This is a genomic window from Martinezella lusitana, assembly GCF_010668395.1.
Lineage (GTDB): Bacteria > Pseudomonadota > Alphaproteobacteria > Rhizobiales > Rhizobiaceae > Rhizobium > Rhizobium lusitanum_A.
Genome location: NZ_WUEY01000025.1, coordinates 1 through 56948 on the forward strand (window position 1 = coordinate 1; position 56948 = coordinate 56948).

At 60.2% G+C, this 56948-nt stretch carries 53 protein-coding genes and 1 pseudogene (1 of these 54 running past the window's edge); 27 read left to right on the forward strand and 27 right to left on the reverse strand.

Annotation, left to right across the window (positions count from 1 at the left end; all coding sequences use genetic code 11):
- Positions 1–35 precede the first annotated feature (35 nt).
- The gene (locus GR212_RS31315; protein ID WP_163992942.1) at positions 36–2702 is read right to left on the reverse strand and encodes a LuxR C-terminal-related transcriptional regulator; all 2667 of its coding nucleotides are present in this window, start codon (positions 2700–2702) and stop codon (positions 36–38) included.
- A 382-nt stretch (positions 2703–3084) separates the two neighbouring features.
- On the opposite strand from GR212_RS31315, the gene GR212_RS31320 reads away from it, so the two are divergent.
- Positions 3085–4365: a DUF882 domain-containing protein gene (locus GR212_RS31320; protein ID WP_163993076.1), complete on the forward strand. Its 1281-nt coding sequence runs from the start codon at positions 3085–3087 to the stop codon at positions 4363–4365.
- A gap of 189 nt (positions 4366–4554) precedes the next feature.
- Here GR212_RS31320 and GR212_RS31325 read toward each other — a convergent pair whose 3' ends face one another.
- The 8 genes from GR212_RS31325 to hppD all read right to left on the reverse strand — a co-directional run bounded on the left by GR212_RS31325 (position 4555) and on the right by hppD (position 13246).
- Positions 4555–5832: an ABC transporter permease gene (locus tag GR212_RS31325; protein WP_163992945.1), complete on the reverse strand. Its 1278-nt coding sequence runs from the start codon at positions 5830–5832 to the stop codon at positions 4555–4557.
- A complete protein-coding gene (locus GR212_RS31330) occupies positions 5829–6515 on the reverse strand; it encodes an ABC transporter ATP-binding protein (protein WP_163992947.1) in 687 nt (228 codons plus the stop codon). The genes GR212_RS31325 and GR212_RS31330 overlap by 4 nt, the downstream gene beginning before the upstream one ends.
- Positions 6516–6519: 4 nt before the next feature.
- Positions 6520–6984, reverse strand: a complete 465-nt coding sequence (locus GR212_RS31335; RefSeq protein WP_163992949.1) for a hypothetical protein — start codon at positions 6982–6984, stop codon at positions 6520–6522.
- 74 nt (positions 6985–7058) lie between these two features.
- Positions 7059–8813, reverse strand: coding sequence for an alkaline phosphatase (locus GR212_RS31340; protein ID WP_163992951.1), 1755 nt, complete (start codon positions 8811–8813; stop codon positions 7059–7061).
- A gap of 208 nt (positions 8814–9021) precedes the next feature.
- Positions 9022–9654, reverse strand: a complete 633-nt coding sequence (maiA, locus tag GR212_RS31345) for a maleylacetoacetate isomerase (protein ID WP_163992953.1) — start codon at positions 9652–9654, stop codon at positions 9022–9024.
- The gene (locus GR212_RS31350; RefSeq protein WP_163992955.1) at positions 9651–10676 is read right to left on the reverse strand and encodes a fumarylacetoacetate hydrolase family protein; all 1026 of its coding nucleotides are present in this window, start codon (positions 10674–10676) and stop codon (positions 9651–9653) included. Before GR212_RS31350 ends, maiA begins: the two co-directional genes overlap by 4 nt.
- 37 nt (positions 10677–10713) lie before the next feature.
- Positions 10714–12075: a homogentisate 1,2-dioxygenase gene (hmgA, locus tag GR212_RS31355; protein ID WP_163992958.1), complete on the reverse strand. Its 1362-nt coding sequence runs from the start codon at positions 12073–12075 to the stop codon at positions 10714–10716.
- 61 nt (positions 12076–12136) lie between these two features.
- The gene (hppD, locus tag GR212_RS31360; RefSeq protein ID WP_163992959.1) at positions 12137–13246 is read right to left on the reverse strand and encodes a 4-hydroxyphenylpyruvate dioxygenase; all 1110 of its coding nucleotides are present in this window, start codon (positions 13244–13246) and stop codon (positions 12137–12139) included.
- Positions 13247–13376: 130 nt separating this feature from the next.
- On the opposite strand from hppD, the gene GR212_RS31365 reads away from it, so the two are divergent.
- From GR212_RS31365 to GR212_RS31405, 9 genes are all read left to right on the forward strand, one after another.
- Entirely contained in the window at positions 13377–13877 is a 501-nt protein-coding gene (locus GR212_RS31365; RefSeq protein WP_163992961.1) for an Lrp/AsnC family transcriptional regulator, read from the forward strand.
- A gap of 98 nt (positions 13878–13975) precedes the next feature.
- Complete coding sequence (locus GR212_RS31370; RefSeq protein ID WP_163992963.1) at positions 13976–14692, forward strand: methyltransferase domain-containing protein; 717 nt, start codon at positions 13976–13978, stop codon at positions 14690–14692.
- 173 nt (positions 14693–14865) lie between these two features.
- Entirely contained in the window at positions 14866–15849 is a 984-nt protein-coding gene (locus GR212_RS31375) for a TerC family protein (RefSeq protein WP_163992965.1), read from the forward strand.
- A gap of 72 nt (positions 15850–15921) precedes the next feature.
- On the forward strand, positions 15922–16224 hold the full coding sequence (locus tag GR212_RS31380; RefSeq protein ID WP_163992966.1) for a hypothetical protein: 303 nt from the start codon (positions 15922–15924) through the stop codon (positions 16222–16224).
- 208 nt (positions 16225–16432) lie between these two features.
- Positions 16433–16900: an exopolysaccharide biosynthesis protein gene (locus GR212_RS31385; RefSeq protein WP_246726124.1), complete on the forward strand. Its 468-nt coding sequence runs from the start codon at positions 16433–16435 to the stop codon at positions 16898–16900.
- Positions 16901–17076: 176 nt separating this feature from the next.
- The gene (locus GR212_RS31390) at positions 17077–17793 is read left to right on the forward strand and encodes a hypothetical protein (protein WP_163992968.1); all 717 of its coding nucleotides are present in this window, start codon (positions 17077–17079) and stop codon (positions 17791–17793) included.
- A gap of 99 nt (positions 17794–17892) precedes the next feature.
- Positions 17893–19191 carry a flagellar hook protein FlgE gene (locus GR212_RS31395; protein WP_163992970.1) on the forward strand — a complete coding sequence of 433 codons (1299 nt, stop codon included), beginning with the start codon at positions 17893–17895 and terminating at the stop codon, positions 19189–19191.
- 67 nt (positions 19192–19258) lie between these two features.
- Positions 19259–19567: a hypothetical protein gene (locus GR212_RS31400; protein ID WP_163992972.1), complete on the forward strand. Its 309-nt coding sequence runs from the start codon at positions 19259–19261 to the stop codon at positions 19565–19567.
- Positions 19568–19847: 280 nt separating this feature from the next.
- Entirely contained in the window at positions 19848–20858 is a 1011-nt protein-coding gene (locus GR212_RS31405; RefSeq protein ID WP_163992974.1) for a murein L,D-transpeptidase catalytic domain family protein, read from the forward strand.
- A 481-nt stretch (positions 20859–21339) separates the two neighbouring features.
- Here the strand turns inward: GR212_RS31405 and repC are convergent, their stop codons facing one another.
- The 4 genes from repC to GR212_RS31425 form a co-directional block, all read right to left on the reverse strand.
- The gene (gene repC, locus GR212_RS31410; RefSeq protein WP_163992976.1) at positions 21340–22656 is read right to left on the reverse strand and encodes a plasmid replication protein RepC; all 1317 of its coding nucleotides are present in this window, start codon (positions 22654–22656) and stop codon (positions 21340–21342) included.
- 155 nt (positions 22657–22811) lie between these two features.
- Positions 22812–23813 (reverse strand): plasmid partitioning protein RepB, encoded by a 1002-nt coding sequence (gene repB / locus GR212_RS31415; RefSeq protein ID WP_163992978.1) that lies wholly within the window; start codon positions 23811–23813, stop codon positions 22812–22814.
- 4 nt (positions 23814–23817) lie between these two features.
- On the reverse strand, positions 23818–25011 hold the full coding sequence (gene repA, locus GR212_RS31420) for a plasmid partitioning protein RepA (RefSeq protein WP_163992980.1): 1194 nt from the start codon (positions 25009–25011) through the stop codon (positions 23818–23820).
- A gap of 513 nt (positions 25012–25524) precedes the next feature.
- Positions 25525–26010 carry a ProQ/FINO family protein gene (locus GR212_RS31425; protein ID WP_163992982.1) on the reverse strand — a complete coding sequence of 162 codons (486 nt, stop codon included), beginning with the start codon at positions 26008–26010 and terminating at the stop codon, positions 25525–25527.
- Positions 26011–26832: 822 nt separating this feature from the next.
- Between GR212_RS31425 and GR212_RS31430 the strand changes: the two genes are divergently transcribed.
- Positions 26833–27492 (forward strand): hypothetical protein, encoded by a 660-nt coding sequence (locus GR212_RS31430; RefSeq protein WP_163992984.1) that lies wholly within the window; start codon positions 26833–26835, stop codon positions 27490–27492.
- A gap of 357 nt (positions 27493–27849) precedes the next feature.
- On the forward strand, positions 27850–28425 hold the full coding sequence (locus GR212_RS31435; RefSeq protein WP_163992986.1) for an exonuclease domain-containing protein: 576 nt from the start codon (positions 27850–27852) through the stop codon (positions 28423–28425).
- A gap of 222 nt (positions 28426–28647) precedes the next feature.
- On the opposite strand, the gene GR212_RS31440 is transcribed toward GR212_RS31435, so the two are convergent.
- Positions 28648–29118 (reverse strand): hypothetical protein, encoded by a 471-nt coding sequence (locus GR212_RS31440; protein WP_163992987.1) that lies wholly within the window; start codon positions 29116–29118, stop codon positions 28648–28650.
- Between the two features lie 557 nt (positions 29119–29675).
- Positions 29676–30359 (reverse strand): hypothetical protein, encoded by a 684-nt coding sequence (locus GR212_RS31445; protein WP_163992990.1) that lies wholly within the window; start codon positions 30357–30359, stop codon positions 29676–29678.
- Positions 30360–30878: 519 nt separating this feature from the next.
- Here GR212_RS31445 and GR212_RS31450 point away from each other — a divergent pair.
- Both GR212_RS31450 and GR212_RS31455 read left to right on the forward strand, forming a co-directional pair.
- Positions 30879–31580, forward strand: coding sequence for a GntR family transcriptional regulator (locus tag GR212_RS31450; RefSeq protein ID WP_163992992.1), 702 nt, complete (start codon positions 30879–30881; stop codon positions 31578–31580).
- Positions 31581–31705: 125 nt separating this feature from the next.
- Positions 31706–32668 (forward strand): dihydrodipicolinate synthase family protein, encoded by a 963-nt coding sequence (locus GR212_RS31455; RefSeq protein WP_163992993.1) that lies wholly within the window; start codon positions 31706–31708, stop codon positions 32666–32668.
- Between the two features lie 106 nt (positions 32669–32774).
- Here GR212_RS31455 and GR212_RS31460 read toward each other — a convergent pair whose 3' ends face one another.
- On the reverse strand, positions 32775–33812 hold the full coding sequence (locus GR212_RS31460; RefSeq protein ID WP_163992996.1) for an Ldh family oxidoreductase: 1038 nt from the start codon (positions 33810–33812) through the stop codon (positions 32775–32777).
- Positions 33813–33946: 134 nt separating this feature from the next.
- Here GR212_RS31460 and GR212_RS31465 point away from each other — a divergent pair, with 134 nt between their 5' ends.
- The 7 genes from GR212_RS31465 to GR212_RS31495 all read left to right on the forward strand — a co-directional run bounded on the left by GR212_RS31465 (position 33947) and on the right by GR212_RS31495 (position 41625).
- Positions 33947–35464, forward strand: coding sequence for an aldehyde dehydrogenase (NADP(+)) (locus GR212_RS31465; protein ID WP_163992997.1), 1518 nt, complete (start codon positions 33947–33949; stop codon positions 35462–35464).
- 234 nt (positions 35465–35698) lie between these two features.
- Complete coding sequence (locus GR212_RS31470) at positions 35699–36505, forward strand: transporter substrate-binding domain-containing protein (RefSeq protein WP_163992999.1); 807 nt, start codon at positions 35699–35701, stop codon at positions 36503–36505.
- 70 nt (positions 36506–36575) lie between these two features.
- On the forward strand, positions 36576–37241 hold the full coding sequence (locus GR212_RS31475) for an amino acid ABC transporter permease (RefSeq protein ID WP_163993001.1): 666 nt from the start codon (positions 36576–36578) through the stop codon (positions 37239–37241).
- Positions 37242–37253: 12 nt separating this feature from the next.
- Positions 37254–37907, forward strand: a complete 654-nt coding sequence (locus GR212_RS31480; RefSeq protein WP_163993003.1) for an amino acid ABC transporter permease — start codon at positions 37254–37256, stop codon at positions 37905–37907.
- Positions 37900–38622, forward strand: a complete 723-nt coding sequence (locus GR212_RS31485; protein WP_163993005.1) for an amino acid ABC transporter ATP-binding protein — start codon at positions 37900–37902, stop codon at positions 38620–38622. The genes GR212_RS31480 and GR212_RS31485 overlap by 8 nt, the downstream gene beginning before the upstream one ends.
- Positions 38622–39863 carry an NAD(P)/FAD-dependent oxidoreductase gene (locus GR212_RS31490; protein WP_163993006.1) on the forward strand — a complete coding sequence of 414 codons (1242 nt, stop codon included), beginning with the start codon at positions 38622–38624 and terminating at the stop codon, positions 39861–39863. The genes GR212_RS31485 and GR212_RS31490 overlap by 1 nt, the downstream gene beginning before the upstream one ends.
- A 73-nt stretch (positions 39864–39936) precedes the next feature.
- Positions 39937–41625, forward strand: a complete 1689-nt coding sequence (locus GR212_RS31495) for a cis-3-hydroxy-L-proline dehydratase (RefSeq protein ID WP_163993008.1) — start codon at positions 39937–39939, stop codon at positions 41623–41625.
- Positions 41626–41723: 98 nt separating this feature from the next.
- Here the strand turns inward: GR212_RS31495 and GR212_RS31500 are convergent.
- Positions 41724–42135, reverse strand: a pseudogene (locus GR212_RS31500) (proline racemase family protein); the annotation flags it as partial.
- Between the two features lie 154 nt (positions 42136–42289).
- Between GR212_RS31500 and GR212_RS31505 the strand changes: the two are divergent.
- Positions 42290–42964, forward strand: coding sequence for a GntR family transcriptional regulator (locus tag GR212_RS31505; protein WP_163993010.1), 675 nt, complete (start codon positions 42290–42292; stop codon positions 42962–42964).
- 42 nt (positions 42965–43006) lie between these two features.
- On the opposite strand, the gene GR212_RS31510 is transcribed toward GR212_RS31505, so the two are convergent.
- The 5 genes from GR212_RS31510 to GR212_RS31530 form a co-directional block, all read right to left on the reverse strand.
- Positions 43007–43768: an SDR family NAD(P)-dependent oxidoreductase gene (locus tag GR212_RS31510; protein WP_163993012.1), complete on the reverse strand. Its 762-nt coding sequence runs from the start codon at positions 43766–43768 to the stop codon at positions 43007–43009.
- A 13-nt stretch (positions 43769–43781) separates the two neighbouring features.
- Positions 43782–44594: an ABC transporter permease gene (locus tag GR212_RS31515; RefSeq protein ID WP_163993014.1), complete on the reverse strand. Its 813-nt coding sequence runs from the start codon at positions 44592–44594 to the stop codon at positions 43782–43784.
- Positions 44594–45460 carry an ABC transporter permease gene (locus GR212_RS31520; RefSeq protein ID WP_163993016.1) on the reverse strand — a complete coding sequence of 289 codons (867 nt, stop codon included), beginning with the start codon at positions 45458–45460 and terminating at the stop codon, positions 44594–44596. The genes GR212_RS31515 and GR212_RS31520 overlap by 1 nt, the downstream gene beginning before the upstream one ends.
- Positions 45461–45544: 84 nt before the next feature.
- On the reverse strand, positions 45545–46708 hold the full coding sequence (locus tag GR212_RS31525; protein ID WP_163993018.1) for a polyamine ABC transporter substrate-binding protein: 1164 nt from the start codon (positions 46706–46708) through the stop codon (positions 45545–45547).
- A 20-nt stretch (positions 46709–46728) separates the two neighbouring features.
- The gene (locus GR212_RS31530) at positions 46729–47820 is read right to left on the reverse strand and encodes a polyamine ABC transporter ATP-binding protein (RefSeq protein WP_163993019.1); all 1092 of its coding nucleotides are present in this window, start codon (positions 47818–47820) and stop codon (positions 46729–46731) included.
- Positions 47821–48005: 185 nt separating this feature from the next.
- On the opposite strand from GR212_RS31530, the gene GR212_RS31535 reads away from it, so the two are divergent.
- Entirely contained in the window at positions 48006–48818 is an 813-nt protein-coding gene (locus tag GR212_RS31535) for a helix-turn-helix domain-containing protein (protein WP_163993021.1), read from the forward strand.
- 12 nt (positions 48819–48830) lie between these two features.
- On the opposite strand, the gene GR212_RS31540 is transcribed toward GR212_RS31535, so the two are convergent.
- Positions 48831–49115, reverse strand: a complete 285-nt coding sequence (locus GR212_RS31540) for a hypothetical protein (RefSeq protein WP_163993023.1) — start codon at positions 49113–49115, stop codon at positions 48831–48833.
- Positions 49115–49909, reverse strand: a complete 795-nt coding sequence (locus GR212_RS31545) for a DUF899 domain-containing protein (RefSeq protein ID WP_163993025.1) — start codon at positions 49907–49909, stop codon at positions 49115–49117. The genes GR212_RS31540 and GR212_RS31545 overlap by 1 nt, the downstream gene beginning before the upstream one ends.
- 120 nt (positions 49910–50029) lie before the next feature.
- On the opposite strand from GR212_RS31545, the gene GR212_RS31550 reads away from it, so the two are divergent.
- The 4 genes from GR212_RS31550 (at position 50030) to GR212_RS31565 (ending at position 53184) form a co-directional block, all read left to right on the forward strand.
- The gene (locus GR212_RS31550) at positions 50030–51250 is read left to right on the forward strand and encodes a helix-turn-helix domain-containing protein (RefSeq protein WP_163993027.1); all 1221 of its coding nucleotides are present in this window, start codon (positions 50030–50032) and stop codon (positions 51248–51250) included.
- A gap of 48 nt (positions 51251–51298) precedes the next feature.
- On the forward strand, positions 51299–51931 hold the full coding sequence (locus GR212_RS31555) for a Vgb family protein (protein WP_163993030.1): 633 nt from the start codon (positions 51299–51301) through the stop codon (positions 51929–51931).
- A 154-nt stretch (positions 51932–52085) separates the two neighbouring features.
- Positions 52086–52679: a nucleotidyltransferase domain-containing protein gene (locus tag GR212_RS31560; protein WP_163993032.1), complete on the forward strand. Its 594-nt coding sequence runs from the start codon at positions 52086–52088 to the stop codon at positions 52677–52679.
- Positions 52680–52902: 223 nt separating this feature from the next.
- On the forward strand, positions 52903–53184 hold the full coding sequence (locus GR212_RS31565; RefSeq protein ID WP_163993033.1) for a hypothetical protein: 282 nt from the start codon (positions 52903–52905) through the stop codon (positions 53182–53184).
- A 73-nt stretch (positions 53185–53257) separates the two neighbouring features.
- Here GR212_RS31565 and GR212_RS31570 read toward each other — a convergent pair whose 3' ends face one another.
- The 3 genes from GR212_RS31570 to GR212_RS31580 form a co-directional block, all read right to left on the reverse strand.
- Positions 53258–54496, reverse strand: coding sequence for a saccharopine dehydrogenase family protein (locus GR212_RS31570; protein ID WP_163993035.1), 1239 nt, complete (start codon positions 54494–54496; stop codon positions 53258–53260).
- 36 nt (positions 54497–54532) lie between these two features.
- A complete protein-coding gene (gene nspC / locus GR212_RS31575) occupies positions 54533–55630 on the reverse strand; it encodes a carboxynorspermidine decarboxylase (protein WP_163993037.1) in 1098 nt (365 codons plus the stop codon).
- A 1020-nt stretch (positions 55631–56650) separates the two neighbouring features.
- A protein-coding gene (locus GR212_RS31580; protein WP_163993040.1) for an alpha/beta fold hydrolase crosses the window boundary here: on the reverse strand, positions 56651–56948 show its 3' end. It continues 587 nt past the right edge of the window; 298 of the gene's 885 nt are visible here — the last part of the coding sequence; the start codon falls outside the window, past its right edge; the stop codon is at positions 56651–56653.

Below are 56948 nucleotides of genomic sequence, written 5' to 3' on the forward strand. Positions count from 1 at the left end.
GGTGGGAATAGCGAAACCCACCCGTTCGGGCAGGCCTATCGATTGAGCGTGCCCTTTTGGCGCGCTGCCGTCACGGCGGCCGTCCGCGTCGAGACGTTGAGCTTGGCGAAGATGTTGCGCAGGTGAAATTTGATAGTGTTGTCGGAAAGCGCCAGCATCCGGCCGATTTCCTTGTTGGAAAGGCCTGAGCTCAGCAATTCGAGCACCATGCGCTCCCGGCCGGTAAAGGTGGATCCGCCATCGTCGACAGTTGCTTCCCGCGTCGCCTCCCCGCCCATGAGCAGAGATTGGAGACGCTTGCGGATGACGTTTGCAACGCTCGGATGATTGGCGAGCGCGCGAAGCTCTCCCAGGCCAGCGGCATAGTCGAGACGCAGCAGCGCCCTGTAGTCGTCGAGGGGCATGGTCAGGACGAGATCGGAAAGACGGGCGGCGGCGAGATCCGTGCGGCCTTCGGCGACCAGAATGCCGGTCTCGATGAGGGTCAGCTCTATCGCACGCGGCACATGCGGACGCTGTGACTGGCGCGTCCTGAATTGATCGAAGACCTCTCGCGCCTTGGAACTCTCGCCGAGTGCCAGGTAGGCGCGCGTCCAGAAGATCGCCGGCGTTGCGCCGCGCAGATGGATGGCGAGCGCGTTGGCCCGATCTGCGCCGATTGCCTGCATACCGAAGCCGTTGGCCTCGGCGTGCCGGATCGCCTGATCGAGATCGCCGGACGATATGAGAAGCATGGCGCGCTCTCCGTCGATCAGACGGGTGAGCCGATCAAAGCCACGACGACGCGCCGCTGCGCGGATACGGTCCATGGCGGCATGCGCGGCCAGCAAATCTCCCCGCATCCGCAGCACCCGCTGTTCGGCCATGAAGCCGGCGGCGAGAAGATCAAACCAGGTATCATGGCGTTCAAGATGCGGCAGCGCCCATCCGAGTATTTCCTCCGCGGTCTCCACCTCACCGCTCATCGACAGGACTTCGGCCTTCAGGACCTGGCCAACGGCATCGAGATCGCTGCCGGGCGCTATATTGGTCTGCGCTTCGCAGATCAGCTCGTCATAGGCCGCAAGCGCGCTTGCGCAATCGCCGGAGAGAAAGAAGGCCTGGCCGATATGCGTGTAGAGGTGCATCGCACCGAAATCGGCGCCGCCGTCGCGGAAGGCGCGAATGGCCAGATGGCCGTAGTGCAGCGCGCGATCAAGCTCGCTGCGGATCAGGAAATTGTAGGAAAGCATGTTGAGCGCCAGCGCCTGATGGATGAGCTCCATACCTTCCGGCTGCCGCAAGTCGTCCTCCAGCGCGGAAAGATCGGCCGCGCTTGCCCAGTGGTCCGTATAAAGCGCCAGAAGAATGCGCACGACGCGCAGATCCTTTGCCAGGATGGGATCGCCGGCAGCCCGCCGTTCGGCGATGACGAGATAATGATTGGCTGCGGCAAGCTGGGCGGCCTTGGCGTTGAAGATCGAAAGCCCCAGTGTCGCCAGCGGAAACCGGACCAGATCGATCTCCGAAGCGCGCCCGCTTAAGGCCTGAAAAAGCGTTGCGCCGCCGCGCGTGGTCGCATAGACGCGCCGCCAGCCTCCGGCAGTTTCGACGATGCGCGCGGCAAGATTGGCGTCACCGGCCGAAAGCGCATGGTGAACGGCGCGATCTATATCGCCCCTGCCCTCGAACCAATGGGCCGCCCGGTTCAAAGCTCGCGCGGCATCGATGCCCCTTCGACCGGCAGTTTCCTTGAGGAACTCGTTGAAGACGGGGTGGAAGCGCATCCAGTTGCCGGGGCCGGCAAGCAGCGTCACGGGAAGGGCATATTCGTTCAGCCGCTCGATCATGGCGGCGCGCTCGCTGCTCTCCAGCGCCGCCTCGAGAAGCGGTTGATTGAACGCCGGCAGCGCTGCAATCTCGACCAGAAACAGACGGATATCCTCGGGCAGATGTTCAAACACCTGCTCGGAGAGATAGGAGCCCATATCGGCGCCGCCGCCATCGAAAGTGGCCAGGATGGCATCGCTTTGTTCGGAGTCCGAGACCAGCAGGCTAACCATCTGCAACGCGACGGCCCAGCCCTCGGTGCGGCGATTGAAAGAGCCGACCTGCTCCTCGGTCAGATCTGCGCCCTTGCCATCAAACAATTCCCGCGCTTCCGCGTCGCTAAAGCCGAGTTCGGCAACACCGAATTGCTTGAACTCGCCGCGCAGCCGCAAAGCCGAAAGCGGAAAGCGCGGCGGACTGCGGCTCACCAGCACCAGCTTGACATGCTCCAGCGAAAGATCGGCAAGGATCTTCGCCATCAACGCCTCGGTCGCATCCGTCTGGGCGAAATGATAGTCGTCCAGGAAGATGACGACCGGCTCATCGATCTTGCGCAGGCGTGTTCCAAGCACGGAAAGAAGCGCCGCGGCCGGCAGATTGCCGGCGTCTGCTCCATCCTCGTCCAGAAGCGTTTGAAGACCATCGATCAGGGCAAGCAGGAAGGCTTCCTGATTGGCGTGCTCGGCATCGAGGGATACCCAGCAAAGCTTGACGCCATCCTCCTTCAGCATGTCATGCCATTGGACGGCGAGCGACGTCTTGCCGTAGCCTGCGGGCGCCACGATAGCCGTCAAACGGCGGATGCCGGCGCGCCGAAGCTGCCGCAACAGGTCGCTACGCTTGATGGTTTGCTGCCCGCTGGACGGCGGAGCAAATCGATTCTGTCCGCTCATGGGCCGCGATGATGCTGTCTTGGCAGGCAGTTTGCAACCCGCGCGAAAACGTTTGCAAAGCCGGTTTATCCACATGGTTCGAATGCCGCCGCGAGATCCTGCGACCGCTGCTTTTCCGCCCGGCCGCGGCCATGAGTCCCGAGTTCTCCAAGATGCGGACTGACTGCCACGAAAGGGCCGGCTTCAGTCCCCATGAAAGCGCTCGAACCGGCAAAATCGCGCCATTTTCCGCTATAAACGGTCCGTTAGGGATTTATTGACCATAATTGGAGGTATAGCGATGCCGCGGGCGCGGCGCCTCTGATATCTGTGTCTGTTAGCAAGGGCGAAAGTCGTATCCGTGCATCAAGCGATCTTCTCCATTTCGGCGACAAGCTTCGCCATGATCTCCTCGTTCGTCGCCTGCCGCGTGGCATTGGCAGCGATGCTGATACTCGGCGCCTTTGCCGGCTCCGCCGCGGCTGAGGACAGGGCGCTCAAGCTCTTCTTCACGCATACGGGCGAAAGGGCGACCATCGTCTTCAAGCGCGGTGGCAAATACGATCCGAGAGGCCTTGCCCAAATCAACCGCTTCCTGCGCGATTGGCGAAAGAACGAGCCGACCCGGATCGATCCGGAACTGCTCGACCTTGTCTGGGAGGTCTACGATCGCAGCGGTGCGCGGGAACCCATTCATGTCGTCTCGGCCTATCGCTCTCCGTCGACCAACGGCATGCTGCGCAATCGCTCGCGCAGCTCCGGCGTCGCAAAGCACAGCCAGCATACGCTCGGAAAGGCGATGGATTTCTATATTCCAGGCGTGAAGCTCGCGAGCCTGCGCGCGATCGCCATGCAAATGCAGATCGGCGGCGTGGGCTTCTATCCCAATTCCGGATCGCCGTTCGTCCATCTGGATGTCGGCAGGGTCCGCGCATGGCCGAGGATGTCGCGTCAGGAACTCGCACGACTTTTCCCGAACGGACGGACACTGCATATGCCGGCGGACGGAAGACCTCTGCCGGGCTATGAGGTTGCCGTCACGCAATCCCGGAAGCGGCCGTCTCAACCGAGCGCCAAGATCGAAGCCGTCGTTGACGACGATGACGGCCCGTCGATCGCGTCTCGCGGGGATAAGCCGAACGCCAGTCTTCTGACCAGCATGCTTCCGACACCCAAGAGCCGGGCCGCAAGTGGGCTGGAACTTCAGCTTGCCAAGCGGGTGACAGAGGAACATAAAGCGCCGCCTTTTGCCGACCTTGCAGCCTATAGCGTGCCGCTGCCGGCATGGCGGCCCGCCAGCATTGTCGCCATTCCGACAGTCGCCCCGGAAAGACCGGCGCCTGCCACGCTGGCAAGCCTGGTGGTCGGGCGAAACGATGCGGGAAGACTGGTTGTAGCCGGCCATTCGGAGACAGCGAACAATGGCGCCATGGCAAGGATGCAGCCGATGACGGCGCTCCCCATCTACGCCTCTCAGGACGTATCGGCGGGCGTCGGGTCGATGTCGACCGGGGCGATCGTCGCCTGGGCGCTGCAGCCGCCGGGGATGGCAATCAACATGACGCTCCCGGATCTCGTCGGTGCGCCGATCCCCATGGAAGACGATGTCGCCGACATTCAGGAGGGTAGCGCCAGTTACGATGGTGACGATTTCGATGTCGAACGGTTCGGCTTCGAAGGCTGAACGGCCATTCGCTTCGGGTAAGCTCATCCGATCGTCGCAGCCGTCGGGGACCGCCTCGAGACCAGGCCCTTCAGCTCAAAATCGATCCGACGAAGCCATATGTCTTCGGCGCGTCGGACGGCAATTCGATTTCAGCCGACATGCCCATGAAGCGGGCGCGCTCCCGCCAATCTTGTTGCCAACCGGTCGTCAGGCGCGCAGCGCGGCGGCCGGGCTGGAGCGTAAGGCGCTGAACGCAGGCACGACGGAGATGATTGCCGCGACGGCCGCGAAACCGCCAACGAGCCATAGATCATCGAAGGTGAAGCCGACAGGCAGATGGACCGCGGTCGATGCGGCAAGTCTGGCGGAGATCACCAACGCTGCGGTATAGCCGAGCGCGATACCAAGCAGGATGCCGGCGGCAAAAAGGATAAAGAGCTCGCCCCATACGAGAGTGACGATCGAGCCGACCGGTGTGCCGAGCGCGCGCAACGCGCCGATCTGCCGACGCCGCGAGCCGACATGCATGACCGTGACCAGCACGATCGCGGCAATCACGATCGCCTGTGTTCCAAGGGCGATCCCCAGAAGCAGGCTACGGGCATCGCCAAGCGTCGCGTAGAGCCTGGTCAACACTTCCGCGGGAAAGACGCCGAGCGTCGTGCCGGTGCGATATTCCTGCCGCAGGCGATAGGCATCGGCAATCGTCTTCGGCTTTACGAGAACGGCCGGAACACCCGGCGTCTGCGCGTCGAAATGCTCATCGAGCGGCGCATCGGCATCGACATGGCCGTGCTCATGTCCATGGCCTTCCTCCTGCGCCGCCGGTTCGGCACCATGCGGCTCAGCCGCATCGCCGTCGTGGTCGTGGTGCTCGTCTCCATGCATTCCGTGCAGCTGCCAGACCGCACGGATCGGCACGAGGATCGCGCGATCCCATGCAGTACCCGTCGGCGCCATGCGGCCGGTGACCCTATAGGCAATGGCCGTATGGGTTTCGCCACCGGCCTCGGCCGAGCCGTGCATGGGCTTGATCTCCGCGCCCGTCGACAAGGCGACGTCCGAACCGACAACTGCTTCAGCAAGGCGCGCAAACATCGCCCCCTGCGACAGCGATGGCGAAAGGGACGTTATCAGGCCGGTCGTCGTGCCGACAATCGGATGCCCGTAAGCGGAATCGCCGAAGCCGACCGGTGCCGCCAGCTCCACGCGCGGGTCGTTGGCAAGACGGGAAAGAACGGCTCCCTCCATCAGCGGCAGCGGCGCCGGCTGCAGGAAGACGGCCGAAAGCGCCAGCTGCGTCTCGCTGCCGGCAGCCCCCACAAGCAGATCGAATTTTTCAGCGGCGCGCGCGCTGCCCAGCCGTACGGCCCGCTCCTGCAGCGTGACCGTCACGCTCAAGGCGACCGACAGGGCAATCAGCACAACGACGGCAAACGCCCCGCTCCAGAAGCGCCTGAGATCGGCAAGAATGAAGGTGATCATTGTGCGCCGGCCTCTTGAATGTCTTCCTCCATGCGTCCACTCGCCAGATTGATGCGGCGGCCAAGTCGTTCGGCAAGCGACGCATCATGCGTGACAACCACAAGCGTCGTCCCTTCCTCGGCCGCAAGCTGCAGCAGGAGTTCGGCAACCTCCTTGCCCGCCTGCCGGTCGAGGCTGGCGGTCGGCTCGTCCGCGACAATGACGCCCGGACGCGATAAAAGGGCGCGGGCAACGGCAACGCGCTGCATCTCGCCGCGCGACAAGGTTTCGATCTTCTGCTGCGGACGGGCAATACCGGTTGCGGACAACAGGTAAAGCGCGCGATCCCGCTCGTGAGGCGCGAGACGCCGCGTGAGCCTGACCGGCAGCACAACGTTCTCGAAGGCGGACAAGCCGGGAAAGAGATGAAAGTCCTGCATGACGAGGCCGATGTTGCGCGCGCGAAACGCGTCGCGCCGGCCAGAGGAAAGACGGGTGATCTCCGTGCCGCTCCAGGAAACGCTGCCGCGCGTGACCTTCTCCAGGCCGGTGATGGCGTTGACGAAGGTGCTTTTGCCTGAGCCGGATGCGCCGGTGATCGCGAGCCTGCCGCCCGCCGGCAGATGGAAACGCTCGATCGCGAGCACAGGCGCGGCCAAGCCGGGAAACTGCATTTCAAGACTGGAGACATCAAGCGCAAGCATATGATCAGGCCGTCCTGAAAGATGCATCCCTGAGACGCAATTGGCTGATAAAGCCGGTTTCGGGATCGGTCCAGGAGCCGTATTCCAGCACGCCCCGCGCAAGGATCGGCGCGTTGTACTGCACGAAGGTCTGCCTGCTTGAGAGATAGACGACCATGATGTTGTCAGGCCAGTCGGCATCGGAAGAGCAGAAGGGGCAAAGCGACATCGGAATTTCCGTCAGCACGAAGAAGGCTGCCTCCGCCTTCAAGGGCGGCGCCATGAAGCCGTTGATGGCGATTTCCTTGCCGCTCAATTGCTTCACCCTGTCGGAAAACTCCAGACCAAGCGGTCCGAAGCTCTTGTAGAGCTCGCCGAAGCCAAGCTTCTCGGCAGCCTTCGCACGCGCGGCAATGCCCATGACCGGCAAAGTCGCGGCAACGGCCAAGAAGGTCCGGCGATTGATGGTGGCGATCTGGCTTTTGGACATCGCGTACCCCTTGAGAGAAAGAGAGACAGGCGGCCTTGAAGCCACCTGTCCATATTCGGATTGTCTCTGACGAGTTAGATCTTTTCAGAGCCGAGCGCGAAGGTGTCGGCCAGCACGCGGTAAACATCGCTCTGTTCCATGTAACCCCGGAAGCCTTCGGCACCGGGACCAACCGCCTGCAGCACGATATCGTCCACGGCATGGACGCCGCTGTCTTCGTCCTTCGGAATATTGCCCTGCACGAAGACGGCACCGGGCACGTCCTTGTAGGCTTCGTTGGCAACATATTCCTTCTTCTCGTTCTGGATTGCCGGAACGAAAGGGCCGTCGAGCTTCGGACGGAAGGTCTCGTAATGGTCGGGACCATTGTTGGCGGCCATGAACAGGCGACGGGAAACGTCGACGCGGTCCGGATAGCCGTCGCCATCCTTATCCTCGTAGTTCGGAAAACCGGCAGCAGCATAGGTGCCGACCTTGTCGCGCATTTCCGTGCCCGGCTTTTCATCGTCGACAGTGCCGATGATCGAGACGCCATGCGTATGGTCGCCGGTGACGACGATCAGCGTGTCGGGGTTTTTCGCCTGAAACTCGCGGGCAACGGCAACCGCCTTGTCGAACTCGATCGTTTCGATCAAAGCGCGATCCCAGTCGAGCGGATGGCTCATCTTGTCGATGGATGCGCCCTCGACAACCAGGAAAAAGCCTTCCGGATTCTTGGCAAGCTTGTCGAGCGCGACCTTGGTCATGTCGACGAGGCCCGGCTGGTTCGGGAACTTGTCGACAGTGCCCTTCTTGAGGAATTCGCGATCAAGCGTGACGTCGAGATTGCCTGTGTGGAAGAGGCCGAGCAGCTTGTCCTGGTTCGAGCCGGCGGCGCTTGCCAATTCGGTCTTGTCGGTAGCAACGGCATAACCGGCGTCCTTGAAGAGCGCGATGTAGTCCTTGTCGTCCTTGCGCTTGGAGCCCGGTACGCTCTTCGCCAGGAAATAGGCCGAGCCACCGCCGAGCAGGACATCCGGCTTGACGTCATACATCATGCCGACAATCTCGGCCTTGTCGCCGCGCTTGCGCGTATGAGACACCAGCGCGGCAGGCGTTGCATCCTCGAGTTCGGACGTGGTCACGATGCCGAGCGACTTCTTGCCGGTACGGCGCAGGGCCTCGCCGATCGTCTCAACCTTCGGATCATCCAGGCTTGCCGGTGTGCGGTCGGCATAGACGCCGAGCGCGTTCACGGCCGATTTGTGCCCCGTCATATAGGCCGACATGGTGTTGGCGCTGTCCGTGGCGATGGCCGATGTCGAGGAGGTACCGATGAAGGCGACCGGCGGAATGTCATCCATGGCGAGACGGCCGTTGGCCTTGCCTTCGGTCATGCCCTTGGACATGATACGGGCGCCGGTGCGATGCGCGACGGAGAGGCCGTCGCCGAGCAGGAAGATGATGTTCTTGGCCTTGGGCGCAGCGGACGTGCCGTAGACGTCCCAGTTGACCGACTTTCTCTCGTCGCCGGCCGAAACCTCGACCTTGTATTGGCCGGGCTTTGCGAGCTTGACGCCACGCAGGATCAGAGCGGATCCGAGCACCTTGTCTTCGGTCCCCTTTTCCTCGGCGACGAAATCGGCAGCCTTGCCGAAAACCGCATCGTAGCTTTCGCCGTTGACGGTGACTTTCACGTCCTCAGGCTTTACCACCTTGCTGAACTCGACCTTGAAATCGAAAGGCGAGCCGGCGAGTACCGTTGCCCGGTCCAACGGATAGACTGTCGCTGCATGGGCTGCGCCGGACATTACGGTCGCAGACATCATGGCGAGAAGAAGTTTACGCATTTATACCCCCTGCGTTGGTTGCTTCCCTCTCCCCACTTATAAAAGCCACATGACAATCACATAAAAAACACGCGACTTTCTGCAACCGGTAATTCAAAAGGCGATATCGCTAAGGAATGCTGATTGTATGTATAGCATCTAAAAGACGCGTGTTTATAGCTGCAGCGCCGACGCTCCGACACCTGGCACATTCGGCTTCGGGTCGTGCTTAGACCTTGACGCGATCCGGATGCGCAGCCTGAAAGGCAGGTAGTTTCGCGCAGTTTTCGTCGATTTCGACGATGCGCCTGAGGTCGGTCAGGTCCACGCCCCAGCGGCGGGCGTTATAGACCTGTGGAACGAGACAGATATCCGCCAGGGTCGGCGTATCGCCGAAACCGAACGCACCGTCGAACTTGCGCAGCATGATCTCGAGCTTGCGAAGGCCGCTGGCGATGAAATGCCTCATCCAGTCCTCGCGAGCGTCGGCCTTATCCGTCATCGTCGCGACATGGGCGGCTACATGCATATTGCATATGGGATGGATATCCATGGCAATCGCGTAGGCGAGTTCGCGCACATGCTGCCGATCTGTGATTTCCGGCGGGATCAATCCGCCATCGGGCCGAAGCTCGGCCAGATATTCGATGATTGCCAGCGACTGCGTCATGATCCTTCCATCGATCACCAGCGTCGGCACGAATCCCTGCGGGTTGAGGTCCAGGTAATCCGGGCTCTTCTGTTCGCCATCCAACAGATTGATCGGGACGGTTCTGTAGCCGATCCCGAGGATGTTGAGCGCAATGCGAACGCGGTAACTCGCCGACGATCTCCAGTAATCGTAAAGAACGACGTCGCTCATCGCGCCTGCGGTCCTTCGTATCGCTGGACGGTCTGTTCGATCGCCCCGAAAATCGAATGCCCAGCGCGATCCTGCATCTCGATACGGACCTGATCGCCGAAACGCATGAACTGTGTCTTCGGAGATCCGGTTTCGATTGTCTCGATCATCCGGATCTCGGCGATGCAGGAATAGCCGTCGCCACCTTTCTCGACCGGCCTTCCCGGCCCGCCATTAAGCTTGTTGGATACCGTTCCCGAACCGATGATCGTGCCGGCGACGAGGCTGCGCGTTTTGGCGGCGTGGGCGATCAGTTGACCGAAATCGAACGTCATGTCGACGCCGGCATTCGCCTTGCCGAAGGGTTTGCCGTTCAACGCCACCAGGAGCGGCAGGTGCAGCCTGCCGCCATCCCATGCATCGCCAAGCTCATCCGGCGTGACGGCAACCGGAGAGAACGCCGATGACGGCTTGGACTGGAAGAAACCGAAGCCCTTCGCCAATTCCTGCGGGATCAGGCCGCGCAGCGACACGTCGTTGACGAGCATCACCAGCTTGATGGCGTGGCGCGCCGCCTCCGGACCGATCCCCATGGGAACGTCGCCGACCACGACGGCCACCTCGCCTTCCATGTCGATGCCATAGGCTTCATCGGCCGCAAGGATGGGATCGCGCGGCGCCAGGAAGCCGTCGGAGCCGCCCTGGTACATCAGCGGATCGACCCAGAAGCTTGCCGGCATTTCGGCATGGCGCGCCTTGCGCACCAGCTCGACATGGTTGACGTAGGCTGAGCCGTCGGCCCACTGATAGGCTCGCGGCAGCGGCGAGGCGGCATCGTGTTCGTGAAACCGTATCGTCGGTTCCGCGCCTGTTTCGATGCCTTCCGCAATCAAGGCGAGCCTCGGCGCTACGTGCTCCCAATCGTCAAGGGCAGCCTGCAGGCTGCGGGCGATGTGCCCGACCTCGGAACAACGGGTCAGATCACGCGAAACGACCACGAGCCGGCCGTCCCTTGTGGAGTCTTTCAAAGTCGCGAGCTTCATGGTCCGGTTCCAATATCGAAGAATGGATGGCTGATCGTCACTTGATCCCGGGAGTACCGTCGAACCGGCGCTCCAGACCATCCCAGCATTCCATGTAATCGTCCTGCAGTGTTTCGAGTTCAGCGGCATATTTCGTCAGCTGCTGCGGAAATCTGGTCTCGAACATAAAGGCCATTGTCTGATCCAGCTTCACCGGTTTCAGCTCGGAATTGGACGCTTTCTCAAAGCCGGAGGCGTCCGGGCCGTGGGGCAGCATCATATTGTGCAGGCTCATGCCACCCGGCACGAAGCCCTTTTCCTTCGCATCATACTGGCCGTGGATCAGGCCCATGAATTCGCTCATGATGTTGCGGTGATACCAGGGGGGCCGGAACGTATGTTCGGCAACCAGCCAGCGCGGCGGGAAGATGACGAAATCGACATTCGCGGTGCCGGCACTTTCTGTCGGCGCGGTCAGCACCGTGAAGATCGACGGATCGGGATGATCGAACAGGATGGCGCCGACCGGTGAGAATGTCCGCAGGTCGTATTTGTAAGGAATGTAGTTGCCGTGCCAGGCGACGACGTCGAGGGGCGAGTGGCCGATGTCGGTGACGTAGAACTTGCCGCACCATTTGACATGCACGCGGCACGGCGTTTCCTTGTCCTCATAGGCGGCAACGGGGGTCTTGAAGTCACGCGGGTTGGCAAGGCAATTCGCGCCGATCGGCCCGCGCTCCGGCAGCGTGAACTTCGCGCCGTAGTTCTCGCAGACATAGCCGCGCCAGACCTGCTCATCGCCTCTGCGCGTCACCTTGAACATCATGCCGCGCGGGATGACGCAGATTTCCAGAGGCTCGACATCCATGACGCCCATTTCCGTGAAGACCCGGATGGCGCCGACCTGGGGAACGAGGAGCAGCTCTCCGTCTGCATCGAAGAAGTAGTCGTCGATCATATCCTCGTTGAAGACGTAGGCGTGGGCGGCCATGCCGGTCTGGGTCAGCACGTCGCCGCCGGTGGTGATCGTGCGGATGCCTTCCAGAAAATTCAGCCGTTCGGACGGCGTCGGCACCGGGTCCCAGCGAAGCTGGCCGAGCGGCAGCGAATGATCGTCCAGGCAGGGTGCCGATTTCCAGAAAGGATAGGAGGCATTGGAAAAGCGCCGGGTGTGACGGACGCTTGGGCGGATGCGATAGAGCCATGACCGCTCGTTCGTTCCGCGCGGAGCAGTGAATGGCGAGCCGGAAAGCTGCTCGGCGTAGAGACCGTAATTGCATTTCTGCGGGCTGTTCTGGCCCTGAGGCAATGCGCCAGGGAGGGCTTCCGTTTCGAAATCGTTGCCGAAACCCGGCATGTACTGCAGCTTATCCGTCGCCGTGGCCTGGCGGTCGGACGCCTTGGATATCGTCTGGTCCATGCTTCACTCCTCCCGAAGACTGAAAGCGACCCCACGCTTGGGCAGGGTCGCCCGAAAAAGCTCACTCGGCCGCCGTGCCGATGACGCCACGCTTGATCTGTTCCGCTTCGATCGACTCGAAGAGGGCGCGGAAATTGCCTTCGCCGAACCCTTCGTCGCCCTTGCGCTGGATGAACTCGAAGAAGATCGGGCCGATGACGGTCTTGGAAAAGATCTGCAGCAGGATCTTGGTCATGCCACCATTCACCACGCCTTCACCGTCGATGAGGATACCATGGTTTTTCATGCGTTCGATGGGTTCTTCGTGCCCGTTCACCCGCGCATAGGACATATCGTAATAGGTCTCCGGCGGGCCCGGCATGAAGCGCAAGCCGTTGTCGGCAAGCGTGTCCGTCGCCTGATAGATATCATCCGTTCCAACGGCGATGTGCTGGATGCCCTCGCCCTTGTACTTCTTCAGGAATTCTTCGATCTGACTGGTGTCGTCCTTCGATTCATTCAGCGGGATGCGGATCTTGCCGCAGGGGGACGTGATGGCCCGGCTCACGAGACCGGTGATACGCCCGTCGATATCGAAGAAGTGGATCTGCTTGAAATTGAACAGGTCGCGATAGAAGTCCCACCACTTGTCCATGTTGCCGCGAAAGACATTGTGCGTCAGATGGTCGAGATAGTAGAAGCCGACACCTTCGGGGCGCGGGTCGCGCTCGCCGAGCCAATCGAACTCGGCCTCGTAGGCCGATCCCTTCTTGCCGTAGGTCTCGACAAAATAAAGCAGCGAACCGCCGATGCCGACGATTGCCGGAACATCGAGCGCCTTGTCATTACCCTCATAGGGAACCGCGCCTTTTGAGACCGCATGATCGAAGGCGTGCCTGGCATCGACGACACGCCAAGCCATCGACGGCGCCGCGGGGCCGTGATCCGCGATGAAGCGAGCGGCATGGCTGCCGGGCTCGGCGTTCAGGATGTAGTTGATGTCGCCCTGGCGCCAGACGGTGATGTCTTTCGTCTTGTGCTTGGCAACCGTGACGTAACCCATGCGGGTGAAGAGCTCGCGCAGCTTCTCTGGCTCGGGATGAGCGAATTCAACGAACTCGAAGCCATCGGTGCCGGCCGGGTTATCGGCGGTGATTTCCGACGGCGGCGCATCGTGTGGAAAAGGACCCATTTTCTCCTCCTCGGAAGACTGGACTTTGACTGTGCAAAGTATGGCCCAAAACGCACGCAAAGTGCTTGCATTATCGCTGCGAACTGAGAATATTATACACGATCTGTGAGCACTTTGAAAGATTCATGCAATGGATGAGCCACTCGACAAATTGGATCTACGTCTGCTCGAAGAGCTTCAGAAGGACGGCAGGCTGACGAACAATGAGCTGGGCGAGCGGATTGCCCTTTCCCCCTCTCAATGCTCGCGCCGGCGCAGCAGGCTGGAGGCTGAGGGATATATTCGCGGCTACCAGGCCAATCTCGACAGGCAGAGGCTGGGCCTGGATATGCTGGTGGTGATTTCGGTGACGCTCGCCACGCACAACAGGGACAATGCCCGCCGGTTTTCGCAGCTGATCAACGGGCTGCCGGAAGTTCTGGAAGCCTATGCGCTGACCGGAGAAATGGATTATCACCTGAAGGTCGCGACGCGCGGACTGGCCGGCCTTTCAAGATTCGTCAACGACGTGCTGCTGCCGCACGAGTCGGTACAGCATGTGAAGACTTCGATCGTCCTCGACACGCTCAAGACCTTTGAAGGGTTTCCGGTCCCCTCTTCGCACGGCTGGCATGGCGACAGCCTTCGATGACGGCGGCCACATCTTTAGCGCGTTAAGGGGCTTGCTTTCGGCCCCTGCTGCCTTTCCTATCACGCCAGACAGTACACCCCTAGCGAGGATAGACTTGCATGGCATGCACGGACGTACAGGCGCGAACTATCGAGGAATTCGCCGAAATCCTACTGAAGTGTAACCATCTATATCACCCAAGCAGCGACTCCATTGCCTTGCGCAACGCTGTCGAAAGCAGACGCCAGATCGAGATATTCGACTACAGCAGCTCCGCCGATGCATTTACGCGCGCTTTCGGGATGCGCAATTCTCTGAAGTGCCTGCAGGCGCTCACCAATCTGAAAGCTGCCGTGCATGGATACAAGAATGTATGCGATCTCGGCTGCGGCTCGGGCGCCTTCAGCCTCGCCTTTGCCTATCTTGCCGACAATCCCGGGCTGGAGCTTCACGGTCTGGATGTGTCGGCGCATCAACTCTCTCTTGCCAGGGAACTCATGTCGGCGGCCGAGCTGCCGGGGCGTTTCCAGTTCGAGCAACGAAACCTGCCGGCGCGGATCGGCTACCACCCCGATCTGACGATTTCCTCCTATTGGTTTTGTGAGAACGAGCATGTCATTTCCGATCCCGCGCTTTTCGATCTGATGGTCGGGCGCGAACTGCTGATCGTCGATTATGAAAAGATCATCGACCGCATAGCGACCGGTCTTCCTGACGGATTCCATATTCTGGCGCGATACAGCGCTCATGTCGAAATTCCCGCAGCGTTGACCGATTTCGTCGCGCAGGAAAGGGCAAGCGTCTATAGCCTCCACATCGGACGGACGTCAGACTAGAGAACCGGGCGAAATTACCGTTCCCTTGCGAACTGCTGCTACGCCCCTTGAAACGCGAACGCTCCCTTCCCAGCTATTGGCCAACCCGCTGGTCCGGGCCCCTCTGGTGAGAGCCGTCGGCGCTCTTGCGATGTCGGACCGTTCCGACATCGCGCCGACCGAGGTTCTCCGTCATGGAAACTTCCTTGCTCTTCGTGGAGTGGCTTGGAAAGCCGCTCTGGATGTGGGCGAGCTTCCTTGCGCTCGTCATTGCCATCCTCTCATTCGACCTTGGTGTCCTGCATAAAGAAAACAAGGAGATAGGTGTCGGCGAGAGCATCAAGCTCTCGGTGCTCTATATCTCCCTCGGCCTCGCCTTCGGCGGCTGGATATGGTGGTATCTCGGCGCCAATTCCGGTCTTGCCTATATGACCGGCTTCGTCGTCGAAAAGACGCTGGCTCTCGACAACGTCTTCGTCATCGCCCTCATCTTTTCTTTCTTCGCCGTTCCGCGCCTTTATCAGCACCGCGTACTCTTCTGGGGCATCCTGGGCGTCATCGTGCTGCGCGCGATCATGATCGGCGTCGGCGCGACGCTGGTGGCCGAATTCTCGTGGCTTCTCTATGTCTTCGCGGCGTTCCTCATCGGTACCGGCATCAAGATGCTGGTCGTAAAGGATGCCGAGCCGGATGTTTCCAAAAACCCGCTCGTCCGCTTCATGCGCAGCCGCTTCAACGTCACCGACCACCATCACGGCGAGCGCTTCTTCGTCAGGCAGCCACATCCGCAGACAGGCAGGATGGTCTGGTTCATAACGCCGCTCTTCATGGCGCTTGCGCTGATCGAAGTGGCCGACGTCATCTTTGCAGTGGATTCGGTTCCCGCGATCTTCGCCATCACCACCGATCCGTTCATCGTCTATACGTCGAACATCTTCGCCATCCTTGGCTTGCGGGCCCTCTACTTCGCGTTGGCGGCCATGATCCATCGCTTCCAGTATCTGAAGCCGGCGCTTGCCATCGTGCTCGTCTTCATCGGCTCGAAGATCTTCATTGCCGATATGCTGGGCCTGGAGAAATTCCCGGCCGCCCTCTCCCTCGGCATCACCTTCGCCATCATCGCAAGCGGCGTGGCTTGGAGCCTGCTGAAAACGCGCGACAGGGCCGAACGCGCATAATGCAACAAGACGCCCGCGTGCTGCGGACATCCTGCCCTCCCCGCTCCCACTGATTTTCCGAAAGGCAGACACATGATTTCCAATCTCATCGCGTCCCTCTTTGCAACCTTTGCTCTCAACCCGCTTCAGGCCGAAATCGAACGGCATGCCGCCGCCACGGGCCAACCGATCGAAATCGTCAGGCAATCGCAGGCCTGTCTGTCATCTCAGATTCCGCTGCTGGTGCAGCGCACATCGGAAGACACGGTCTGGACGATCACCACCGTCATCGGCGTCTCGACCGGCTGGAGCAATCCCGTTGATCTGCTCGACAAGAACAATCCGGCCTGCGCGACCGTCATAGGCCTGTTCAAAAATGCCGCCATCGAGACGTGAAGAGGCGCGATGCCAAGTGTCCCGACAACCCGGCGTGGTGAAATCGAATGATGGAACAGGCAACGGACGCGACGCAGGAGAACGCAGGAATCTCTGCTCGCCTGCATGAATTGCTCAAGCTCGCGCAAGCGCAAGGTGGCATCTCGATTGGCGAGATGCTGAGTGGCCTTGGCAGCGCGAGCATCGCCTTCACCATCCTGTTTCTCGCTTGCCTGCGCTCTCTCCCATACCCGGGCCTTTCGGCATCGTCTTCGGAAGTGCGCTCGCCGTGGTGGCGGCGCAGATCGCGATGGGCCGTCGGGCGATATGGCTCCCGGCCTTCCTCAGCCGACGCAGACTGTCGCCGGCGGTCGTTGAAATCATGGTGCGCTATAGCGCGCCGATCATTGCAAAAGTCGAGACCATGGTGCGTCCCGGGCGCCTCGCCGTCTTCACGGGCGGAACAATGCAATGGCTGCTGTCATTTCCAATCTTCCTGCTGGCGGTCGCCATCGTTCTGCCGATCCCGCTCGGCAACTATATGCCGGTCGTCGCCCTTGTCGTCATCGCCGTCGCCCTCATGGCGCGTGACGGGGTGCTGATCCTTGCGGCTCTGTTCGTCTCGGCACTTGCCTTTGCTGCGACGGCCGGGTTGATACAGATGACAGTTGCGGGCTTGAGCGCAATCGGATCGTAGTCGCCACGATCTCATGGCGCATTTGGATTATCTGCTTTGCGGCCAGTTGCCGCGGACAGCCACATTGGCATTTTTGTGCCTTGCCATTGGCAAGGCTCCCGCCATCTATCCGTTGGCGAGCCTGTCAGGCACAAGGTTCGGCCCATACATTGTTTGCGCGCAGGATTTTATAGCCAATGCTCTTCAGAGCCTCTTCACTCATCCGCTTCCTTGCCCTGAGCGGTTCCATCGCCATCACCCTTGGAACGCAGACCGTAGTGGCGCAGGACATGTCCGCTCCGTCGCAATGGTCGGATACGCCGACCTCGCGACTGGAGGCGCTTGCCATCCTCCAGACCTTGAATGCCGATCTCCTCAGCAATGCCAGCGCGACGCTGACGCTCGACCGGTGGTGCGCCAAGCACAAGCTTGCACCCGATGGATCCAAAATCGTCGCTCAGCGTGTACGCGGGCAGGACAAGCCGGCTGACGCTACGGTCCGACAGCTGCTCGCCGTCGGCCCCGATGAACCCGTCGCCTATCGGCGCGTTCGCCTCGCCTGCGGCGATCGGGTCCTGTCCGAGGCAGACAATTGGTATCTGCCGGCAAGGCTGACGACGGAGATGAACAAGGCTCTCGATACGAGCGACATCGCCTTCGGTCGCGCGGTTCAGGCGCTCAATTTCACACGCACGAATCTGTCGGCCAAATTGCTTTGGGCACCCCTGCCGGAGGGATGGGACACGGGAACCAAACTGCCGCTATCCGGCACGGTGCCGCTTACCTTGCCTCCATTCCTCCTCGAGCACCACGCCGTGCTGAAGCTCCCGGATGGTACGCCGTTCAGCGCGCTGGTCGAAAGCTATACCAGCCGCGTACTGGATTTCCCGGCTCCCCATATCGCGCCGCAATAGGTCTTCAGCGGCTTTTCGACCTCAAGGCATTGGGAAAAAGCCAGTTTCACACAAGTCACTCTGGTTATCGTGGCGGCATCAGCAACGTGCGAGGAACCAATGAGCATCTTTGGTAGCATGAAAACGGCGGTTTCAGGCATGAATGCGCAGGCAAACCGCCTTAGCACCGTGTCGGACAACATCGCGAACGTCAACACAACGGCCTATAAGTCGGCAAGTGCCAGCTTTTCATCGTTGATCCTGCCCTCGGGCGGCGGCAACTACAATTCCGGCAGCGTCGAGACGAATGTCAGCTATTCGGTTTCGCAGCAGGGTGACACCGTCTCGACCTCGTCGACCAGCGACCTGTCGATCCAGGGCGCCGGCTTCTTCGTCGTGCAGGGCGCCGACGGCAAGACGGTCCTGACGCGCGCGGGCGACTTCGTGCCCGATGCCAACGGCAATCTCGTGAATTCCGCCGGCTACACCTTGATGGGTTATTCCTATCAGTCGGGAGCGCCCGCCGTCGTCGTCAACGGCTTCGATGGCCTGGTGCCGATCAATGTCAATCAGAGCGGTCTTGCCAGTTCGCCGTCGACTTCGGGCAGCTTTACCGGCAACCTCAATTCAAATGCGTCGGTCGTTGTACCAAGTTCGACCGAGACACTTCCGAGTGCGAACCAGGCGACCACCACGGCGAACACCCAGAAGAGCTCCGTCGTCGCCTACGACAAGCTCGGCAATACTGTCATGTATGATATCTATTATACCAAGACGCAGGCAGCCGATCCGACGGCAACCCCGCCGACGACGGATCAGTGGGAAGTAAGCGTCTATCGCAACGCCGACGCCAATACCTCCGGCACCAGTTCTTTCCCTTATTCCTCGGGGCCGCTCGCCACCAGCACGTTGAAATTTGATTCAAACGGAAATATGACGAGCGGCGGAACCTTCAACATTACCGACCCGAAAACCGGTGGTTCGATCGCGATGGATCTGACCCAGATGACCCAGAAGGCGACCGATTTCAGCTCGAAGGGTTCGACCGACGGACAGGCTGCAAGCCCGGTGACCGGCGTCTCGATCGACAAGAACGGCGTCGTCTATGCCAACTACAAGACAGGCGACCCGAAGGCGATCTATCAGATCCCGCTGGCGACCGTCGCAAGCCCGGACAAGCTGACGCTTCTGAGCGGCAACGTCTATCAGGCCAATGCCGATTCCGGCGTCACCGTCACAAGCTTCGCCAACAGCAACGGCCTTGGCTACATCCAGTCGAACTCGCTGGAAGCATCGAACGTCGACCTGGCCGGCCAGCTGACCGACATGATCCAGGCGCAGAAGAGCTACACGGCCAACTCCAAGGTCTTCCAGACAGGCTCCGACCTGCTGGACGTACTCGTCAATCTCCAGCGCTGATTTTCAGCCTGGAAAGTCAAAGGGCCCTTCGGGGCCCTTTTTTGTTTTCTGGTTCGACGAGAAGCCCATGTCGACCTTTGAATGCGATCAAGGAATAGGCGCGATATTCCTGAGCACCCTACTTTCGCAGGTCGTGATCGTTGCCAGCGAATATCGGATGGATCGGACCAAATTGAATATCACCTTCGATCGCGATCCTGACTGGCTAAGCAAACGAACGCTGCAAACCGCTTATCTGGCGATTGCGCAGTCCGACAAGCTCCGGCCGATTTTCATCCATCTTCAAGGTCGGCCCGGCTCGAAGGAGCTTTTCGAGCTGGCAGCGGAGGCAATGGCAGATTATTCCCGCTATCGAGCGAGCCAGAGGGCTCGATAGTTTCCAAGGCCGCCCGCCCGAAGTTCGCCATATTTGCGCCGCGATCGGTAAGGAATGCTGCGAAGCGGGTCGAGAAAATCCAATGGCGAGCGAAGAATTTGCCGTCGCGGCCAGGAAACGTCGCCTCCGTTAGGTCTACGTTCAGCAAAGCAGCGCACAACTATGGTTTCTGGATCTGAGTGCATGGCAGTCGTGCTTGTGGGGCAGGCAGGCTGTCGATACCGCTGTAGCCGGCAGCGGCGCGTTCAGATCCGAGATGTTTGATAGGAGATCCAATTCCGTGCGGTCGAGATACGCCCTCCGAAGCATCGTCAGGATGCTCAGCCTTTGCTCCCTTTCCATCATTGTCCCCGCAGCAGCATCGCAATCCCTTGCCGCAGAACGTCAATCGGAAATTCCGTCATGGCTGACCGCTTATGTCGGCCAAGGCGAAGGCCAGATCGCCCAGCCGATTCTGCAAAGAGCCCGCGCGCTCTACATGCGCAAGGTCAGCGAGGGTAAAGTCAGAAATCCCTGCTATTTCGCCATGGACGCGACGCGCCCCAACAATCCGGCCGACGGCAAGTCGGCCGGTCGGTTCTATATCGTCTGCGAGGCGACGCAGACGTTCCGCGTCGTCTCCTCCGGGCACGGCAGCGGCCGGGATCTCAAAGGCGTCGCAGACTTCGGCAACGGCCGGATGTGTGCCAGGAATTTTGGCAATGCGATGGATTCGAACCTGACGATGGGCGGCTCCTATGTGACCGAGGAAACGAAGACGAGCTTCAAGGGCTACTATCGGCTCTCCCAGAGCAAGGATGCCGCTTTCCTGCGCACCTTCATCCAGTTCGATGGCGAGGGTGAAACCGCGAATGCTCGCGCCCGGGCGATAGGCGGACATGCCGCGGCGAAGGTCGCCGGAATATGCATGAAGAAGGATCCGCAAAGTCCCTATGCCAACCGTGACGGATATGTGCCGCTCGGAAAGCTGGTGGAATATGCCGGCGGCCGTAGCGATGGCTGCACGAGTTGGTCGGCTTCGGATGCCAACCAGATCATCTCCATGGTGAAGGACAATCCGACAACGCTTTACATCTATCCGGAGTCCTCGGACATCAAAGCGGTTGCCAAGGCCGTTGCCGCCGGCCGCTCGCCGGCGCAGTCAGGCTTGTACTGGAACGAGTCCTGCCTGAAGGAAATCGGCACGCCGAAGTTTTGGCCTAGGGAGACCCTTGAGCCGATCATCGTTCAATACAAGAAGGACCATCCGGCACCGCCCGCCCGGCCGATACCAATTTGTGATCCGCAGTAATATCCGTTCCGCCTCGGCCGGAGAATTAGACAAGCGACGGTCCAGAACGGGATCGTCGTTTTCGTTTTGGGGATGCCTCCACGATGCATGGCTGCTCCGGCGCGAATTATGCGATTGCTTGACTTCTCACTCTCTGAGTGCGGAAGCGACTTCCGAGTCGAAACATATGGACATTTGCCGGCAAAAGCGGCATAAAAATCGGGTGTTCTCGGGTACCGGACACGTCTTTCACGGTTGATCTTGTCATTTCGACTGAATTTTGTACCCTTCCTAGCTAATTGATTTTATTCAAATAAGCGTCCAAAGCGGAAGCTACTCGGCACTTTGCTACCGCTCGATCTACAATGGTCACGCAGAACCTTTGGCTCACCGAATGAAATCGCTGATGCCTCGGATGGTTTCAGTGATCCCGTGGTCCCTATAGAACCCTGGGTTAATGACAGAACCGGATCCCGGTCTTCAGTATCGGTGCGGTGCCGAGTTACGCCGCTTTGTGGGCAGGCAGGGCCGTATTTGCCCGCAACAGGCTCATAAGCATGGGACCAATGGCAAACTCTCCTTTCTGTGTACGTCGCGTCAGATCGCGGAGATAACCGCCAGCGGAGTTGATATGTTCTGCGCGTTGCAGGATGCAGGCCATCACCGTCGCGGCGTTTTCCGTACCCATGGTAGCGCAGGCCTCCTGATAGGCAGCCGTGCTGATATCGAGCATTGATTTGACGATAATCGAGGCGGCGAGCAGATCCCGCCAGCTGCCGATTTCACCTGCCGGTCCATAAGACACAATCTCCGGGCAGGCACGCAGAACGAGATCCAACGGGAATGATTTCAGCTCAGTCCGTACCTTTGGAGTTTCGGTATCAGTGTGAGAACGGCGAGGTACGAAGGATGCTGCGCTAAAACGAGCTGAAGCCGTCTCAATTCCTTCAGAGACAGGAACTCTCTGCGGAACAACGAGGCTAGTGGGTCCCGATTTCTGCTGTTCTGCCCAGGTTTCAGATTCAATTTGAGATTCGGAGTCTGAATTCTGTATGTGCCGCTCATTCTGATAGGGATTGCCGCCCAATTTCGGGGCTTTTGCGTGTGTTTCCAATCGGTTGATAATTTCGGCGTGCAGACGGCCGAGTTTATCCAAAAGAGTTTCCAGCTCTTGTGTCGTCGGAGAACGGGCCAGGCCATCGATCAGGCAGCGAAAGCCGGTATGGACCGTTTCCCATGGACCTTCGATCGCCTCCGCAATGGCGGTTTCGATGAGCTTGGTGATATCGCGCCGGTGAAGGCTTATGCGTTCGCGCAGGCTCTGGACGTGAAGGCGCTCTGCGGCGACCTGGGCTGCCAGGCGTTCGATCTCTTCGGCACGGGTCAGCAGAGGCGCCAGCGAGAAACCATAGGCCTCGCTGAGGTCCCCTGCCCTGCTCCGACGAGCATAACGCTTGCCGTTGGGGCTATCCCTGCGGACAAGCAGACCGGCAGCGATGAGTGCTGCCAGGTGGCGGCGGATGGTCTGCTCGGCCATGCCATGGGCTCGCAGAGACAATTGCGCGTTCGACGGAAATACGATCAGGTTGGCATCATCCGAGAGTTCGTTCTTCGGATAGAAGCTCAAGAGCGCATTGAGAACTGCTAGCGCCCGGTCGGTTACCCCGAGAAGAGGTTTCGCCTCGCAAAGCGCACGATGAATTTTCCATTTGTCGACGGACTTGACTGGTTTGTCATGTTCAGCTCGTCTTTGAGCTATCAACATGGCAAGCGTCATCGGCCGCCGCCCAAAAGGCGTCGTTACATATTCGGCTTCCATTTTCTTTCACCTACGTTGGGGCAAAAGAACTCTGCTCACCAAAACGGCGCCAAATACTCTTGACTGTGATTCGGGGAAATGCGATTCTCGATTTGCTTAAGATCAGAGAAGGGCTTCCACGACAGCGTCGTTTGGGGGCCTTTTTCTTTTGCGGGTTACGTTTCCTTTCGCTGTTGAAACTCATTGAAGAGAGATCTCAGTCTTTCTTCAACGAACTGGTCGAAACCGGGCGCAGCCTTGCTGTCAAAAACAAAAGTGGCGCGCGCCGGCGTTCGTTTAAAAGTTACCGGAATGCCGGTTATGGATGATGGCTGTGCGGTCGATTTGGCCGAAACCGGCTTACCTGTCGCCAAAGCCAACGCCTGCTGAAAGCGTTCGTCGCTGGACATTTTGCGGTAGTTGTCCGCGGACAACTCGGCAATGATCGGCTCTGGCGCGACGCCTTCCAGACGTTCTCCCAATTCGAGCCAGCGTCGCCGTCCGATTTCAGGAGCAGGGCCTATGGCGCTGATAAGAGCCATGGGCACCTGTCTGGTCACGATCAGCATCTTGGAGAGGGCCGCCTTGTCCACGCCAAGCGCGGCCATGATGATATCACGGCCGAAATCGCGCTGCTCGAGCCGCAAGGCAAACAGGGCTCGCTCTATGTAGGACAAATTGGTGCGTGCGCTGTTTTCCTGACCTTGGCTGACCACCAGCTGATCGTCGGTGAGCTGGCGCACGACAGCCCGCACCTTGATGCCGAGTTCCTTTGCAGCCGCCAGGCGGCGGTGCCCGTAGGCGACTTGAAAACGTCCCCTCGATTCCGGATGCGGACGCACAAGAATCGGCACCTGCTGCCCGTGCTCGCGTATCTGGTCGACAAGCTGGCCGAGTTCGACCACGTCTATCTCAAGACGATCGGCAACGAACGAGCCGTCGATCAGCTCCGGTTCGAGTTCGACGACGGTTTGTCCCTCAGCCAGCTGTCGTTCGAGGTCGCTGGCGCGTTCCATCTTTTCCGTGATGTTGCCAAGCGTTCTAGTGATGCCTCCGACCGGACCGGAGCCCCTTGCCTGTGGCAGGAAGCCGGCAATGGGGCGACTGTCCTTTGCAGACGGGGCGTCTGTGCGCCCCGTGTTGGGCGCCGAGATTTCCAGGAGATTTTTTCGCGCCATCTACTTATTTCCTTCCCCAGGTCAGGCGGATATGCGTCTCGATCTCGCTGTTGACGAGATTGAGCGAATCCATCGCGCGGTCGTAGGTGCCCCTGGTGAACTGAGCACGATCGACCTCATAAAGGGTTTGTTTGGTGACGCCGGCATCGGCTACAGCCGTCGATTTGACCATGGCGCTCTGAAGCATGCGGTTGCCGAAGATCGCTCTCATGAAACCGGTCATCTGGCTTTGCGGCCCGTCATTGGGTTCGAAGCGCGTGACGAGATAGCGCATCCAGTCGTAGCTGGTGCGGCCGCCTGCCTTTTCGACCACGGACATGAGTTCGCTGGTCATGGTGAGGAATTGCGACATCGACATGACGTCGAGCATCTGCGGGTGAACGGTGATGAGGATCGATGTCGCAGCGCAGAGCGCGGACATCGTCAAAAAACCGAGCTGCGGCGGGCAGTCGATGACCACCACGTCGTAGAAACTCTCGATCTCGGTCAGAACTTCGCCAATGCGTGCAAAGAACATCGTTTCGGCCCGGCCCGCCGCCATTGCTCGTGGTGTTTCGTGCTCGAATTCCATGAGCTCGAGATTTCCGGGGATCAGATGCATGTTCGGCGTATAGGTTGAACGAACGATGTCAGCGACCGGGCGGGGCTCTTCATAGCGAATTGCGCCGTAGAGCGTTTCGTTTTCACCGACATCGATCTCAGGCTGATGCCCGAACAGGGCCGACAGAGACGCCTGGGGATCGAGATCGATCGCAAGCACGCGGTAGCCCCTCAGCGCCAGATACTGCGCGAGGTGAGCGGCGGTGGTGGTCTTGCCCGAGCCGCCCTTGAAATTCATGACCGAGATGACCTGGAGTTTTTCAGACCCGCGGCGCCACGGAACGTATTTCGGTGTTCCGTTCCGTTCGTCCAGAACCTTGCGGATCCGGTCCATATCTTCCGCCGCATAAAGCCGCCGCCCGTTGGCGAGCGGATCCGGTCCGTGGCCCTCGGCTGCGATCTGGCGTAGATAGCCTTCTCCAATGCCGATGAACGCGGCAGCCTCGGCTGGCGAGAACGTCCTCATGGTTTTCTGTGCCTGCGGCGGGAAGATCTTTGCCTGATGCTGCTGGAGCTGATAAGACAATTCTTGCGCATCTGTCGCCAGAAGCGTTGGAAGGTGCTCTTGATCTTCTTGGAGCGCGAGATTCGGCTGCATCGTTGTTTTCCCAATGAACTGCGCAATTGTGACGGAATGCTACTGAACTACGCAGTTATAATATGCGCCGATTCGTGTCCGTTTTACAAATGCTTAGATAAAGGGCAGCTTTCGAGCAGTTTTTTGGACATCAACAGCATATTTGCCGCGCGGCGCTTTACTGTTTCGTCGGTTCCTGGCAATTGCGACCGAACAATGTTCGGAGATCGACATCGTACACCTAGTAGTCCGCGGACTACTATGATGATGGGCCTATCATAATTCGATGTGATGCGATTGCGCGGAGCGAGCCCCTCTTTTCGATAGGGGCGCATTTTACCCGGTGGTCCGCGGACTACCGGCACATCTCAAGTGCCGTTCATTGCTCGCCAAAAACGAAGGCGAGCCCGTCTTTGGCTGTGCGCTGTTCAACAGAGTGGAGTGGAAACCTTAGCCGTCAGCGCTGTTTAAGCACCGCCTTCCAACGGGCGGCTTGCCGATTTCATTTTGATGAGGCTTGCGCGGCTATAAGCGTCAGCGGGCGACGCGATCGGAGCGTTTGCTGCGACCTAGGAGCGACGCGCGAATGAGTTCGGCTTTGCTGACGGCGGGCGGTGAGGGTGCCGGCTCGTCTCGATGGGTGCTGGCCTTGGCGGGTGCCTGCCGCAGCGCGTTCAGTCGCTCCTGTGCCGCCAGCCTGTCCTCAGCCGAAAGCGGCTCGACGGGATTGCCGGCGAGATCATGCCGCATCGAGTCGGATTGAGCGCAAGCATAGTAATATCGTTTGGAATGGAGAAACGCGCTGGTGGAGCGGCGCAACGACATGACCGGCACGTCGGGTTTCAGAAGCGGCCGGATTTCGTTCCAGAGGCCGAGCGCGAAAGGACGGATCGTATCGCCGGCCTTTGCGGGCAGGATGTCGATCGGGCGAAGCAAGAGCGAGTTGATCGCGGCCGCCTTCTTCACGTCGAGCTCGGTCGCGGCGATCGGTCCGCGATTGGTCGTCCAAGGTTCTTCCATGAAATCGTTCCTCTGCGTGCAAATCAATTACGGATTGATTGTGAAGTGATTTTGACGGAACGGAAAGAAATCCGTCCTCGCTATTTGCCCTCAAACCAAGTCGATGACCATATATTGGGTGGCGTTGCACTCAGCAAGTTTGGTTAACGGGATTTTATGATTGTGCGGTTAGCTTTCGCCATGCCGCGAGATGTACCGCGTACGCGGTGCTCCTTCGCTTAAGCTGTAATCCGTAACAGGCAGCTTGCAAAAGTGTCGCAGTGTCGCATGCCTCGATTTTCGTTTGACACGGCAACAGCGTTGCAATGCGCCAGGCGCGATTTTCCGACCGGCACATCTTCTGAACGGCTCATCAATCAATGTAAGAGTGTACAGCGACGGACAGCCGCATCGTTCCGCCGAAGCCATCGCGGCGGCGCATGGTGCGTATTGGTTGTCCGCGGCGAATGCGGGGCCGCAATCATCTTCCGTAATAGCCATCCCCACATTTTCTCATTATCCGCACCTCCATCTGTCGAGAGAGGAGATCAGGTTCACTCGAACGGGGCGACAGAAGGGGAGGGGCACGACGCGCCGTCGTGCAATCGGATCGAAGCAGGCCGGGATTTCTTGGCCATCTGATAATGCGTGCTTGCCTGCATCAGGATCGGATTCGATTGGAATGGCACCATGAAGGGGCAGGTTGCCCACCTGTCCTCCGGAGTGCGACCGAGGCGAACGTGCTGTCGGTCAACGCCTCGAAGCGAGGGGGCTCGTCATCAGAAGCAACATCGGAATTCGTTCGGGTTCGCTCCATGGGCACATCGATAGGAGACGCGAACAATGACGAAGATTCTGGAGATAGCCGTAAGAAGCGGCTTGGCTCGTGCCTGTCGCGACGGTACATGCAATGGCGTGATCGGAAACCCAAGCTCGCATGATTCAGCCGTCATCTGGGACCATATCTTGAATATAACAGCATCTCTGTCACTCGGCACCATTCTTGCTCTTTCGCTCGGCTCGAATGCCCTCGCGTTCGAAAAATCGACTTTCTTCGATGCCGCACTTTGCAAGCCGCCATATTCGTCAGCCTCCGCCACGAGAATGTACGATGAGGCCGAAAAGCTCGCGAAGGCCGATACGTCACTCATGACTGCGGCCGTCTATAAACTGCCCGCGGACTTCGGCAGGCAAGGCTTCGAGGCGGACGAAGTCGTCTTCGCCGGCACCAGCTTCGGTGTGCTGGTGGAGGGTCTGCGTGCCGACGATCTTGCCAAGTCTTATCACCTGTCATCGGACGGCCTTGGCAATCTCTTCGGAACCGCGACGAAATCATACGGACGCGCGTTGGCAAAGGCAGAGCAGCCTGCCGCCGACATGGGTATCGTATCCGTCATCGCCCGAGAGTCGGCAGCCTTCCCGGGCAAGACCTTGCTGGCTTGCGAGTTCGTCTCGCACGAAGACCTCGAAGCGATGAAGAGCCTGCAATCCCAGTCAAAGTAAGGTGGGTTTACGCACTGCGCAAAGCTCTTTGAGCCAGGCTGGAGGGCCGTGAGCCATCTTTTGGGTCGGGCCGACGATGGCTATCATCCATGCTCGCATGAGACACATGCATGACGCGATGCATGAATGGCGGAAGCAAACTGCCGAATAGCTTCTCTTAAGGAAGGCATTAACCATGTTCTCAAGCTATTGAGCCAACTGGTGTTTGATGCGTTCGAGGTGACTGGGGCAGATTTCCGGGCAACGAGACCCCTGCGGGTTGTTCGCAAATAGAGACCGTGCCAAAAATTGATGGTATCCCAGTGGATCGAACGCGTCGTGGTTCCGGGCTGTCCAAATCTATCTTAAGAGGAAAGCATGCTGCCATTCTATGTGGTCACGGATTGCGAATTTGACGGACCTACGCCAGGCGCGAACTCGATGTTGTCGTTTGGCTCCGTCGCAGTTTCGGCGACGGGTTCCATCCTCGGCGAATTCGAAGCTGTGCTGGAACCGCTTGACGGAGCTGTCCGCGACGCAAGCACCATGGCGTTTTGGCATCGGCACCCGGAAGCCTGGGCGGCCTCGACAGAAAATCCCGAAGCTTGCCCCAATGTTATTGGACGCTTCGTCGATTGGATTCGATCATTCGAAGGGGAGCCGATTTTTACAGCGCATCCTCTCGCGGTCGATGCACCGTGGTTCGACTACTACCTGAGGCGCTTCACGAGCCGGCCGTTGTTAGAGGGGCCGTGGATCTCTGATCGTCTGTTCAGGCATGCTCCGCTCTGCCTCATGTCATTTATCTCCGGCAAAACCGGACGGCCTCAATGGGAATGCGATGTGGATCGCTATCCTCTCGAATGGCTGGGATCCGTTGAGCATACGCATCGTGCGATTGATGATGCCCGAGGTTATGCAAACCTGTTACGCTTCTTCATCGCCACGGGCTGATCTCGACTGACTCGATAGGTCACAGCGTCTTCAAGCTTTGCTGGCAACTAGCAGCGCAAGTGATGGGACGAACTGCGTTGAGTTGCTGAGCCCAAGACGATCGCCAACGTAAGTGAAGAAGGCGATGCCGAACTTTGTGCAGGTCTTCATCAGCCCGAGCATGACATCGCGTGCGATCCGGCCATCAAGGCTCATGGTGCCGCAGGTCGGGCCGAACCCTCCCTATAAACCATCCGGCATCGGTACAATAATCGTTTTTCCATCGGGCGTAACCCACCGCTCGCGAGGATATCGCACCAGTTCTGCTTCAAGCACGATGTCACGCACGAGGCATGTCTCGTATCCCTTGAACCGCGATCCTGATGGTTTGACGACAACCTCCCGGTTAAGCCGATCGCGATCGTGTTTGGCATCTCGTCCGCGTCTTTTGTGACTGCTTCGGCCAGAGTTACCTTGCTCAATCGCCTTCTCCATCCCCGACGGCTTTATGGACGGACGCGGCGGCAGCTTCTTCATCCGGGCAATCTCGTCACCCAGCAGTTCGTCATTGGTCTCGACGAACTTACAGTTTTCGACGCGTAGCGCCTCCACTTCCGCCCGCAACATTCGTACGTCTCCGACAAGACTACCAATCAGCGCGCGTAGTTCAGCAAGCGCCATCGTTTTAAAAGAATCATCGCGGCCAGAACTCATGAACCTATTGAGTCAGAACTCGGCCACCATGGAAACTTGCCCGGCTACCGTTCGCTAGCAGCTGGCCGGGGGTAGATTTGGTGGGACAAGCGCGCTTTCCAGATTCCACATAATTGGTGAGACGCATCCTGGGGTCTCCTCGCACTTAGCAAGCCTACCTATTAAGCGAAGCGAAATATCCACACGATGAGGAGCACGTCGATTAGCAATGCAATCACCAGAAGGAGGCCTATGAGCTTTCGACGCTCTACCGTTTCCTTGGATTCAATTTTGAAAGCCGCTTTGTAAGCGTTCTCGATGTCTCGTTCACTCACTGGTCTAATAGAGTTTCGAGGCAGCGTCATATTGACTAGGCCGCATGTGAGGAAGATGAAAAATAATAGCAGATAGGGGGCCATTTCAAACACAGCCTTCTGCTGTCCAGCCACTTGCAATCTCTCATTAGATAAACAGGTTTCACTGTCCATCGCAATTGAAAGCCGCTTGAGCATGCCAGACACTTTGCTCCACTTACGCACCCGGCCGGGTATGCAGGGTTAAAACCCCATGCCACGCGGTCATGGTCGTTTGCCGACGGTCAGTCGCCCGGTGCTCCCGTCTGACAGCTTCACCTTCCCCCAGGCTGACATGAGGTCGGGCGCTCTTGTCACCTCGACTTTCCCGGTACGGCCATCCGAGCATTTGACTGGAAGAGTGACTGTCGGGCGGCGGTCACTCAGGTCGTAGGCGCCTGAACATTTCACCGAGCGGCGTGACGACTGCACCGAGAAGCGGCCGCTGCCGTGTGACGCTATGGTCGAGCCTTTGAATGTCTCGCCAGAGTCCATTCTTGCTGAAACGGGAAGGACGATGTCGCCTCTGTCGCGACCTTGCGGTTTCAGCGGGCGCGAACCGGCGATCCTCAATGCCCGCAAAATGCTGGGAGCCATAACGTGGCCTTGGGCAAACTGAACGTAGTCCTCGTAGGGAATGGCACCTTTTGCGTAAGCGGTGAGCACGCGGCGGCAAAACTCGCGTCGGACATCTGCTCCGGAAACGCCCATGAGTCTGGCGAGTTGCGCCTGGATTTCAGGTGTAATGGCGCCGTGACTGCATGCCTCGATGTTCCAGTTGAGAGCCGACGGGTCGCTCAACATATTCTTATCGTATTCGTAACCGCCCTTGCTTGTGACGGATGCGGCCATCGACGGCCCGGAAAAAACCAGCGTACCGATGGCCGCCAGAACCATAAGCTTTTTCATTCTGCTCCCATTTTCTATTTCTGTGCTGGAACGTGCCCGTTGTCTCGGGTGAGATCTGTGCGGGCTATGACCTCTATTTCAGTATCCGACGCTCGCCGTTCGCAATTTTTATTGTGGCGCCACTCCCTCCAAGCTATCCCCATGTCAAACGTGCACAAGTCATTTTTCATCCACTCATACGCGCAAATTTTCGCAAAGTTAATGGCGCTTGCCGCTTACCAAACGATCATTTGTCGGTAATTCTCTTTTGGGTAAGCATCTGATGGATGCCATCCCGAAGCGTGGTCTGCTGGATGCGAAGGCGAGGGAACCTCGATCGGTTGTCAGCGTATTGAACCGCGGAGGCGCCGACCGCCCGAGCAACCCCGATCCAGCAATCCAGTGCCGCAAGCGCTAATCATGATTGTCCCGATCAAATGCCGACCCAGCTTCGTTTGAGAGCTGCGGGAGCGCAGAGTGCCGTTGATTTACCGGACACGCCCCTTTATTTCTCACCCTGAAAGAAGAGGTCGGCAAACCATGGATAATGAAACAAGCCTCAGAAACGAGCGCAAGCGCGGCTCCGGCGTGAAGGTGGTCTATGATATCTTGCGGGACGAAATTCTGGATCTGGAACTGCCGCCGGGCAGTCCTATCGACGAGGTGCAGCTTTCCGAGCGTTTCGGCATGTCGCGCACGCCGATCCGCGAAGCGCTGGTGCGGCTTGCAGGCGAGGGGCTGATCGATACGCTGCCCAACCGCTCGACAATGGTGTCGCCGATCGATTTCCTCAACATGCATAGCTATTTCGACGCGCTTGTCCTGATGTACCGGGTCACGACACAGCTTGCCGCCAAATACCACCGGCCGGAGGATCTGGAGGTCGTGCGGGCTCTCCAGGCGGAATTCGCGGCTGCAGTCGAGGCACAGGATGCGCTCGCCATGATCTCCACCAATGCCGCGCTGCATCTTGCGATCGCCGAGGCTGGCCGCAATCCCTATTTCACCGGCCTTTTCACACGGCTATTGAATGAGGGCCGGCGCATTCTGCGCCTCTATTATCAATCTTATAATGATCGCCTGCCCCGCCGCTTCGTCGAGGAGCACGACGAAATCATCGCAGCCGTCGCCGCGCGCGATACGGAGCTTGCCGAACGTCTTGCGCGCGAGCATGCGGAACAGATCGTCAGCCAGGTCCAGAAATTGCTGGTGCGTGGGGACCGTCTCGATATCCAGCTCTAGCTTTGCATATTTCTTGTCGACAAATTAAATACAAAAGTATATCAATGCTGCAAAGACGGTAAGGCACGGCGGCGAGCGCGGCTGGGCTGGTTTGCCGATCCACCCCCAGCCAAGAGGATAGACAGATGAAGTCCAGCATTTTCTCCGGCGTGATCCCCGCCCTGATGACCCCGTGCAAAGCCGATCGCAGCCCCGATTTCGACGCGCTCGTGCGCAAGGGCAAGCAATTGATCGCCGATGGCATGTCGGCAGTGGTGTATTGCGGCTCGATGGGCGATTGGCCGCTCCTGAGCGACGCGCAGCGCATGGAAGGCGTCGAGCGCCTGGTCAAGGCGGGCGTGCCCGTCATCGTCGGCACCGGCGCCGTCAACACGGCATCGGCGGTCGCCCACGCCGCGCATGCACAGAAGGTTGGCGCTCGGGGCCTGATGGTCATTCCCCGCGTCCTGTCGCGCGGTTCGGTGATCTCTGCCCAGAAGTCGCACTTCAAGGCGATCCTGACCGCCGCGCCGAATCTTCCGGCCGTCATCTACAACAGCCCTTATTATGGCTTTGCGACGCGTGCCGATCTGTTTTTCGCATTGCGGGCCGAGCATGCCAACCTCGTCGGCTTCAAGGAGTTCGGTGGCCCGGCCGATATGCGTTATGCCGCCGAAAACATCACCAGCCGCGATGACGACGTATCGCTGATGATCGGCGTCGACACGGCCGTCTTCCATGGTTTCGTCAACTGCGGCGCAACCGGTGCCATCACCGGCATCGGCAACGTTCTGCCCAAGGAAGTCATCCATCTTTGCAATCTCGCGCAGGCTGCTGCCACCGGCGACGTCGACGCGCGCCAGCGCGCGCTTGAACTCGAGCAGGCGTTTGCCATCCTGTCGTCCTTCGATGAAGGTCCGGATCTGGTTCTCTTCTTCAAGCACATGATGGTGCTGAAGGGAGACAGGGAGTACGAACTCCACTTCAACGAAAGCGATGCCCTGAATGAAAGCCAGCGCGGTTACGTCGAGGCGCAATTCAAGCTGTTCAACACCTGGTACGCCGAGTGGAGCAAGCTTCCCGGCGCGGTGGAAAAGTACAAGGCCTGAGGCTGCCGTCTCAGCTTGGTCATAAGTAAAAGGGGCCTTCGAGAAGGCCCCTTTTTTATTGTTCCATGCGGGTTTTCCGCCCATGGCTTGACATGGGCGGGACCATTCAGGCCACGGCATCGAGGCCGAGTTCCTGAAGCCGGTCGAGCTGGCGGATTTCATCGGATGTCAGCGGGATACCCTCTTTTTGCGCGCGAGCGCGGGCGGCGAAACGGCGCTGCGAGGGAAGGCGGGCGCCCTGGCCGGCGATCGCTTCGAACAGCGTTTCGGCGCGGGCAAGTGGATTGCCGGGCCTGCCGGCTGAGAAGGCTTCCGGCGAGAAGGCGACGATCAGTTCGCCGTGCCGTGGGGCAAACGCCGTCGACCCCAGGTAGTCGAGTGCTTCGCGGCTGGTGAAATCACCGATCATGACACCCGCCAGAAGCTCGATCATCGTGCCGATGGCCGAACCCTTATGGCCTCCGAAAGGCAGCATCGCGCCGGCGAGGGCCGCTTCCGGATCCGTGGTCGGTTGGCCATCGGCATCTATGGCCCAGCCCTCCGGCAGAGACTTGCCGGCCCGGCGATGCAGCTCGATCTCGCCGCGCGCGGCAACGGAAGTGGCGAAGTCGAAGACATAAGGCGGACTGTCGAGGCGCGGCCAGCCGAAGGCGAACGGGTTCGTCCCCAGGAGCGGGGCGGTGCCGCCGGCAGGCGCTACCGTGGAATAGCTCGGGCACATGGCGAAGGCCGCAAGACCTCGATCCGTCAAGGCTTCCACTTCCGGCCAAAGGGCTGCGAAGTGCGTGCAGTCGTTGATGGCGAGCGCGGCTATGCCGAAGCGGCGAGCCCGCTTGGCAAGCACCGGTGCGCCGAGCTCGAAGGCGGCATTCGAGAAGCCGCTCTTGGCATCGACGCGTACTATGGCGGAGTCATCGCGCTGTTCCAGCACCGGCACCGCATCCGGCCGCGCCTTGCCGGCTTTGACCGCGCGCAGAACGCCTTCGATGCGGTAGATGCCGTGGGATTTGCAGGCGTCGCGCTCGCCGGCGACGATGACCCGTGCGATTGCGGCGGCCTGCTGCTCGCTGAGGCCGGCTTTCGAAAGGATCGCCACGACGCGGCCTTGCAGCGCGTCCGGCGTCAAGGTGGTGACGTCGCTCATCTGAATTCTCCCATGGTTCACTTGCTTGCATCATAGGTGCGAAAATTGTAAATACAAAAAGTATACAAAAAATCGACACGCATAAAGCAACGCTACCACGCATTTCAGCGCATCGGCAAGGGAAAGGGAAGATCATGGATTTCACGCCTCACGGAAAACATCTGATTGCAGGTGAATGGCTTGAGGGCGAGGGGCATTTTCCCTCCGTGCCGGCGCATGGCCGGCCGCATGATTTTTCCATCGGCACGGTGGAGCTGGTTGCCCGTGCCTGCGAGGCGGCGGAAGACGCTTTCTGGAGCTATGGCTATTCGACACGCGGCACGCGCGCAGCCTTCCTGCATGTCATCGCGGAGGAGATCGAGGCGCGGGGCGCAACCATTACCATGATCGGCAGCCAGGAAACCGGCCTGCCGGAAGCGCGCCTAGAAGGTGAGCGCGGCCGAACGGTCGGCCAGTTGCGTCTGTTTGCCGATCATATCGAAAAGGGCGACTATCTCGATCGGCGCTTCGATGCGGCTTTGCCGGATCGCAAGCCGGCGCCGCGCCCGGACATCCGACTGCTTCAGCGGCCCATCGGTCCGGTCGCGGTCTTTGGTGCGTCCAATTTTCCGCTCGCCTTCTCGACGGCAGGCGGCGACACGGCAGCGGCCCTTGCGTCCGGTTGCCCGGTCGTGGTCAAGGGACACTCCGCCCATCCCGGTACCGGCGAAATTGTAGCGGAGGCGATCGATGCTGCCATCCGCAAGACGGGCATGCATCCCGGGGTCTTCTCGCTGATCCAGGGCGGCAGCCGCGAGGTCGGCCACGCTCTCGTACAGCATCCGATGATCAAGGCAGTCGGCTTCACCGGTTCGCTTGCGGGCGGTCGTGCATTGTTCGATCTTTGCGCCGCGCGGCCGGAGCCTATTCCATTTTTCGGCGAGCTTGGTTCGGTGAACCCGATGTTCGTGCTTCCGCACGCCATGCACGCGCGCGCGGAAGCCATGGGGCAGGGCTGGGCAGGGTCGCTGGCGATGGGCGCCGGTCAGTTCTGCACCAATCCCGGCATCGCGGTGGTATTGGATGGCGCCGATGCCGACCGCTTCGTAAAGGCGACAGTCGAGACGCTTGCCGGAATGGCGCCGCAAACCATGCTGACCGACGGGATTGCCAGAGCTTATCGCGCCGGCCAGCAGCGCTTGGCGTCCCGCGACGGGATCAGGCCTCTCCTCGTCACCGAGCAATCCGGGCGCAGCGCCGCCCCCAACCTGTTCGAAACGACGGCAGCGGCCTTCCTTGCAGATCATCTGCTGGGAGAGGAAGTGTTCGGTCCGCTTGGGCTTGTGGTGCGTGTCGGCTCACTCGATGAAATGGAAAGGCTAGCCCGTGGCTTCGCCGGTCAGTTGACCGTGACCCTGCATATGGATGGAGACGATATCGCCGCGGCGCGCCGTCTTCTGGCGGTGCTGGAGCGCAAGGCCGGGCGCGTGTTGGTCAATGGCTTCCCGACCGGCGTCGAGGTGGTGGATTCCATGGTTCACGGCGGCCCTTATCCGGCATCGACGAATTTTGGCGCGACCAGCGTCGGCACCTTGTCGATCCGGCGTTTCCTGCGCCCGGTATCCTATCAGAACATGCCGGCCGGGCTGCTTTCCGGCGACCTTGCGGACTGATCGTCTCTTCTGAACGACATCGCTATCGCGCGCGAACATCGCCGGCGACCGGTTGGCGATGGGGCGGGTGTTGCCTCTTTACCGGCGCGAAGAGGCAAACCGTTGCTCGCAGGCGTTTGGTGCGATGAAATTCTTTTTGTATACTATATGTATTTTCAGTTTGATTTACGTCGGCAAAAAGCGTTTATTGGCCGCGGCCGCAAATGGCCGACCAAACTGGGAGAACAAATTCTAATGAAAAATATGGTCATCGCATTTGGCCTTCTGGCCGCCGCTTCGGTCATCTCGCCGGCCAAGGCCGACAAGCTGGACGACATTATCTCTTCGGGAACGCTGCGTTGCGCCGTCGTGCTGGACTTCCCGCCCATGGGCTCGCGCGACGAGAACAACAATCCGATTGGTTTCGACGTCGACTATTGCAACGATCTTGCCAAGGCGCTCGGCGTCACCGCCGAAATCGTCGAAACGCCGTTTCCCGAGCGCATTCCGGCCCTGATGTCCGGCCGCGTGGACGTGGGCGTTGCATCGACCTCGGATACGCTGGAACGTGCCAAGACCGTGGGCATGACCATTCCCTATTTCGCCTTCGAAATGGCCGTCACCTCCAACGACAAATCGGGCATCAAGTCCTTCGACAATATGAAGGGCAAGACCGTCGGCGCGACCGCCGGCACCTTTGAGGCGATCGCACTCGAAAAGCAGGTCAAGGAGTGGGGCACCGGAGAGTTCCGTCCCTATCAGACGCAGGCCGACGTGTTCCTGGCGCTGAGCCAGGGCCAGCTCGATGCGACCGTTTCCACCTCGACCGTTGCCCAGGCGACCGTCAAGTCCGGAAAGTTCCCCGGCGTCTCCGTCGTCGGCAAGGCGCCGTTCCAGACGGACTATGTCGCGCTTTTCACCAACCGCGAAGAATACGGCCTCATCAATTATCTCAACCTGTTCATCAATCAGCAGGTCCGCACGGGCCGCTATGCCGAACTCTATGAAAAGTGGGTCGGCGGTGCCCTGCCGGCACTGACGGTAAACGGCGTCTATCGCTAGTCGGATCGCTCTCAACGACGGCGTGGCCATGATGGCCGCGCCGTTTGACCTTTCCGAAAGGTGGACGTTCATGTTCAGCTACACCTTCCACTGGAACCAGGCCTTCAAGGTATTGCCGCAGCTGCTCGATGGCGCGGTCGTAACCCTGCAGATCGCGATCCTGTCCATGGCGGTCGGACTTGCCTTTGCCATCGCGCTTACGCTCTTCAGGCTTTCCGGTAGCCGCCTGCTTTCCGGTATCGCCTCGATCTGGGTGGAGGTCGCCCGCAACACGCCGGCCCTTTTCCAGATCTACATGGCACATTTCGGGCTCGGCAATTTCGGGATCCACCTCAGCCCCTATACGGCGCTGCTGGCCGGCATCGCCTTCAACAATGCCGGATATCTCGCTGAAAACTTCCGTGGCGCCCTCAAGGCGATCCCCGATACGCAGACGCGCGCCGGCCGCTCTCTGGGAATGACCTCGCTTCAAGCCTTTCGGCTGATCGTCATGCCGCAGATGCTTCGTATCGCCTTCCTGCCCGTCACCAACCAGATGGTCTGGGCGATCCTGATGACCTCGCTCGGCGTCACCGTCGGCATGAGCACCGACCTTGCCGGCGTCACGCAGGAATTGAACGCGCGTTCGTTCCGAACCTTCGAGTTTTTCGCGCTGGCCGCCGTGATCTATTACCTGATCGCCAAGCTCGTCACGCTTGCTGCCCGGCTCGCCGCCTGGCGCATGTTCCGCTATTGAAAGAGGTGAGAGATGTTCGATACTGCCCTCACCTGGAATGACCTCCTCTTCCTTGCCAAAGGGGCCTGGATGACGCTCGTGGTCACCGGGGTATCCGTTGCGACCGGCACGATCCTCGGGGTTGTCTTCGGGGTGATCCGCGTCCAGGCTGGTTCCATCTGGTCGGCGCCGCTGACCTTCATACTCGATGTGTTTCGGTCCGTACCGCTGCTCATTCAGCTGGTTCTCGGCAATGCGCTGCAGGCCATACTGAAGCTCGGCTGGGCACCGTTCACCACGTCCTGCGTGGTGTTGTCGCTTTATACGGCTGCTTACTGCACCGAGATCGTGCGTGGCGGCATCGCCGCCGTACCGCCCAATACCCGCCGCGCCGCCCGCTCGCTCGGCATGAGCTGGCGGCAGGACATGTGCTATATCGTGGCGCCGCTCGCAACGCGCGTGGCGCTTCCTTCGTGGATCGGTCTTTCGCTCGGAGTCATGAAGGATTCCGCCCTGGTCCTGTGGCTGGGATTGATCGAACTCCTGCGCGCCTCGCAGGTTCTCGTCACCCGCCTGCACGAGCCGCTGCTGATCCTGACGATCTGCGGCGTGATCTACTTCATCATCAGCTTCCCGATCGCCCGCCTCGGCGGTTATCTCGAAAAACGGTGGTCCCCCAATGATTGAGATCGAAAATGTCCGCAAGTCCTTCGGCCCGCTCGAAGTGCTGAAGGGGATCAACCTCACCGTCAACAAGGGCGAGGTGGTCACCATCATAGGCGGGTCGGGATCCGGCAAGTCGACACTTCTGACCTGCATCAACGGTCTTGAACCCATCGATTCCGGGCGGATCCGCATCGACGGGACGGAGGTGCACGCCAAATCGACGGATCTCAACAAGTTGCGCCGCAAGGTCGGCATCGTTTTCCAGCAATGGAATGCGTTCCCGCATCTGACCGTGCTCGAAAACGTCATGCTTGCGCCGCGCAAGGTGCTCGGCCTCGGTCGGCAGCAGGCCGAGGAAATGGCGGTCAAGCAACTCACCCATGTCGGACTTGCCGAAAAACTCTCGGTCTATCCGGCGCGCATGTCGGGCGGCCAGCAGCAACGCATGGCGATTGCAAGGGCGCTTGCCATGTCGCCGGAATACATGTTGTTTGATGAGGTGACGTCGGCGCTCGATCCCATGCTTGTCGGCGAGGTGCTTGATACGCTGAAGATGCTGGCGGAGGAGGGAATGACCATGATCTGCGTGACGCATGAAATGGCGTTCGCCCGCGATGTCTCGGATCGCGTCGCCTATTTCCATCAGGGCGTGATGGCCGAAATCGGCAAGCCGGAACAGATCTTCGGGGCGCCGCAACATCCCGAAACGCAGAAATTTCTTTCGAGCGTACGTTGATGACGAGACAGGACGTTATTGTCATCGGAGCTGGCGTCGTCGGCCTTTCCGCCGCGATCGCGGCTCAGTCGCGCGGCCTCGCCGTCGTCGTCGTCGATCGCGAGGGACCGGCTGCCGGCGCCTCCGCCGGCAATGCCGGTGCCTTCGCCTTCACGGACATCCTGCCGCTTGCCTCTCCCGGTATCCTCAAGAAGGCACCGAAATGGCTGCTCGATCCGCTTGGGCCGCTGTCGGTGCCGCCGGCCTATGCGCTACAGATCGCGCCCTGGATGTTTCGGTTCTGGCGGGCCTGCCAGCCGTCGCGCGTTGCCCATTCCACGGCAGCCCAGACAAGCCTGATGGATCTTTCCAAGGCGGAGCTGGAACCTTTCCTTGCCGCGACGGAGACCCTCTCCATGCTTCGCAAGGAGGGCAATCTTCAGGTCTATGAAAGCGAGGCGGAATTCCGGGCATCGCTGCCCGGCTGGGATGTGCGCCGCAACCACGGCATCGAATTCCAGCATCTGAAGGCCGGCGAGATGGCGGCGATCCAGCCGGGTTTGGCATCGCGCTTCGTGCTCGGCACCTTCACGCCCGGCTGGTATTCCATCGCTGATCCCAAGCTGTATACGCTGGCGCTGGCTGAACATTTCCGCAGCCGGGGCGGCGTCATCGAGAGGGCGGAGATTTCCGCTCTTCGCGCCGTCAGCGGCGGGGTCGAGATGATGGCGACCGATGGAAAGCTGCGTCAGGCGGGCAAGATCGTCCTGGCGGCCGGCGCCTTCTCCCATCGTATCGCCAGGACGCTCGGCGAACGCATTCCGCTTGAAACCGAACGCGGCTACAATACCACGCTTCCGGCCGATGCCTTCGACCTGCGCACGCAGATAACCTTCGGTGGCCATGGCTTTGTCGTCAGCAAGCTCTCGACCGGTATCCGTGTCGGTGGGGCGGTGGAGCTTGGCGGGTTGGCGCTGCCACCGAACTTTCGTCGGTCCGAGGCCATGTTGCAGAAGGCACGCGCCTTCCTGACCGGTCTCAAGCCGGATGGAGGAAAGCAATGGATGGGCTTTCGGCCGTCATTGCCTGACAGCCTGCCTGCCATCGGCCGCGCCAGGACCACGCCGGACGTAATCTATGCCTTCGGTCATGGCCACCTCGGTTTGACCCAGTCCGCAGGGACGGCGCGTCTCGTCGCCGACCTTCTGACGGGGCGGATGCCGCCGATCGATCTCTCGCCATTCTCGCCGCAACGCTTCTGACAGAAACGGATACCGCCATGCACGCTTTTCGGCATCGGCGATCATGACCCTCTGGCATATGGATGATAGTCACATGAACGACACGGCATTTGCGCGCAGCATCATGAGCGGCACGGCAGAGGGCCGGGTCGTTGCAACGCGGGAAGCGTTGAGCTTCTGGGGCGGGGTCGATCCCGCCACGGCCAAGGTCATCGATATCCATCATCCTCTGCACGGCGAATGTCTTACCGGCGCGGTGCTGATGATGCCGTCGAGCCGAGGCTCCTGCACCGGTTCCGGCGTGCTGCTTGATCTCGCGCTGACCGGTCGTGCGCCGGCTGCCTTGGTCTTTTGTGAAGATGAGGATGTGCTGACGCTCGGCGCCCTCGTTGCTGCGGAGATGTTCGGCCGGCAGTTGCCGGTGGTGCGTCTGCGTCCGGACGTCTTTGCCAGGCTGTCACAGGCAAAGACCCTTCGGATCGAGGCGACAGCCATCGTCGCGGACGGACAGACGACGCCTCTTCTCCCGCCCGCCACCTCGGCGCTTTTGCTGACGGCGGCGGACCGGTCCATGCTGGAGGGCGGCGAAGGCGTTGCGGTTGCCCAGGCCATGCGGATATTGACCGCGATGGCGGCACAGCAAGGTGCCACTTCCCTGATCGATGTGACGCAGGGCCATATTGACGGGTGCATCTATGCAAGCCCCGCCAATCTGACCTTTGCGGAAAAGATGGCCGAGCTCGGCGGCCGTGTGCGCATGCCGACCACGATGAACGCAATTTCCGTCGATCGCGCCAACTGGCGATCCCAGGGCGTCCCGGAAGCCTTCGGCGATCCGGCTGCACGACTGGCGGACGCCTATGTGCGCATGGGCTGCCGACCGACCTTTACCTGCTCGCCGTATCTGCTGGAGCGCGCACCGGGCGCCGGAGAGGCGATCGGCTGGTCCGAGTCCAACGCCGTCATTTTCGCCAACAGCGTGCTTGGCGCGCGCACCGCAAAGCATCCCGATTTCCTCGACCTCTGTATCGCGTTGACGGGCCGGGCACCGCTTTCAGGCGTCTATCTGGATGAAAACCGCAGAGCGACCCGCGTCCTCGATGTGGAACTGCCCGAAGCTCGCAACGATGCCTTCTGGCCGCTCATCGGCTATCTCGCCGGAAAGGCTTCGCCGGATCGCATTCCTTTGCTGCGGGGTCTTGCCGCCGGCAAGCCCTCGCGGGACGACCTGAAGGCGCTCTGCGCCGCCTTCGGCACGACGTCTGCGGCTCCCATGCTGCATGTCGAGGGTGTAACGCCGGAGGCGGCCGATGCCGAGCATCCCAACGCGGATCGTCACGTTATTACGCGCGCGGACATGGCTGCCGCTTGGGAGATGCTGAACGAAGGACCGGAGGAGGTCGAACTTGTTGCCATCGGCAGCCCGCACGCCTCGCATGCGGAATGTCGTGCGCTTGCCGATGCGTTTGCGGGCCGGCGCCGCCTGCCGGGAGTGATGGTCATCGTGACGGCGGGACGCGACGTCATTGCCGCTGCCGAGGCGGATGATACGCTGGCACGGCTGCGCGACAGCGGGGTGCAGGTCCTGCCCGATCTTTGCTGGTGTTCGATTTCGGAGCCGGTCTTTCCGCCCGGAACGCGCGCGGTCATGACGAATTCAGGCAAGTATGCGCATTATGGACCAGGTCTCAGCGGCCGTGTCGTGCGCTTCGGCAGTCTCGCTGATTGCGTGGAGGCGGCTATCGCGGGACGTGTTCCGGCAGGCCTGCCGAAATGGCTCTAATGGATATGTGCGTCGGGAGCTGATCCGACGCTTGAAGCCGGGATTGCCAGGGACGGAATTCCCGTGAATGCCGTCCTCCGCGGCAGGTTGGCTTTCCTCTAGAGATCCATGGGCCAAGTGTCGGAGAGCCTGTATCCGGCCGGGAAAGGATCATCGGGATCGACCATGAGCTGGTGCGTGCCGACGATCCATGCGCGGCCTGATATGATCGGGCTGATCGCGGCCGTGCCGTCGAGATCGACGGCGCCGTCGATGCTGCAATGGAATTCCGTGTCGATGAGCGATGTCCCGACGAACCGGTCGCCGACCTTCATCTGACCCTTTGCATGCAGAACGGCCATGCGCGCCGAGCAGCCGGTGCCGGTCGGCGAGCGGTCGATCTTGCCGGGACGAATGGCGACGGCGTTCTTTCCCCAGAGAACGAACGTCCTTCATCTGGACCGGATCGGTGATCTGGCAGAAGGAGATGTGGTTTCAGTCGTTGACGGGGTGGCGAAAGCCGAGGGCATCGAGCAGGGCCGAGACGATTGCGATGGCCGCGCTTCCTTTCGCCCAACAGCCGAGATGCGCGCTTGCGCGGCGGAAGGAGATCACGATATTGAGGAGACGTCGCGGCCTTGAAACCGCCGGTCGCCTTCCGCCATTTCCAGGGAATAATGATTGAATGCCTCTCAACGTCGATGAGATACCCAATCTGGGAAAGGCGCCGAGCACCTCGGATGTCATCCTGAAGTTCATCCGGGATTCCATCGCCGACGGCTCCCTCGACGAAGGGGAACCGATCCGTCAGGACGACGTCGCCCGTCTTTTCAACGTCAGCAAGATCCCGGTGCGCGAGGCGCTGAAGCGTCTTGAGGCCGAGGGGCTGGTCGAATTCCACCGCAACAGAGGCGCGATCGTCACCAGCGTTTCGGAACCGGAGATCGCGCAGATCTTCGAAGTGCGCGCCATCCTGGAATCGAATGCGCTGCGGCTTTCAATTCCCTTCATGACGGACAGGACCTTCGGGAAGGCGCAGGCCTATTGCGATGAGTTTGCAAGGGAGGATGATGTCGCGCGCTGGTCGGAGCTCAACTGGCAATTTCACAGCTGCCTCTATGAGGACGCGCAGAGACCCTATCTAGTCAGCACGATCCGCTCGGTCAACGACCGGCTCGAGCGCTATTTGCGGGTACAGCTCACTCTGTCGCACGGCAAGGAGACGGCCGATCGCGAGCATCGCGAATTGCTGGCGATCTGCAGGACCGGCGATGTGGAACAGGCGGCCGCGTTCCTGACGGACCACATCATGCAGGCGTGCCGCTCGCTGCTGCACCATCTTCCCGCCAGGCGACGCTGACGGGAAGGGCGGGGAGTATCCCGCCTCCAGCCATGCCTGAGCCTAGACGACCGTTTCGCCACCATCGACGACAAGGATCTGTCCCGTCATGTAGGAGGAACGATCGGAAACGAGGAACAGGATCGGTTCTGCGATTTCCGAAACGTCGGCCCATCGTCCGAGCGGCACCTTATCGGCGATATAGCTTTCAATCGCGCTGCGTCCGCCCATCTGTGCGATGAACGGTGCATTGAACGGCGTGTCGACCCAGCCGGGGCAAAGCGCGTTGACGCGGATGCCGAAGCGCGCATAGTCGCCCGCCATCTGCTTGGTCATGGCGATGACAGCGTGCTTGGACGTTGTGTAGGCGATCATCTCGCGGTCGTAGAGTACGCCCGAAGAAGACGAGGTGTTGAGAATGACGCCCTTGCCCGCCTGTTTCATGATCGGCATCACGAGCCGCGAAGCCATGAAATGCGCGCGGACATTCAGGTTCCAGGATGTGTCGAAGCCTGCGACTGCGACGTCTTCCAGATTGCCTGCAACCTGCGAGCCCGCATGATTGTGCAGGATGTCGATCCGGCCATGACGCGCCGCAACCGCGGCTATTCCCGCTTCAAGCGCCAGATCATCCATGACGTCGACAACAAGGCTCTCGGCACTGTTGCCGGCCGCGGCAATCTGGCTCACGGTCTCCTCGGCATTTGCCAGGTCGATGTCGGCGACGACCACATGCGCGCCTTCACGCGCCATGATGAGCGCGCCGGCGCGGCCGATACCGGAGCCGGCTCCGGTGACGATTGCGACGCGATCCTTGAGTATCATGAAATTTCCCCGGTCAGTTTGTCGTTGTCTTTTCGCGCATCAGGAAGCGCGCGATGAAAATGAGGGCGAGCGAGGCAATCAGCACCATCGTCGCGATCGCATTGATTTCCGGCGTCACGCCGCGGCGGATGGAGGCGAAGACATAGATCGGCAGCGTCGTGTTCGAGCCGGCAACGAAGAAAGCGATGATGAAGTCGTCGAAGGAAAAGGTGAAGGCGAGCAGGAATCCAGCGAGGATCGACGGCATGATCTGTGGCAGGACGATCTGACGGAAGGTGGTCAGCGGCGTGGCATAGAGATCGCTGGAGGCCTCGACGATATCGCGCCCGAGGCTGGCAATGCGCGCCTTCACGATCATCGTCACCAGTGCCATGGTGAAAAGGCCGTGCGCCGCGATGATCGAGCCATAGCCGAGTGCGAATTTCGGCGGCTGGTCGCCCGGCCAGACGGCAGCGATCAACGGATTGATGACGCCGAAGACCTCGACCAGCGCCACCAGCGTCGCAATGCCGATGACGACGCCGGGAACGACGATCGCCGCGGCAAAGAGCCCGTCGAAAACAGCGCGGGTGCGGGAACCGAGCCGTTCCAGGCCGATTGCCGCCATCGTGCCGAAGATCGCCGCCAGCGCCGCACTGGTAGACGCGATGATGAGGCTGTTCTGCAGCGCTTCCATCAGGAAGGTGTTTGACAGCGCACGGCCGTACCATTGCGTCGAGAAGCCGGTAAACTCGCTCGCATTGCGGCCGGCATTGAAGGAGAACAGCACGACGAGCGCGATCGGCGTATAGAGGAACAGATAGACGAAGGTGACGAGCGCGCGCATCAGACGAGATCCACCTGGCGAGTGCCCGCAACGCGCCAGGCGATGCGCATGGCGACAAGCAATACGATGACGACAACGGCAACCAGGGTCACGGCGATTGCCGATCCGAACGGCCAGTTGCGCGACTGCAGGAAGAGATCGACAAGCGCGTTGCCGATGAAGAACACCTTGCCGCCGCCGAGCAGCTGCGGGATGAGATATTCGCCCAACAGCAGGATCGTCACCAGCGCCACGCCGGTCATCACACCCGGCAATGACAGCGGCAGCGTAATGCCGAAGAAGGTCGAGATGGGCTTGGCGCCGAGATCGGCGGATGCCTCGAGCAGCCGGCGGTCGAGCTTTTCGAGGCTGACATAGATCGGCATGATCATCAGCGGCAGATAGCCGTAGACGATGCCGAGCAGCACCGCGCCCGGCGTGTTGATGAGCCTGACGTTTTCGATGCCGAAGAATTCGAGGAGGTGCGGAATGCCGCGTGCGCCGAGCAGGTACATCCAGGCATAGGTTCGCACGAGGAGGCTGGTCCAGAAGGGAACGACGACAAGCGAAACGAGCAGCAGGCGACGTTGCGGACTTGCCTTGACGGCCAGATAATAGGCGACCGGATAGGCGACGAGCAGGCAGGCGGCCGCGCCGATCGGCGCGAGGATCAGCGTATTGACGAAGGCTGTCGCCCGTGCGCCGAGATTGGCGAATTGCTCAAAGGTGAACGCGGCCTGATAGCCGCCTTCCGGAGCACGCTCGCCAAAGGCGAAGACGATGATGGCGATGAAGGGGAGCACCAGGAAGACGAAAAGCCAGAGACTTGCCGGACCGACGAGGGCAGCGGTGACAAGGCGCCGTTTGGTGGCAGGGTTAAGGGGCATCGAGAGTTCTTTATCCGCCGATTCGGAAAGCAAGGCCGGTCCCGTGCTGCCAACGCAGCAGGGACCGGAGTTGGGTAGAGGCGATCAGGCCGATTTGAAGCGCGCCATCAGTTCGGCGCGGCTCGGATCGGTGAGCGTTACGGCGGCGCCGAATTCCAGCGGCGTCAGCGAGGCTTCATCCGGATAGACGATCTTGTTCGACGTAATCTCCTTCGGCAGCAGCGCGATGACGCGGCTGTCGGTGGTCGGCGCGCCGTTGGCGATGTGCTCCTTCACCGCATTCTTCGGGTCCATGAGATAGTTGAGCAGGGCATAACCGGCGGGCTTGTTCGGCGCATCCTTCGGGATCGCATAATAGTCGGTCCAGATCTCGCCGCCGTCCTTGCCGAGCACATAGGCAAGTTCGGGCATGTCGCGGTTGAGCTGTGCGCCGTCATTGGTCCAGCACATGGTCAGCCAGGCATCCGTCGAACGCATCGATGGCTGGTAGTCGGAATTGATGGCGAAGAGATGCGGCTTGACCTTGATCAGCAGTTCTTCGGCCTTGGCAAGCTCTTCCGGCTTGATCGAGTTGAAATCATAGCCGAGAGAAACGAGAGCGCTGCCGATGGTGGTCAGCTGATAGTCATGCACCATGGCGCGGCCATCGGCTTCCGTCTGGGCGATTTCGAAGAAGTCCTTCCAGCTTGAAAGCTTCGTCTTGATCTTCGAGGTGTTGACGGAAAAGCCCGTCGTGCCCCAATTCTTCGGCACGGCATACGTCTTTCCGTCGATCTGCCCTTCCTTGGTGAAACGCGGGCTTTCGGTTGCCTGGCTGAAGTTCGGGATCTTCGAAAGATCGAGCTCCTCGATCAGACCAAGCTTGTGATAGGTCGAAATCGTGTAGTTCGTCGGTACGTACAGAGACCAGCCGGACGCGCCTGCCTGCAGTTTCGCGAGCATTTCCTCGTTCGAACCGAAGACGTTGACCTCGACGGCGACGCCGGTCGCGGCCTTGAAGTTCTCGAAAGTTGCGGGATCGTGATAGTTCGGCCAGGTGGCGATCGACATCTGCGTGCCGAGTTCGCCCGCGGCATAGGCGGGGGTCGAAAGCGCGCCCGGGAAACGTGACAGGACCGCCGTCGCAAGACCGAGGCCGGTCACGCCCAGGAAGTGACGACGGCTGACGGAGCCGCGCTTCAGGCGCATGAATTCATCCATGAAGCCTTCGGCGGAGATGGGGAGATTGTCCTTATAATCCTTGCTCATGATGCTGTTCCCTTTTTGGTTTATGCATTCGATGCTGGAAAGACATGTAAGGCTGTGGGGTCGAAACCGAGGAAAACCTGTTCGCCCGGCCCAACGAGATCGCTTTCGTTCATGCTGCGGCGATCCGAAGTGATGAGGAAATCGCCCAGTCCGGGGACGGTCACCGCATATTCCGCGGATGACCCCAGGAAGATGCGATGCGTGACCGTGCCTTTGAGAGACAAGCCCGAGGTCGCCATCTCGCGGCTCAGATGGATTGCCTCCGGCCGCAGCGCGGCAATCGCTGCCCCCGGCGCTAGGCGCTTGCCGGCCGAAATCGCCGAGCCGTCGGCAAGGCGAAGCGTTTCGCCGTCTGCCTCCATCGTCGCCTCTATGCGGTTCGTCTTGCCGACGAAATCGGCGACGAAGAGGTCGGCGGGGCGGTCGTAGACTTCCTGCGGCGTTCCGAGCTGGCGGATGCGGCCCGCGCTCATGACGCAGACGATATCGGCCATCGACAGCGCTTCCTCCTGGTCATGGGTGACGAGAACGAAGGTGATGCCAAGCTCGCGCTGCAGCGTTTGCAACTCGATCTGCATGGCCGAGCGCAGTTTCTTGTCGAGTGCGGCGAGCGGCTCATCGAGCAGGAGCACGGAGGGACGATTGACGATGGCACGCGCCAGCGCGACGCGCTGCTGCTGGCCGCCGGACATTTCGTGGATGCGGCGCTTGGCGAAACCACCGAGGCGAACCATATCGAGCGCTTCGGCGACCCGCCGGTCGATCTCGGAGGCTTTGACCCTGGGGCGCATCTGTTTCAGCCCGTAGGCGACATTCTGCTCGACGTTGAAATGTGGAAACAGCGCGTAGTGCTGGAACACCATGTTGACCGGACGCCGGTAGGCCGGGACACCGTTCATCTCGCGCCCATCGATCAGCACCGTGCCTTCGCTCGGCTGCTCGAAGCCGCCGATCATGCGCAGGCACGTCGTCTTCCCGCAGCCGGAAGGCCCGAGAAGCGCCAGGAATGCGCCCTTGGGCACATTGAGGTTGATGTCCGTTACGGCGGTCACGGCGCCATAGGCCTTCGTGACCGAACGGAATTCGATATCGTTCGTTGAAGCGGATGCCACGTCTGTTCCCTGCGGTTGGTCGGCAGTCTTTCCCTGCCTTATTGCCACCGTCGTTAAGGAAAGAGTAAGCCTGAGCTTCTTGCGAGGTATATACCCCGAAAGAGGTATTTTCGTGCAGAATGCTTCATGGAAGGTGTATATAGGGCTGCGCTTGTTGGCGCGGGGCGGCAGAGGGGATCCGTCATATGAGCACCGACCTTGAAGGGCTGTTTACCGCCCTCAACGCCACGATCGGCAAATCGGCGATGGCGGATGCCGAGTTCGGAGAGACCTTTCGCCAGATGATGGCGGCGCTGGTGCGGTTCGACTACGTGGTCGTCTTCGCCTATCGCGGCAAGGAGAGGCCGATCGACCTCTACAGTACCTTCGACCGCGACGAGCATATCGTCTTCGTCACGCTCTATCAGGCCGGTCCCTATCTGCTCGATCCCTTCTACCACACGGCGCGCGGCCGCCGCGAGGGCGTACTCAGGATGCGGGAACTGGCGCCGGATCGGTTCTTCTCCAGCGAGTACTACCGGACTTATTACGTTCAGACGGGACTTGCCGAGGAAATCGGCTTCTTTGTCAATGCTGACGATGACATCACCATCGTCCTGTCGTTGATGCGGCGCGAGGAGACCGGTGTATTCCCGCCTGCGGAATTCATGACGCTGAAGAAGGTCGAGCCGCTCGTTGCAACCATGGTCAGGCACTATTGGTCCGGCCTTGCTTCGCGCTTCGATGCGCAATTGGCTGATGGCAGCAGGGCGAGGCGCAAGCCGGGTCAGAGCGAAACCGTCCCGCCAGCCGAAGCCGTCTGGCGGGATCTCAATCTGACGAGCCGGGAGACTTCCATCGTCGAGCTCGTCCTGCAGGGGCATTCGTCGGAATCGATCGGACTGAAGCTCAATATCTCTACGGGTACGGTGAAGGTCCATCGGCGCAACGTCTATCGCAAGCTCGGCATTTCCTCACAGACCCAGCTGCTTTCATTGTACCTCAAGAACCTCGCATAGCGTTGCCGAGATCTAGCCTTGGATGCAGGCACCGCGTCCTTCCCTCGAGAGAAGCCTAAGCCACGGTCCACAGTGAAAGAGGCTCATGAGCAGATACATCGGCACCATTCCGCCAAGCATCGAGCCGTCATGCGCCGAGCAGATCATGTCGCCGTCCGCGCCATAGGCCGACAGCGCCATCATGAGGGCGAAGCTCGGCGCGGCTGCCAGAGACAGCCAGCGGCCGGCAATGGCGGGCAGGGCAGGGACGGCGGAATGTCCGCCGGCCCTTTCCCCGATTTCAGATGAACGGGACATCAGTTTGCTCCATAGCGGTCATGGTGCCGCCACCACACGCCGGTCTCGTTGCGGCCGAACGGCGCCCGGTCGAGCCACTGATACATGCCCCACAGACCGTCGAGCCCGCGGGCATAGGACGAATAGGTGTGGTAGATGTCGCCATCCTCTATCGCGAAGGCGCTGACGCCGGGCCGGTCGCGCGTGTAGGTCGCAACGTCGGTGCCGGTCATCGATGCGATCTGCGCAACCGGGCCTTCGCTGCCGCGCAGCTCCCATTGCTGCACCGTCTTGCCTGCCAGTTCAGGCATCGGCGGCTCACGGCGGTAATTGTATTCGATGCCGCCATCGCGCTGCTCCTCCGGCGTGAACCAGACATTGAAGTCATGGTTGAAATCGCTGTTGGCCGAGGAGGCCCAGTCGAACGTCCAGCCCATGCGCTGCTTGAATTCCTTCAGTTTCATGAGGGGTGCCCGTGAGACTGCGGAGAAGGCGACATCGTGATTTTCAAGGTGGACCGCGACGCCGTTGAAGCCGTCGGCGATCGATGAGCAGGATGGGCAACCGGCGGTATAGTCCGGCCCGAACATGAAGTGATAGACGAGAAGCTGTGAGCGCCCCTTGAAGAGCGCCGAGAGCGGGACCATGCCCTTGTCCGTGTCCAGCCGATAGTCCTTCTCCACCTTCACCCAAGGCAGGTCCTGGCGCCGCGCGGCAATCTCGTCGCTGTGCCGCGTCAGTTCCTTTTCCTGCTCCAGCAGGGAAAGCCGTGCCGAAAGCCATTCATTGCGTGTTCCTGTTCTATGCATCGTCATGGTTCAAATCCTCTTAACCGTCAGGTCTGTTCTTGTCGGCGCTGCGTCTTGCCTGCCGATGTGCGATAACTTACGGCTGGAGGCCGCAGGGGTGGGAGTTACAAGTGTGACGGGATTTCGATGGACTCGCTGATCGTCGCGGCTGCGCAGGCGCTTGCCGCCGGCGATGCGTTGGGCGCGCTGAAGCGCGTGGCGCTGCGCGACGACGCGCCGGCGCTGGCGATCCGCGGCATCGCCATGGCGCAGCTCGGCGATCTCGTCCGCGCCAAGATGTTGTTGAAGAGTGCCGCGCGCGCCTTTGGTCCGCGCGAGGCTGTTGCCCGCGCCCGCTGCGTGGTGGCAGAGGCGGAAATCGCCCTTGTCTCGCGCGACCTCGGCTGGCCGGAAAAGGCGCTGGAGACGGCGCGCGTGGCCCTTGAAAGACATGGCGACCGCATCAATGCCGCTCACGCCCGCAATCTGCAGATACGCCGCCTGCTGCTCGTCGGCCATCTGGACGCGGCTGAACGGGTATTGGCGAAGCTCGATCCATCGCCACTGCCGCCGGCCGCAAGGGCAAGCCATGAACTGGCCATTGCCGGCATCGCCATCCGCCGCCTGCGCATCGAGCCGGCCCGCGCCGCCTTTAAGCGGGCAGCGGAAGCGGCCGGGAAGGCCGGGATTCCTGCACTTGCCATCGAGGTGCGCGATGCGGCGCGCGTTCTCGATGCGCCGGCCGCGCGGCTGCTGGCGCAGGGCAGCGAAAGGCTGCTGTCGCTCGACGAGGTCGAGGCGCTGCTGTCTTCCGGGGCATTGGTCGTCGATGCCTGTCGCAATGTCGTGCGTAGCGGCGGTGACGTCGTATCGCTTGCAAGTCGTCCGGTGCTTTTCGCCCTGGCGCGCGTACTGGCGGAGACGGCTCCCGCCGACGCACCGCGTGCGCTGCTGCTTTCCCGCGCGTTCCGGGCGCGCCACGCCGACGAATCCCATAGGGCGCGGCTCAGGGTCGAGGTTGGAAGACTTCGTGCGGCACTGGAACCGCTTGCCGGCATCAGCGCAACGGCGCGCGGTTTTGCGTTGATGCCGCACGGGAGCCGTGACGTCGTGGTGCTGGCGCCGCCTGTCGAGGTCGAGAATGCCTGGCTGCTCGCCCTGCTCGCGGATGGAGAGTCCTGGTCGAGTTCGGCATTGTCGATCGCGCTGTCGACAAGCCCGCGCACGGTACAGCGCGCGCTCGACGCGCTTGCGGCCGACGGGAGGGTGCAAAGTGTCGGCAATGGCCGGGCTCGACGCTGGATGATGCCGCCGGTCGTTGGCTTCCCGACAACATTGTTACTCCCCGGACCGCTGCCGAGCGACTAAGCTTTCACATCTTTGAAACTCAACCGATCCTGACCGGAGGATGGATGCATGAAAAAATCCCAAGCGGAAATCATTCGCGAATACGGCCCCTTCGAAAATGCGCCCCGCGTGAACGGCGTCACCTTCGACGGGCAGCATGTCTGGTTCGCCTCGGGCGAAAAGCTGCATGCCCTGAATCCGGAGAGCGGCGCGCAGGTGCGCACCATCGATGTCGCCTCCCATGCCGGCACGGCTTTCGACGGGCGCTATCTCTATCAGATCGCCGAGGACCGGATTCACAAGCTCGATCCCGAGACAGGCCAGATACTTGCAACCATTCCCGCGCCGGGAAACGGTGGGGATTCGGGCCTTGCCTGGAGTGACGGCAGCCTGTGGGTAGGGCAACATCGCGGCCGCAAGATCTACGAGATCGACCCTGAGACCGGCGCTATCCGGCGCGCCATCGAATCCAACCGCATCGTCACCGGCGTGACCTGGGTCGATGGCGAGTTGTGGCACGGCACCTGGGAAGGCGATGAAAGCGACGTCCGCCGCATCGACCCGGTGACGGGGGAGGTGCTGGAACGGCTGGAAATGCCGGAGGGCACCGGCGTCTCCGGCCTCGAATCCGACGGCAAGAACCGTTTCTACGCCGGTGGCGGCGGCAGCGGCAAATTGCGCGCCATCCGCCGGCCACGTTGACCGGTTACGACGCGAAGTCTCGCGCCTGAGTCCGCTGAATTGGCTTCCGGCGCAGGCTGTCGGGAATTTGTCGCATGGACGGAAGGAATTCGTTTCATGGGACCGGCCGACAGTCTAAGGGGAAGAAACGTTACACCACTAGGCGACTGGCCAAATGAAACCTCTTCCTGATGAGGCCTGGAATGCGTGGCATCCGGCCGATCTGATGCAACGTCTCGGCGCGGACATTCACTGGTACGTCGTCGGTGGCTGGGCTCTGGACCTTTGGCATGGCAGGCAGACCCGGAATCACAAGGATCTTGAATTTGCCGTACTGCCTGAGGATGTCGACCGGGCCCGCGCGCTGCTAGGGGAACTGGCATTTTTCTCCGTCGTCGATGGTCATATCGAACATCTTCCATCATCGGTGCCGCCGCCTGCACACGTCACACAGCTTTGGGGCGCCGATCCGAAAGAGGGGTGTTGGCGCGTCGACATGATGCCGGAACGCGGCACCCCTGCGACCTGGGTGTACAAACGCGACCCGACGCTCAAGCTCCCTCGCAATGATATCATCCGCAAAACCGCCGAAGGTCTCCCCTATCTCGGGCCTGCTGCAGTGCTTCTTTTCAAGGCCAGGCACCGCCGGGAAAAGGACGACCAGGATTTCGATCTGGCCTTGCCCAGACTTTCGGCATCGGAAAGAGCTGACTTACGGAAGTGGCTCGAAAGGCTCCACCCGGATCATGACTGGATGGCACGGCTTTAGACGCGCCAAGCACAGGCGAAATTTCGTGGCAGCCGACGTCGTCACATGATGCGGGGCGGTTCAGCCGCCCTGCCATGCATCTCCGACATGGAAGCCATGCCTTGCCGCTCCGGCCATTGATAGCCATATCTGGCTTACCAACCGCATTTCAATCATTTCCGAATTTGCAAGCTGCGCCGATCCGACCGATGTCGTGGATATCCGTGCGCGCGAAGGAGAGGTCATGAGTGGCATTACCAAGAGTCTTGACGAGATGAACCGGCAGGAGCGCGCCGACCTTATGGCGGCGGTCGCGGATGTCCTGCAAGCCGCGGCCGAGGAGGCGGAGGAGGACGGGGATGCGCTCGCCGTCACGAACTCCCTCTTTCTGGCATGCAATCTTCGCGGCTGTTCGTCCGATCTCGGCCCGAGCGATCTGAAAGCCGCCGAACTGCTGCTGGAGCAGGGCATCACGTTCATTCATCTGCTGAACGGGCGAAGGAAGAGCCGCGCCCTCGTCCACTAGCGGCTGCGACTCATCCAGGATTGGGCCCCAAACAAGGGGCCCAATCCTGTGCGCTTGACACAATCGGCCTGCGTCAGAAATGGAGCGGCCGTTCTCCCTGCTCGTCGCGGATATAGGTCGGCAGACCGATCCGGTTGAGAATGTTGAGGAAGGGCTTCGGCGACAGTTCCTCGACATTGGCCATCTTCTTCACGTCCCACTCGCCGCTGGCTACAAGCATGGCGGCTGCAACAGGCGGCACGCCGGCGGTGTAGGAAATGCCCTGGCTGCCCACTTCGTCGTAGGCTTGCCTGTGGTCGGCGACGTTGTAGATGAAGACGGTGCGTTCCTTGCCGTCCTTCAGGCCCTTCACGAAATCGCCGATGCAGGTCTTGCCTTCATATTGCGGCGCAAGCGATGCCGGGTCCGGCAGGCACGCCTTGACCACCTTGAGCGGCACGACATCGAGGCCTTCCGCGGTTCTGATCGGCTGTTCGGACAGAAGCCCGATGCCCTTCAGGACGGTGAAGACGTTGATGTAGTGATCGGAAAAGCCCATCCAGAAGCGCACGTCGGCGCCATCCATGTTCTTCGCCAGCGAATGAACTTCGTCATGGCCGCAAAGATAGGCCTTGCGCTTGCCGACGACAGGCAGATCGTATTCCTGGCCGATCTCGAACATCTTGTTCACCTGCCACTGCCTGTTCTGCCAGGAATAGACGACACCGGTGAATTCGCGGAAATTGATCTCCGGATCGAAGTTCGTGGCGAAATACTTGCCGTGGCTGCCGGCATTGATGTCGACGATGTCGACATCCGTCACCGTGTCGAGATAGTCGTCCTTGGCAAGCCGGGCATAGGCATTCACCACGCCCGGATCGAAGCCGGCGCCGAGAATGGCGGTGACGCCCTTGTCGGCGCATTCCGATGCCCGTTGCCACTCGTAGTTTCCATACCACGGCGGCGTCTCGCAGATCTTGCCGGGCTCTTCGTGGATGGCGGTATCGATATAGGCGACACCGGTGTCCATGCAGGCACGCAGCACGGACATGTTGAGGAAGGCGGTTCCGACATTGATGACGATTTCGGCGGCGGTCTTGCGGATCAGCTCCTTGGTTGCTTCGATGTCGAGCGCGTTCAGCGCGTGGGCTTCAAGGACGCCCGGCTGCTTCATCGCCTTTTTGTCACGAACGCTTTCGATGATCGCGTCACATTTTGCTTTGGTGCGCGAGGCGATGTGGATGTTTCCTAAGACATCGTTGTTCTGGGCGCACTTGTGCGCCACCACCTGGGCGACGCCCCCGCCGCCGATGATGAGGATATTCTTCTTCATGATATCGGATATCTCCTTCTATCCCTTCGATAAGCCTCAGGAGAGGCTCTGCTCATAGTCCGCGTAGGTGAATTCGCGAACCGTTCGGATGGTGCCATCAAGCTCCTTGACGGCGATCGCCGGCATCTTCACGCCGTTGAACCAGTTCTTTTTGACCATGGTATAGCCCGCTGTATCCTGAAAGGAAATGCGGTCGCCGACTTTCAGCTCTTGCTGAAAATCGAACTCGCCGAAGATATCGCCGGCCAGGCACGATTTCCCGCAGACCATGTAGCGATGCGGTCCAGTATTCGGCCGGACCTTGGCGTTTTCGCGGTAGATCAGCAGGTCGAGCATGTGGGCCTCGATCGAGCTGTCGACGACGGCGAGATGCTTGCCGTTGTAGAGCGTGTCGAGCACCGTGGTCTCCAGCGTCGTCGATCTGGTGATCGAGGCCTCGCCGGGTTCCAGGTAGACCTGCACGCCATAGTGCTGCGAAAAGGCTTTCAGCCGCTCCGCAAAGGCATCGACCGGATAATCCTCGCCGGTAAAATGGATGCCGCCGCCAAGGCTCACCCATTCGGCTTTTTTCAACAGTGCGCCGAACCTCTGCTCGATTTCGCCGAGCATGCGATCGAACAGGCCGAAATCCGAATTCTCGCAGTTATTATGGATCATGAAGCCGCTGATCGTGTCCATGATCCGTTCGACCTTTGCGACATCCCATTCGCCAAGCCGGGAAAAGGGGCGGGCTGGATCGGCAAGGTCGAAGCTCGATGAACTGATTTGCGGATTGAGGCGTAGGCCGCGGACAACTCCGGACGCCTTTTCAGCAAAACGTTCGAGCTGGCTGATGGAATTGAAGATGATCTTGTCGGCATGAGTGATCACCTCATCGATCTCGTAATCGGCGTAGGCGACCGAATAGGCATGGGTTTCCTTGCCGAAGCGCTGATGGCCGAGGCGTACCTCGTTGAGCGACGACGAGGTCGTGCCGTCCATATAATCGCGCATCAGGTCGAAAACGGCCCAGGTGGCGAAGCATTTCAACGCCAGCAGCGCCTTCGCACCCGACCGTTCCCGGACATAGGCAATCTTCTCCATATTCTCCAGGAGCTTTGCCTTGTCGATCAGGTAGTAGGGTGTCTGGAGCATTTCTGGCTATCTTCTCGTTGTTGCGGTCGACGGGGTATTGCCGCAGTTGAGCATAATGTTCAAGGCTCCGGGCAAGAGGTTGACGCCGGCCCGCAGGTTTCCTGGGGAGAGTTTTGGTCGGAATGAGCTTCCGGGTCAGTCGTAGAGCACGGGTGGGGTGGATTGGCGGTGGTGACCGACGAAGGCATGGCTTGCCCACTATCTCGGCTTTGCCGGAGACTGGCCGTCGCTTGAAGGTCATGCCCGGCGCTAACGGGAGGGCTTGTCGTCTCTACCTGAAAATCGATTTTTAGATGGGTGGAGAGTCGCGAATTGCTCTTATCGTCGGGCGCGCTGCCTTTGGTCTTCCTATGGAGGCAATAGCAGGCGAACCGAAGACGAACGGCTATGTATGACGAGGATAGTTTTATTTACTCAACTTCATGTCGTAACCTGTATTCATTTTTGTTCTCTTTAGAATATGCCAGTTTCGTTATGTATAAATTATAGTAAACTATGTATTAATTGTAATTTACGGCATGTCGAGGTAGAGGATCATTAATACATGTCAGCATATTGTGGCTCGTCTGCATGATGCAGCGATAAAATTAGAGAGCTATGATATGCTTGATTTGCCCAAGGTAATGCAACTATTACTATTTGCAGCCATCATATTTCTATTCTTCCGCTGGGTGGTCGAGGATATGAATAGGTAGCCGTTTTCAGCGGCCAAGGTCGCGGCACCGCGACGATTTTCTTTGCAGCTCCCACTCCCTGACCTGCCTGGTCCTGATCAATGTGCGTCGCAAATCGCTGTTTCGTCATATCCAGCCCGACGACCGCGAACCTGATGTTTCGTTTTCAGGATCCGCGCCAAGGGAGAATTACGATCGACGGCCACAACCTATCGTCCGCTCCGGTTCATCTGATCCGGAAAATTGTCCGATTAACTGCGGGTGGTCCGTTTGCCCGCTCAAGCATTCCAGAAAAGCTCGAGCGGGTAAGATGTCGCGCAAGCTCGGCCGAGAACTGGACATGTATCTAGGCGATTATCTCCAGGCAGCCGCTGAGAAACCGAGCGACGACATCATGAAATCTCTGCGGTTCTTCGGAAAACACGAAGTGTCCCGATTTCTCAAATTCAACCAGCTCGCTGTTCGGCAGTAGTTTATTCATCGCGTGACTGGCGCGTGGAGGGCAGACCCAGTCATGGGCGCCCACAAGAACGAGGGCAGGCACCGAAATCTCCTTCAACGCTTCCCGAAGATCGTAGCTCGGGGCGATCACGCTCATAAAATGGCGCATCATTTCTATGTCGGGCGTGGTCGCGGCCAGCAGC

What these genes read in the sequence shown, in the direction of transcription:
- GR212_RS31315 (WP_163992942.1), bottom strand. Translation starts at nt 2,702, where the DNA reads ATGAGCGGACAGAATCGATTTGCTCCGCCGTCCAGCGGGCAGCAAACC.
- GR212_RS31320 (WP_163993076.1), top strand. Translation starts at nt 3,085, where the DNA reads ATGATCTCCTCGTTCGTCGCCTGCCGCGTGGCATTGGCAGCGATGCTG.
- GR212_RS31325 (WP_163992945.1), bottom strand. Translation starts at nt 5,832, where the DNA reads ATGATCACCTTCATTCTTGCCGATCTCAGGCGCTTCTGGAGCGGGGCG.
- GR212_RS31330 (WP_163992947.1), bottom strand. Translation starts at nt 6,515, where the DNA reads ATGCTTGCGCTTGATGTCTCCAGTCTTGAAATGCAGTTTCCCGGCTTG.
- GR212_RS31335 (WP_163992949.1), bottom strand. Translation starts at nt 6,984, where the DNA reads ATGTCCAAAAGCCAGATCGCCACCATCAATCGCCGGACCTTCTTGGCC.
- GR212_RS31340 (WP_163992951.1), bottom strand. Translation starts at nt 8,813, where the DNA reads ATGCGTAAACTTCTTCTCGCCATGATGTCTGCGACCGTAATGTCCGGC.
- maiA (WP_163992953.1), bottom strand. Translation starts at nt 9,654, where the DNA reads ATGAGCGACGTCGTTCTTTACGATTACTGGAGATCGTCGGCGAGTTAC.
- GR212_RS31350 (WP_163992955.1), bottom strand. Translation starts at nt 10,676, where the DNA reads ATGAAGCTCGCGACTTTGAAAGACTCCACAAGGGACGGCCGGCTCGTG.
- hmgA (WP_163992958.1), bottom strand. Translation starts at nt 12,075, where the DNA reads ATGGACCAGACGATATCCAAGGCGTCCGACCGCCAGGCCACGGCGACG.
- hppD (WP_163992959.1), bottom strand. Translation starts at nt 13,246, where the DNA reads ATGGGTCCTTTTCCACACGATGCGCCGCCGTCGGAAATCACCGCCGAT.
- GR212_RS31365 (WP_163992961.1), top strand. Translation starts at nt 13,377, where the DNA reads ATGGATGAGCCACTCGACAAATTGGATCTACGTCTGCTCGAAGAGCTT.
- GR212_RS31370 (WP_163992963.1), top strand. Translation starts at nt 13,976, where the DNA reads ATGGCATGCACGGACGTACAGGCGCGAACTATCGAGGAATTCGCCGAA.
- GR212_RS31375 (WP_163992965.1), top strand. Translation starts at nt 14,866, where the DNA reads ATGGAAACTTCCTTGCTCTTCGTGGAGTGGCTTGGAAAGCCGCTCTGG.
- GR212_RS31380 (WP_163992966.1), top strand. Translation starts at nt 15,922, where the DNA reads ATGATTTCCAATCTCATCGCGTCCCTCTTTGCAACCTTTGCTCTCAAC.
- GR212_RS31390 (WP_163992968.1), top strand. Translation starts at nt 17,077, where the DNA reads ATGCTCTTCAGAGCCTCTTCACTCATCCGCTTCCTTGCCCTGAGCGGT.
- GR212_RS31395 (WP_163992970.1), top strand. Translation starts at nt 17,893, where the DNA reads ATGAGCATCTTTGGTAGCATGAAAACGGCGGTTTCAGGCATGAATGCG.
- GR212_RS31400 (WP_163992972.1), top strand. Translation starts at nt 19,259, where the DNA reads ATGTCGACCTTTGAATGCGATCAAGGAATAGGCGCGATATTCCTGAGC.
- repC (WP_163992976.1), bottom strand. Translation starts at nt 22,656, where the DNA reads ATGGAAGCCGAATATGTAACGACGCCTTTTGGGCGGCGGCCGATGACG.
- repB (WP_163992978.1), bottom strand. Translation starts at nt 23,813, where the DNA reads ATGGCGCGAAAAAATCTCCTGGAAATCTCGGCGCCCAACACGGGGCGC.
- repA (WP_163992980.1), bottom strand. Translation starts at nt 25,011, where the DNA reads ATGCAGCCGAATCTCGCGCTCCAAGAAGATCAAGAGCACCTTCCAACG.
- GR212_RS31425 (WP_163992982.1), bottom strand. Translation starts at nt 26,010, where the DNA reads ATGGAAGAACCTTGGACGACCAATCGCGGACCGATCGCCGCGACCGAG.
- GR212_RS31430 (WP_163992984.1), top strand. Translation starts at nt 26,833, where the DNA reads ATGACGAAGATTCTGGAGATAGCCGTAAGAAGCGGCTTGGCTCGTGCC.
- GR212_RS31435 (WP_163992986.1), top strand. Translation starts at nt 27,850, where the DNA reads ATGCTGCCATTCTATGTGGTCACGGATTGCGAATTTGACGGACCTACG.
- GR212_RS31440 (WP_163992987.1), bottom strand. Translation starts at nt 29,118, where the DNA reads ATGAGTTCTGGCCGCGATGATTCTTTTAAAACGATGGCGCTTGCTGAA.
- GR212_RS31445 (WP_163992990.1), bottom strand. Translation starts at nt 30,359, where the DNA reads ATGAAAAAGCTTATGGTTCTGGCGGCCATCGGTACGCTGGTTTTTTCC.
- GR212_RS31450 (WP_163992992.1), top strand. Translation starts at nt 30,879, where the DNA reads ATGGATAATGAAACAAGCCTCAGAAACGAGCGCAAGCGCGGCTCCGGC.
- GR212_RS31455 (WP_163992993.1), top strand. Translation starts at nt 31,706, where the DNA reads ATGAAGTCCAGCATTTTCTCCGGCGTGATCCCCGCCCTGATGACCCCG.
- GR212_RS31460 (WP_163992996.1), bottom strand. Translation starts at nt 33,812, where the DNA reads ATGAGCGACGTCACCACCTTGACGCCGGACGCGCTGCAAGGCCGCGTC.
- GR212_RS31465 (WP_163992997.1), top strand. Translation starts at nt 33,947, where the DNA reads ATGGATTTCACGCCTCACGGAAAACATCTGATTGCAGGTGAATGGCTT.
- GR212_RS31470 (WP_163992999.1), top strand. Translation starts at nt 35,699, where the DNA reads ATGAAAAATATGGTCATCGCATTTGGCCTTCTGGCCGCCGCTTCGGTC.
- GR212_RS31475 (WP_163993001.1), top strand. Translation starts at nt 36,576, where the DNA reads ATGTTCAGCTACACCTTCCACTGGAACCAGGCCTTCAAGGTATTGCCG.
- GR212_RS31480 (WP_163993003.1), top strand. Translation starts at nt 37,254, where the DNA reads ATGTTCGATACTGCCCTCACCTGGAATGACCTCCTCTTCCTTGCCAAA.
- GR212_RS31485 (WP_163993005.1), top strand. Translation starts at nt 37,900, where the DNA reads ATGATTGAGATCGAAAATGTCCGCAAGTCCTTCGGCCCGCTCGAAGTG.
- GR212_RS31490 (WP_163993006.1), top strand. Translation starts at nt 38,622, where the DNA reads ATGACGAGACAGGACGTTATTGTCATCGGAGCTGGCGTCGTCGGCCTT.
- GR212_RS31495 (WP_163993008.1), top strand. Translation starts at nt 39,937, where the DNA reads ATGAACGACACGGCATTTGCGCGCAGCATCATGAGCGGCACGGCAGAG.
- GR212_RS31505 (WP_163993010.1), top strand. Translation starts at nt 42,290, where the DNA reads ATGCCTCTCAACGTCGATGAGATACCCAATCTGGGAAAGGCGCCGAGC.
- GR212_RS31510 (WP_163993012.1), bottom strand. Translation starts at nt 43,768, where the DNA reads ATGATACTCAAGGATCGCGTCGCAATCGTCACCGGAGCCGGCTCCGGT.
- GR212_RS31515 (WP_163993014.1), bottom strand. Translation starts at nt 44,594, where the DNA reads ATGCGCGCGCTCGTCACCTTCGTCTATCTGTTCCTCTATACGCCGATC.
- GR212_RS31520 (WP_163993016.1), bottom strand. Translation starts at nt 45,460, where the DNA reads ATGCCCCTTAACCCTGCCACCAAACGGCGCCTTGTCACCGCTGCCCTC.
- GR212_RS31525 (WP_163993018.1), bottom strand. Translation starts at nt 46,708, where the DNA reads ATGAGCAAGGATTATAAGGACAATCTCCCCATCTCCGCCGAAGGCTTC.
- GR212_RS31535 (WP_163993021.1), top strand. Translation starts at nt 48,006, where the DNA reads ATGAGCACCGACCTTGAAGGGCTGTTTACCGCCCTCAACGCCACGATC.
- GR212_RS31540 (WP_163993023.1), bottom strand. Translation starts at nt 49,115, where the DNA reads ATGTCCCGTTCATCTGAAATCGGGGAAAGGGCCGGCGGACATTCCGCC.
- GR212_RS31545 (WP_163993025.1), bottom strand. Translation starts at nt 49,909, where the DNA reads ATGACGATGCATAGAACAGGAACACGCAATGAATGGCTTTCGGCACGG.
- GR212_RS31550 (WP_163993027.1), top strand. Translation starts at nt 50,030, where the DNA reads ATGGACTCGCTGATCGTCGCGGCTGCGCAGGCGCTTGCCGCCGGCGAT.
- GR212_RS31555 (WP_163993030.1), top strand. Translation starts at nt 51,299, where the DNA reads ATGAAAAAATCCCAAGCGGAAATCATTCGCGAATACGGCCCCTTCGAA.
- GR212_RS31560 (WP_163993032.1), top strand. Translation starts at nt 52,086, where the DNA reads ATGAAACCTCTTCCTGATGAGGCCTGGAATGCGTGGCATCCGGCCGAT.
- GR212_RS31565 (WP_163993033.1), top strand. Translation starts at nt 52,903, where the DNA reads ATGAGTGGCATTACCAAGAGTCTTGACGAGATGAACCGGCAGGAGCGC.
- GR212_RS31570 (WP_163993035.1), bottom strand. Translation starts at nt 54,496, where the DNA reads ATGAAGAAGAATATCCTCATCATCGGCGGCGGGGGCGTCGCCCAGGTG.
- nspC (WP_163993037.1), bottom strand. Translation starts at nt 55,630, where the DNA reads ATGCTCCAGACACCCTACTACCTGATCGACAAGGCAAAGCTCCTGGAG.